The 56,406-nt window shown below is 67.1% G+C and carries 50 protein-coding genes (2 of these 50 running past the window's edge); 23 read left to right on the forward strand and 27 right to left on the reverse strand.

Going from position 1 to position 56,406, the window contains the following annotated elements:
* The 6 genes from DSD28_RS04550 to DSD28_RS04575 form a co-directional block, all read left to right on the forward strand.
* On the forward strand, nucleotides 1–920 hold the 3' portion of the coding sequence (locus DSD28_RS04550; RefSeq protein WP_119255167.1) for a glycosyltransferase. 283 nt of this gene lie to the left of the window's left edge; only the last 920 of its 1,203 coding nucleotides appear in the window; its start codon lies beyond the left edge, outside the window; the stop codon is at nucleotides 918–920.
* Nucleotides 910–1,908, forward strand: a complete 999-nt coding sequence (locus DSD28_RS04555; protein ID WP_119255168.1) for a glycosyltransferase family 2 protein — start codon at nucleotides 910–912, stop codon at nucleotides 1,906–1,908. Before DSD28_RS04550 ends, DSD28_RS04555 begins: the two co-directional genes overlap by 11 nt.
* Nucleotides 1,905–2,828 carry a glycosyltransferase gene (locus DSD28_RS04560; RefSeq protein WP_119255169.1) on the forward strand — a complete coding sequence of 308 codons (924 nt, stop codon included), beginning with the start codon at nucleotides 1,905–1,907 and terminating at the stop codon, nucleotides 2,826–2,828. Before DSD28_RS04555 ends, DSD28_RS04560 begins: the two co-directional genes overlap by 4 nt.
* Entirely contained in the window at nucleotides 2,825–3,805 is a 981-nt protein-coding gene (locus tag DSD28_RS04565) for a glycosyltransferase family 2 protein (RefSeq protein ID WP_119255170.1), read from the forward strand. Before DSD28_RS04560 ends, DSD28_RS04565 begins: the two co-directional genes overlap by 4 nt.
* Before the next feature lie 4 nt (nucleotides 3,806–3,809).
* Entirely contained in the window at nucleotides 3,810–4,715 is a 906-nt protein-coding gene (locus DSD28_RS04570; RefSeq protein WP_119255171.1) for a UTP--glucose-1-phosphate uridylyltransferase, read from the forward strand.
* A gap of 85 nt (nucleotides 4,716–4,800) precedes the next feature.
* Nucleotides 4,801–7,143 carry a polysaccharide biosynthesis tyrosine autokinase gene (locus tag DSD28_RS04575; protein WP_119255172.1) on the forward strand — a complete coding sequence of 781 codons (2,343 nt, stop codon included), beginning with the start codon at nucleotides 4,801–4,803 and terminating at the stop codon, nucleotides 7,141–7,143.
* A gap of 10 nt (nucleotides 7,144–7,153) precedes the next feature.
* On the opposite strand, the gene DSD28_RS04580 is transcribed toward DSD28_RS04575, so the two are convergent.
* The 6 genes from DSD28_RS04580 to DSD28_RS04605 all read right to left on the reverse strand — a co-directional run bounded on the left by DSD28_RS04580 (nucleotide 7,154) and on the right by DSD28_RS04605 (nucleotide 13,015).
* Nucleotides 7,154–7,936, reverse strand: a complete 783-nt coding sequence (locus DSD28_RS04580) for an ABC transporter permease (protein WP_119255173.1) — start codon at nucleotides 7,934–7,936, stop codon at nucleotides 7,154–7,156.
* A 2-nt stretch (nucleotides 7,937–7,938) separates the two neighbouring features.
* A complete protein-coding gene (locus DSD28_RS04585; RefSeq protein ID WP_119255174.1) occupies nucleotides 7,939–9,117 on the reverse strand; it encodes an ABC transporter permease in 1,179 nt (392 codons plus the stop codon).
* The gene (locus tag DSD28_RS04590) at nucleotides 9,114–10,196 is read right to left on the reverse strand and encodes an ABC transporter ATP-binding protein (protein WP_119255175.1); all 1,083 of its coding nucleotides are present in this window, start codon (nucleotides 10,194–10,196) and stop codon (nucleotides 9,114–9,116) included. The genes DSD28_RS04585 and DSD28_RS04590 overlap by 4 nt, the downstream gene beginning before the upstream one ends.
* A gap of 67 nt (nucleotides 10,197–10,263) precedes the next feature.
* Nucleotides 10,264–11,310, reverse strand: coding sequence for an ABC transporter substrate-binding protein (locus tag DSD28_RS04595; RefSeq protein ID WP_432430841.1), 1,047 nt, complete (start codon nucleotides 11,308–11,310; stop codon nucleotides 10,264–10,266).
* A 216-nt stretch (nucleotides 11,311–11,526) separates the two neighbouring features.
* On the reverse strand, nucleotides 11,527–12,267 hold the full coding sequence (locus tag DSD28_RS04600) for an SDR family NAD(P)-dependent oxidoreductase (RefSeq protein ID WP_162911252.1): 741 nt from the start codon (nucleotides 12,265–12,267) through the stop codon (nucleotides 11,527–11,529).
* Nucleotides 12,268–12,346: 79 nt separating this feature from the next.
* On the reverse strand, nucleotides 12,347–13,015 hold the full coding sequence (locus DSD28_RS04605) for a GntR family transcriptional regulator (protein ID WP_119255460.1): 669 nt from the start codon (nucleotides 13,013–13,015) through the stop codon (nucleotides 12,347–12,349).
* Nucleotides 13,016–13,201: 186 nt separating this feature from the next.
* Here DSD28_RS04605 and DSD28_RS04610 point away from each other — a divergent pair, with 186 nt between their 5' ends.
* Both DSD28_RS04610 and DSD28_RS04615 read left to right on the forward strand, forming a co-directional pair.
* A complete protein-coding gene (locus DSD28_RS04610; RefSeq protein WP_162911253.1) occupies nucleotides 13,202–14,278 on the forward strand; it encodes a phosphotransferase in 1,077 nt (358 codons plus the stop codon).
* 4 nt (nucleotides 14,279–14,282) lie between these two features.
* Nucleotides 14,283–15,599 carry an aspartate aminotransferase family protein gene (locus tag DSD28_RS04615; RefSeq protein ID WP_119255178.1) on the forward strand — a complete coding sequence of 439 codons (1,317 nt, stop codon included), beginning with the start codon at nucleotides 14,283–14,285 and terminating at the stop codon, nucleotides 15,597–15,599.
* Nucleotides 15,600–15,609: 10 nt separating this feature from the next.
* Here DSD28_RS04615 and yjfF read toward each other — a convergent pair whose 3' ends face one another.
* The 10 genes from yjfF to DSD28_RS04665 all read right to left on the reverse strand — a co-directional run bounded on the left by yjfF (nucleotide 15,610) and on the right by DSD28_RS04665 (nucleotide 27,359).
* A complete protein-coding gene (gene yjfF / locus DSD28_RS04620) occupies nucleotides 15,610–16,578 on the reverse strand; it encodes a galactofuranose ABC transporter, permease protein YjfF (protein ID WP_119255179.1) in 969 nt (322 codons plus the stop codon).
* Nucleotides 16,575–17,600 (reverse strand): ABC transporter permease, encoded by a 1,026-nt coding sequence (locus DSD28_RS04625; protein WP_119255180.1) that lies wholly within the window; start codon nucleotides 17,598–17,600, stop codon nucleotides 16,575–16,577. Before DSD28_RS04625 ends, yjfF begins: the two co-directional genes overlap by 4 nt.
* A complete protein-coding gene (gene ytfR / locus DSD28_RS04630) occupies nucleotides 17,597–19,114 on the reverse strand; it encodes a galactofuranose ABC transporter, ATP-binding protein YtfR (RefSeq protein WP_119255181.1) in 1,518 nt (505 codons plus the stop codon). Before ytfR ends, DSD28_RS04625 begins: the two co-directional genes overlap by 4 nt.
* Nucleotides 19,115–19,208: 94 nt before the next feature.
* A complete protein-coding gene (ytfQ, locus tag DSD28_RS04635; RefSeq protein WP_119255182.1) occupies nucleotides 19,209–20,171 on the reverse strand; it encodes a galactofuranose ABC transporter, galactofuranose-binding protein YtfQ in 963 nt (320 codons plus the stop codon).
* A gap of 194 nt (nucleotides 20,172–20,365) precedes the next feature.
* Nucleotides 20,366–21,331: an ABC transporter ATP-binding protein gene (locus tag DSD28_RS04640; protein WP_119255183.1), complete on the reverse strand. Its 966-nt coding sequence runs from the start codon at nucleotides 21,329–21,331 to the stop codon at nucleotides 20,366–20,368.
* The gene (locus DSD28_RS04645; protein WP_119255184.1) at nucleotides 21,328–22,239 is read right to left on the reverse strand and encodes an ABC transporter ATP-binding protein; all 912 of its coding nucleotides are present in this window, start codon (nucleotides 22,237–22,239) and stop codon (nucleotides 21,328–21,330) included. The genes DSD28_RS04640 and DSD28_RS04645 overlap by 4 nt, the downstream gene beginning before the upstream one ends.
* Nucleotides 22,236–23,057: an ABC transporter permease gene (locus tag DSD28_RS04650; protein ID WP_119255185.1), complete on the reverse strand. Its 822-nt coding sequence runs from the start codon at nucleotides 23,055–23,057 to the stop codon at nucleotides 22,236–22,238. The genes DSD28_RS04645 and DSD28_RS04650 overlap by 4 nt, the downstream gene beginning before the upstream one ends.
* A 5-nt stretch (nucleotides 23,058–23,062) precedes the next feature.
* Entirely contained in the window at nucleotides 23,063–23,998 is a 936-nt protein-coding gene (locus tag DSD28_RS04655) for an ABC transporter permease (protein WP_119255186.1), read from the reverse strand.
* An 86-nt stretch (nucleotides 23,999–24,084) separates the two neighbouring features.
* Nucleotides 24,085–25,677, reverse strand: coding sequence for an ABC transporter substrate-binding protein (locus tag DSD28_RS04660; protein ID WP_119255187.1), 1,593 nt, complete (start codon nucleotides 25,675–25,677; stop codon nucleotides 24,085–24,087).
* A 56-nt stretch (nucleotides 25,678–25,733) separates the two neighbouring features.
* Nucleotides 25,734–27,359 carry an amidohydrolase gene (locus DSD28_RS04665; protein WP_119255188.1) on the reverse strand — a complete coding sequence of 542 codons (1,626 nt, stop codon included), beginning with the start codon at nucleotides 27,357–27,359 and terminating at the stop codon, nucleotides 25,734–25,736.
* 243 nt (nucleotides 27,360–27,602) lie between these two features.
* On the opposite strand from DSD28_RS04665, the gene DSD28_RS04670 reads away from it, so the two are divergent.
* On the forward strand, nucleotides 27,603–28,538 hold the full coding sequence (locus tag DSD28_RS04670; RefSeq protein ID WP_119255189.1) for a LysR family transcriptional regulator: 936 nt from the start codon (nucleotides 27,603–27,605) through the stop codon (nucleotides 28,536–28,538).
* Here the strand turns inward: DSD28_RS04670 and DSD28_RS04675 are convergent, their stop codons facing one another.
* From DSD28_RS04675 to DSD28_RS04690, 4 genes are all read right to left on the reverse strand, one after another.
* On the reverse strand, nucleotides 28,539–29,339 hold the full coding sequence (locus DSD28_RS04675) for a M55 family metallopeptidase (protein ID WP_119255190.1): 801 nt from the start codon (nucleotides 29,337–29,339) through the stop codon (nucleotides 28,539–28,541).
* The gene (locus DSD28_RS04680) at nucleotides 29,336–30,373 is read right to left on the reverse strand and encodes a P1 family peptidase (protein WP_119255191.1); all 1,038 of its coding nucleotides are present in this window, start codon (nucleotides 30,371–30,373) and stop codon (nucleotides 29,336–29,338) included. The genes DSD28_RS04675 and DSD28_RS04680 overlap by 4 nt, the downstream gene beginning before the upstream one ends.
* A 26-nt stretch (nucleotides 30,374–30,399) precedes the next feature.
* Entirely contained in the window at nucleotides 30,400–31,251 is an 852-nt protein-coding gene (locus DSD28_RS04685; protein WP_119255192.1) for a D-amino-acid transaminase, read from the reverse strand.
* A 135-nt stretch (nucleotides 31,252–31,386) separates the two neighbouring features.
* Nucleotides 31,387–32,949, reverse strand: coding sequence for a D-aminopeptidase (locus DSD28_RS04690; protein WP_119255461.1), 1,563 nt, complete (start codon nucleotides 32,947–32,949; stop codon nucleotides 31,387–31,389).
* Nucleotides 32,950–33,183: 234 nt separating this feature from the next.
* On the opposite strand from DSD28_RS04690, the gene DSD28_RS04695 reads away from it, so the two are divergent.
* From DSD28_RS04695 to DSD28_RS04730, 8 genes are read left to right on the forward strand one after another with little or no spacing between them, the layout of a single operon-like run.
* Complete coding sequence (locus tag DSD28_RS04695; RefSeq protein ID WP_162911254.1) at nucleotides 33,184–33,687, forward strand: Lrp/AsnC family transcriptional regulator; 504 nt, start codon at nucleotides 33,184–33,186, stop codon at nucleotides 33,685–33,687.
* Nucleotides 33,688–33,690: 3 nt separating this feature from the next.
* Nucleotides 33,691–35,235: a hydantoinase/oxoprolinase N-terminal domain-containing protein gene (locus DSD28_RS04700; RefSeq protein ID WP_205536162.1), complete on the forward strand. Its 1,545-nt coding sequence runs from the start codon at nucleotides 33,691–33,693 to the stop codon at nucleotides 35,233–35,235.
* Nucleotides 35,232–36,353: a DUF917 domain-containing protein gene (locus DSD28_RS04705; protein ID WP_119255194.1), complete on the forward strand. Its 1,122-nt coding sequence runs from the start codon at nucleotides 35,232–35,234 to the stop codon at nucleotides 36,351–36,353. Before DSD28_RS04700 ends, DSD28_RS04705 begins: the two co-directional genes overlap by 4 nt.
* Nucleotides 36,350–37,948: an ABC transporter substrate-binding protein gene (locus DSD28_RS04710; RefSeq protein WP_281048093.1), complete on the forward strand. Its 1,599-nt coding sequence runs from the start codon at nucleotides 36,350–36,352 to the stop codon at nucleotides 37,946–37,948. The genes DSD28_RS04705 and DSD28_RS04710 overlap by 4 nt, the downstream gene beginning before the upstream one ends.
* A 16-nt stretch (nucleotides 37,949–37,964) precedes the next feature.
* On the forward strand, nucleotides 37,965–38,987 hold the full coding sequence (locus DSD28_RS04715; RefSeq protein ID WP_119255195.1) for an ABC transporter permease: 1,023 nt from the start codon (nucleotides 37,965–37,967) through the stop codon (nucleotides 38,985–38,987).
* Entirely contained in the window at nucleotides 38,984–39,823 is an 840-nt protein-coding gene (locus tag DSD28_RS04720) for an ABC transporter permease (RefSeq protein ID WP_119255196.1), read from the forward strand. Before DSD28_RS04715 ends, DSD28_RS04720 begins: the two co-directional genes overlap by 4 nt.
* Nucleotides 39,810–40,763, forward strand: a complete 954-nt coding sequence (locus DSD28_RS04725; RefSeq protein WP_205536163.1) for an ABC transporter ATP-binding protein — start codon at nucleotides 39,810–39,812, stop codon at nucleotides 40,761–40,763. The genes DSD28_RS04720 and DSD28_RS04725 overlap by 14 nt, the downstream gene beginning before the upstream one ends.
* Complete coding sequence (locus DSD28_RS04730) at nucleotides 40,760–41,548, forward strand: ABC transporter ATP-binding protein (protein WP_119255198.1); 789 nt, start codon at nucleotides 40,760–40,762, stop codon at nucleotides 41,546–41,548. The genes DSD28_RS04725 and DSD28_RS04730 overlap by 4 nt, the downstream gene beginning before the upstream one ends.
* Before the next feature lie 82 nt (nucleotides 41,549–41,630).
* On the opposite strand, the gene DSD28_RS04735 is transcribed toward DSD28_RS04730, so the two are convergent.
* From DSD28_RS04735 to DSD28_RS04755, 5 genes are all read right to left on the reverse strand, one after another.
* On the reverse strand, nucleotides 41,631–42,389 hold the full coding sequence (locus DSD28_RS04735) for an amino acid ABC transporter ATP-binding protein (RefSeq protein WP_119255464.1): 759 nt from the start codon (nucleotides 42,387–42,389) through the stop codon (nucleotides 41,631–41,633).
* Between the two features lie 29 nt (nucleotides 42,390–42,418).
* Nucleotides 42,419–43,549: an amino acid ABC transporter permease gene (locus tag DSD28_RS04740; protein ID WP_119255199.1), complete on the reverse strand. Its 1,131-nt coding sequence runs from the start codon at nucleotides 43,547–43,549 to the stop codon at nucleotides 42,419–42,421.
* On the reverse strand, nucleotides 43,546–44,754 hold the full coding sequence (locus DSD28_RS04745; protein WP_119255200.1) for an ABC transporter permease subunit: 1,209 nt from the start codon (nucleotides 44,752–44,754) through the stop codon (nucleotides 43,546–43,548). The genes DSD28_RS04740 and DSD28_RS04745 overlap by 4 nt, the downstream gene beginning before the upstream one ends.
* Nucleotides 44,755–44,819: 65 nt before the next feature.
* Entirely contained in the window at nucleotides 44,820–45,851 is a 1,032-nt protein-coding gene (locus DSD28_RS04750; protein WP_119255201.1) for a transporter substrate-binding domain-containing protein, read from the reverse strand.
* A gap of 253 nt (nucleotides 45,852–46,104) precedes the next feature.
* Nucleotides 46,105–47,073, reverse strand: a complete 969-nt coding sequence (locus DSD28_RS04755) for a LysR family transcriptional regulator (RefSeq protein ID WP_119255202.1) — start codon at nucleotides 47,071–47,073, stop codon at nucleotides 46,105–46,107.
* A 132-nt stretch (nucleotides 47,074–47,205) separates the two neighbouring features.
* Here DSD28_RS04755 and glyA point away from each other — a divergent pair, with 132 nt between their 5' ends.
* The 5 genes from glyA to DSD28_RS04780 all read left to right on the forward strand — a co-directional run bounded on the left by glyA (nucleotide 47,206) and on the right by DSD28_RS04780 (nucleotide 52,194).
* Nucleotides 47,206–48,483 (forward strand): serine hydroxymethyltransferase, encoded by a 1,278-nt coding sequence (gene glyA / locus DSD28_RS04760; protein WP_119255203.1) that lies wholly within the window; start codon nucleotides 47,206–47,208, stop codon nucleotides 48,481–48,483.
* Between the two features lie 96 nt (nucleotides 48,484–48,579).
* Nucleotides 48,580–49,473: a bifunctional methylenetetrahydrofolate dehydrogenase/methenyltetrahydrofolate cyclohydrolase FolD gene (gene folD / locus DSD28_RS04765; protein ID WP_119255204.1), complete on the forward strand. Its 894-nt coding sequence runs from the start codon at nucleotides 48,580–48,582 to the stop codon at nucleotides 49,471–49,473.
* A 20-nt stretch (nucleotides 49,474–49,493) separates the two neighbouring features.
* Nucleotides 49,494–50,390, forward strand: a complete 897-nt coding sequence (purU, locus tag DSD28_RS04770; RefSeq protein WP_119255205.1) for a formyltetrahydrofolate deformylase — start codon at nucleotides 49,494–49,496, stop codon at nucleotides 50,388–50,390.
* 29 nt (nucleotides 50,391–50,419) lie between these two features.
* Nucleotides 50,420–50,800 carry a RidA family protein gene (locus DSD28_RS04775; RefSeq protein WP_119255206.1) on the forward strand — a complete coding sequence of 127 codons (381 nt, stop codon included), beginning with the start codon at nucleotides 50,420–50,422 and terminating at the stop codon, nucleotides 50,798–50,800.
* 71 nt (nucleotides 50,801–50,871) lie between these two features.
* Complete coding sequence (locus DSD28_RS04780; protein WP_119255207.1) at nucleotides 50,872–52,194, forward strand: D-serine ammonia-lyase; 1,323 nt, start codon at nucleotides 50,872–50,874, stop codon at nucleotides 52,192–52,194.
* A 127-nt stretch (nucleotides 52,195–52,321) separates the two neighbouring features.
* Here the strand turns inward: DSD28_RS04780 and DSD28_RS04785 are convergent, their stop codons facing one another.
* Together DSD28_RS04785 and DSD28_RS04790 are read right to left on the reverse strand one after the other, a co-directional pair.
* Complete coding sequence (locus tag DSD28_RS04785; protein ID WP_119255208.1) at nucleotides 52,322–53,746, reverse strand: FAD/NAD(P)-binding protein; 1,425 nt, start codon at nucleotides 53,744–53,746, stop codon at nucleotides 52,322–52,324.
* A gap of 1 nt (nucleotide 53,747) precedes the next feature.
* A complete protein-coding gene (locus tag DSD28_RS04790; RefSeq protein WP_119255209.1) occupies nucleotides 53,748–55,163 on the reverse strand; it encodes an LLM class flavin-dependent oxidoreductase in 1,416 nt (471 codons plus the stop codon).
* Nucleotides 55,164–55,403: 240 nt separating this feature from the next.
* Here DSD28_RS04790 and DSD28_RS04795 point away from each other — a divergent pair, with 240 nt between their 5' ends.
* Nucleotides 55,404–56,406: the 5' portion of an acyl-CoA dehydrogenase family protein gene (locus DSD28_RS04795; protein WP_119255210.1), read on the forward strand. The gene runs 209 nt beyond the window's last position; 1,003 of the gene's 1,212 nt are visible here — the first part of the coding sequence; its start codon is at nucleotides 55,404–55,406; its stop codon lies off the right edge, out of view.

Genomic DNA, 56,406 nt, shown 5'->3' on the forward strand with positions numbered 1-56,406 from the left:
TGCTGGCGCTGGCGGGCCGCGCCGCGTTCCGCTTCGGCACTGTCCCCATCGCCTATGAATGCCTCGACATCCACCGCCTGCTGCTGCAGGGCGGCATGGTCGGGCGGGCCTTGCGGAGGGCGGAGCGCCATTTCGGCCGCAAGGCGGGCCTTGTCGTCACCAGTTCGCCGGCCTTTATCGAACACTATTTCAAGCCGCTTTCCGGCATCCGCGCCCCCTTCCACCTGCTGGAGAACAAGGTACTGGAGCTCGACGGCAAGGCAGCCCTTCCCGTCCGCACGCGCCCGGCGGGAGAACCCTGGCGCATCGGCTGGTTCGGCGCGATCCGCTGCCGCAAGTCGCTCGATCTCCTCTCCGCCTTCACCCGGCGGATGGAGGGACGCTTCGAAGTGGTGCTGCGCGGGCGGCCCGCCTATTCCGAATTCGACGATTTCGACGGCCGCATCGCCCGCGAGCCCTTCATCCGCTTCGAAGGCCCCTACCGCAATCCGGAAGACCTGCCCGCCATCTATGGCGCGGTCGATTTCACCTGGGCCATCGACTTCTTCGAGGAAGGCCGGAACTCGCTCTGGCTGCTGCCGAACCGCCTCTATGAAGGCTGCCGGCATGGGGCGCTGCCCATCGTCCTCGAAGGGACCGAGACGGCGCGGCTCGCCCGCGAGCGCGGCATCGGCATTTCGCTTTCCGACGACCGTCCCGAAACCCTCGCCGGCCGCTTCGCCGGCTTCGACGCCGCCACTTACGAGGCGCTGCACGCCGATCTCGCCAGGCTTGGCGCGCGCCCCTGGCTGCTCGACCGCGCCGACTGCGCCGCCTTCGTCCAGCGCCTCGCCGCCCTTCGCCGGCCGGCCGGGCAGGCGGCGGCGTTCACGCCCCTTCCCTCCCTCGCGACAAACAAGGTGGATTGCCATGACCGCTGACGCCGCCGCATCCGTGCGTTGCCTGATCGTGATTCCCTGCCTCAACGAGGCGCGTTACCTGGAGCCGCTGGTCCGCCATCTCGAACCCACCCTTTCCGACCTCAACGCGACGCTCGTCGTCGTCGACGGCGGCAGCACGGACGGCACGCTCGACATCGCCCGCCGCCTCGCCGCAAGCGTGCCGGACATGCATGTGCTCGACAATCCGAAGCGCATCCAGAGCGCCGCGATCAACCTTGCCGTCGCCACTTTCGGCGTCGAGCACGACTATCTCATCCGCATCGACGCGCACGGCACCTATCCTGACGACTATTGCCGCGTGCTGGTGGAGGATGCGCTGGAGACCGGGGCGGATTCCGTCGTCGTCGCCATGCAGACCGTCGGCTTCGGGGCCTTCCAGAAGGCGACCGCCTTCGCGCAGAATTCCGTGCTCGGCAATGGCGGCGCCAAGCATAGGGCAGGCGCGGAAAGCCACTGGGCGGACCACGGCCACCATGCGCTGATGCGCATATCCGCCTTCCGCGCCGTCGGTGGCTATGACGAGACCTTCACCGCCAACGAGGACGCCGAATACGACTACCGGCTCCACCAGGCCGGCTATCGCGTCTGGATGACCGCGCGCACCAGCATGGTCTATTACCCGCGCTCAAGCGCCCTGCCGCTCTTCCGGCAATATTTCGGCTATGGCCGCGGCCGGGCGCGCAATCTCCTCAAGCACCGCGCGCGCCCCGGCCTGCGCCAGCTCCTGCCGCTGATGGTCGCCCCGATCGCCGCCGGTGCTTTCCTCGCGGCGATCACCTGGATCGCGGCGGTACCCTTCGTGCTCTGGGCCGCAGCCTGCATGGGCTACGGCGCGTGGATGGCGCTCGGCGAGCGCAATCCCTACGGCCCGCTTGCCGCCGTCTCCGCCATGATCATGCATTTCGCCTGGTCCGCCGGCTTCTGGCGCGAACTGCTCGACATCCGCCAGCGGAGGGCCTTCGCATGACGGCGCCGCTTCGCATCGACATCGCGGTCTGCACCTTCCGCCGCCCGGCGCTGAGCGAGACGCTCGCCTCGCTTTCGAAGCTGATCGTTCCGGCCGGCGTGCGCCTCGGCGTCATCGTCGCCGACAACGACATGGAGCCGAGCGCCCGTCCCCGCGTCGAGGCCGCCGTGCCGCTGCTGCCGACGGATATCGTCTATGTGCATTGCCCGGCCGGCAACATCTCCATCGCCCGCAATGCCTGCCTCGACCATACGGACGCCGATTTCATCGCCTTCGTCGACGACGACGAGACGGTGGACCCGCTCTGGCTCGACCGGCTGCTCGCGGCGTCGGAAAGAAATCGCGCCGACGTGGTGCTCGGACCGGTACGCGCGCTCTACGGGCCGGACGCGCCCGGCTGGATGCGCAGCGGCGACTTCCACGCCACGCGCCCCGTCTGGGTGAACGGCGAAATCCGCACCGGCTATACCTGCAACGTGCTGATGCGCCTTGCCGCCCCCTCCATCGCCGGCCGGCGCTTCGACCTTGCGCTCGGGCGGAGCGGCGGCGAGGACACCGAATTCTTCACCGCCGTCCATGCGGCCGGCGGCCGCATCGCCTTTGCCGAGGATGCCTGGGTGGAGGAGCCGGTTCCCGCCGCCCGCGCCCGCTTCTCCTGGCTCGCCCGGCGCCGGCTGCGCATGGGCCAAACCCATGGCCGGCTGCTCGCCGCGCGGCATGAAGGCGCCGCCCGGCTGAGCGCTGCCGGCCTTGCCGCCGCGAAATGCACGGCCTGCCTTGCCGGCGCCACGGCCTTCGCCCTCTCGCCCGTGCGCCGCAACCGTTTCCTGCTGCGCGGCCTTCTCCATGCCGGCGCGGTTGGCGGGCTTTTCGGCACCCGCGCCATCGAGCCCTATGGCAAGCTGGAGGCGGCGCCATGACGGAACCCGACGTCAGCATCGTCATCGCCGCCTACAACGCGGCCGACACCATCCAGCGCGCCATCCGCAGCGCACTGGCGCAGGAAGGCGTGACGGTGGAGGTGATCGTCGCCGACGATTGCTCGGCCGACACGACGCGCGAGACCGTCGCTGCGCTCGACGCGCCGGCCGTGCGGCTCGTTGCGCTCGGCAGCAACAAGGGCCCCGGCGGCGCGCGCAATGCGGGCTTTGCCGCCGCCCGCGGCCGCTGGATCGCCGTGCTCGATTCCGACGACACGATGCGGCCGGACCGCCTTCGCCGCATGATCGACGCGGCCGAAAGACAGGGCGCCGTCGTCGCGGTCGACAATCTCGAGGTGCTGCATGGCGACGGCCGGAGCACGCGGATGTTCCCGCGAGATCTTCTCGCCGCATCGCCGCTCCTGACGCTGCCGGCCTTCATCGATTCCAACCGGATTTTCCGCGACACGCACAATTTCGGCTACATGAAGCCGGTCTTCCATCGCGCCTTCCTCGAAGGCAACCATCTCGCCTATGACGAGGCGCTGAGGATCGGCGAGGATTACCTGCTGCTCGCCACCGTGCTCGCCGCCGGCGGGCGCTGCGCGGTCGTGCCCGAGGCGGGCTATCTCTACCATATCCGCGAGACCTCGATCTCCCGCGTGCTGCATCTCCACCATGTCGAGGCGATGCTTGCGGGCGACCGGCGGTTCCTCGCCCGCTTCCCGCTGCAGGGCGAGGCCATGGCGGCGCAGCGCCGCCGCACGCGCAGCCTTGAGGAGGCCCGCGCCTTCCTCTCCCTCGTCAGCCATCTCAAGAACCGTTCGCTCGGGCCTGCCCTCAAGGTGGCGCTCGGCGATCCCGTCGCGCTCCGGCATCTTTCCATGCCGATCGCCGCCCGGTGGCGCCGCCTGACGGCGTCCCCGGCTTCCCATGCGGCGGCCGCATCCGGCCAGCCGCTCAAGAACAAAGGATAATTCCATGGTGCGAACCAAGACCGTCCGCAAGGCCGTCATCCCCGTCGCCGGTAACGGAACCCGCTTCCTGCCCGCCACCAAGGCCATGCCCAAGGAAATGCTGACCATCGTCGACCGGCCCGTCGTGCAATATGCCCTCGACGAGGCGCGCGAGGCCGGCATCGAGCATGTCGTCTTCGTGACCAGCCGCAACAAGCAGGTCATCGAGGACCATTTCGACGACACGCCGGAACTCGTCGCCGCGCTGGAGAAATCCGGCAAGGACGAGAAGGTGAGCGAACTGAGCGAGCTGCTTCCCGCCGCGGGCGCGGTGAGCTTCACGCGCCAGCAGGCGCCGCTCGGCCTCGGCCATGCCGTCTGGTGCGCCCGCGACCTCATCGGCGACGAGCCCTTCGCGCTGCTCCTGCCCGACATGATCTCCTTCGGCGCACGCGGCTGCATGGCCGGCCTGATGGAACTCTATGATGAAGTCGGCGGCAATGTCGTCGGCGTCGAGCAATGCGCGCCGGAGGAGGCCTCGCAATACGGCATCGTCGGCAAGGGCGCGGCCGTGCGCCATGGCTTCGCCGTCACCCATATGGTGGAGAAGCCGAAGGCGGGCGAAGCGCCGTCCAACCTCTTCCTCAACGGCCGCTACATCCTCCAGCCGGAAGTCTTCGGCCATCTCGCCCGCCAGAAGCGCGGCGCGGGCAACGAGATCCAGCTCACCGACAGCATGCTGAAGCTCTCCGAGACGCAGCCCTTCCACGCCCATCCCTATGAGGGGCGGACCTACGATTGCGGCTCGAAGCACGGCTTCATCGAGGCCAATGTCGCCTTCGCACTCGCCCGCCCGGATATCGGCGCGGCCGTCTACGAATCCCTGCGCGACATGGTCTTGTCGCACGAGGGCCGGATTCGCGCGGCATAATCCCGTGGCTCCGGGCCGGTTCCGGTCCGGGGCCGCATCCGGGGAGGAAAGCTTTTCATCGCGCCGAAAGGCAGAACGGAGCCCCATGCATCAACGCACCGTACCGCACAGCAGCATCCTGCGACGGGAACCGGACCCTTCCGATTCCTTCATCGACCTCAACCGCCTGCTGGCGATCCTCGTCCGCCGGGCCCGGCTGATCGGGCTTTCGGTGGCGCTCGCCGTCGCGCTCGGCGTCGCCTATCTCCTGTTCGCGACGCCGGTCTATACCTCGCAGACGCAGATCCTGCTCGACGAGGATCTGTCGCGCTATGCCGAGGAGAGCGAGCCCTCGCCGCAGAGCAGCCAGCAGATCGACATGCGCATATCGAGCGCCGCCGAGATCCTGAAATCCGGCCGGCTGGCGCTGCGCGTCGTCGACGACCTGAAGCTTTCCGACAACGAGACCATTCTCAACCCGCCGCAATCGCCCGTCGCCATGGTCAAGGGCTGGGCGAAGGCGCTGACGTCCTCCGGCCCGGACGTCCCGGAAGAGGCGCTGGCAAACGGGCGGCGCGAAAAGGCCGCCGCCACGTTGCAGCAATCCCTGACGGTGGAGCGCGCCGGCCGCAGCGCCGTGCTCGCCGTCTCCTTCCGCTCGACCGACCCGCAGCTCGCCGCCGCGATCACCAAGCGCTATGCCGAAGCCTTCTTCGAAGACCAGCTCAGCGCCAATTTCACCGCGACGGAGCAGGCCTCGACATGGCTGCAGGAGCGCCTCACCGATATCCAGGCCCGCGCGCAGGAGGCCGCGCTGGAAGTCGAGCGCTACCGCAGCGAAAATGGCCTCACCACGGCGCGCGGCGAACTGATGTCCGAGCAGCAGCTCGCCGACCTCAACAGCCAGCTGATCCTGGCGCAGGCCGACGCCGCAAGCGCCTCGGCGCGCTATGCCCAGTTCAAGGCCATCGTCGAGCAGGGTCCGGACAAGGCCGTCGACAATGCCTCGATCCCGACGCAGCAGGCGGGCGGCTCGGTGCTTCAGCAGCTGCGCGAACGCTACAATTCCGTCGTCAAGCGCGCGCAGGACATCACGCAGAATTTCGGCGCGGACCATCCGCAGGCGGCAGCCCTCAGGGCCGAGAAGGAAGACCTTGCCGGGCAGATCTACCGCGAGCTCCAGCAGCTCACCGCCAGCTACCGCAACGAATACGAGGTCGCCCGCTCGCGGGAAACGTCGCTGCGCGAGAACATCGACAAGGTCGCCGGCAGCAATGCCGTGGCGAACCGCTCCTCGGTGCGCCTGCGCGAACTGGAGCAGAAGGCGACGGCCCTCAAGGCGCTTTCCGAATCCTATCTCAGCCGCTTCGAGCAGGCCTCGCAGAAACAGTCCTTCCCCATCGCCAAGGCGCGGGTGATCTCCGATGCCGGCGTGCCGACCGCGCCGTCGAGCCCGAAGAAGACGCTGGTGCTCGGGCTTTCGCTGGTGCTCGGCCTGATGGCCGGCGGGGCGCTGACCTTCGTGCAGGAACTGCGCGAGCGCGCCTTCCGGCTGGAGAACGACGTGCGCACGATCCTCGGCCTGAAGCCGCTCGGCTACCTGCCGCTTGTCGGCGGGCAGAAGAAGCGCAAGCCCGCCATGATCGGCGCCAAGGCGGTGAAGGCCGAGCCCGTGCCGGGCGAGGCGGACGAGGATATACCGCTGGAACGCATGACGCGCATCGTGCTCGACGCGCCGCGCTCGGCCTTCGCCGAAACCCTGCGCAACGCCAAGCTGACCAGCGAGACCATGCTGACCGGCCACGAAAGCCGGGTGATCGGCGTCACCTCGGCGCTGCCCGGCGAGGGCAAGTCGACGGTCGCCACCAATTTCGCCGCGCTTCTCGCCATCAGCGGCAAGCGCACGCTGCTGATCGACGCCGACGTGCGCCGGCCGGGCCTCAGCGCCATGATGAAACCCGCCCCGCAGATCGGCCTCATCGAGGCGGTGAGCGGCGAAATCCCCTGGACGCAGGCGGTCAAGACCGACCGGCGCTCGCAGCTCACCATCCTGCCCATCGCGCTGGGCAAGGACGCGGCCCGCCGCCATGACGGCAACGAGCTGATCAGCTCGCCCGCCATGAAGCAATTGCTGAACGAGGCGCGGCAGGCGTTCGACTACGTGATCGTCGACCTCGCCCCCGTCGGCCCAGTCGTCGACGCCAAGGCCTTCGAGCCGCTGGCGGACGGCTTCCTCTTCGTCGTGGAATGGGGCAAGACGCCGTCGAACCTCGTGCGCGACCTGCTTGCCGCCGAGCACCGCATCGAGGCGAAGACGCTCGGCGTCGTGCTCAACAAGACGGACATGGCCGCCCTTGCCCGCTACAGCGATGCGGGCGCGGCGGAAAAGTACCGCGACCTCTACGACCAGTACTATACCGACAACATGGAGGCCGCCGCCCGCAGATAGGGCGGCGGTTTCACCTGCGCCGCGCCAGCATGGAGCGGGACAGCACCACGGCAAGGCCGATGAGGATCGTCGCGGCGATGAAGAGGAAGGCCGCGGCGGCAATGGCCGGGCTGATATTCTCGCGGATGCTGGAGAACATCTGCCGGGCGAGCGTGCGCTGGTTGGGGCCGGCGACGAAGAGCGTCAGCACCACCTCGTCGAGCGAGGTGGCGAAGGCGAGCACCGCGCCCGACAGCACGCCCGGCATGGCGAGCGGCAGCGTCACCCGGCGGAAGACCGTGACCGGCGATGCGCCGAGGCTTTCCGCCGCAAGCTCCACCCGCCCGTCGATGCCGGCAAGCGCCCCGGTGACGCTGACCACCACGAAGGGCACGGCGACGACGGTATGCGCGATGATGACCCCGGCATAGCTGTTGGTGAGGCCGAAGCGGGCGAGCAGCACCTGCATGCCGACGCCGAGCACCACGGCCGGCACGACCATCGGCAAGAGGAAGAGCGTGCGGAAGGTGCCGCGCATGAAGAGCGTCCGGTTGCGCAGGCCGAGCGAGGCGGCCGTGCCGAGCGTCGTGGCGAGCAGCGTCGTGCCCGTGCCGACGATCAGGCTGTTGACGATCGCCCGCTGCCAGGCATCGGCGGTGAACAGCTCCGTGAACCAGCGCATCGACCAGGCGGGCACCGGATAGGTGAGGATGACGCTCGAGGTGAAGGCGAGCGGCAGGATGGCGACGAGCGGAGCCACCAGGAAGAGGATGGCGAGCGTCGCGAAGGTGAGGCGGGCAAGGCGCATCGGCATGGTCAGCGCCTCCCCGGCTCGTCGGCCGAAAGCCGGGCGTAGACGGTGTAGAGCGCGAGCGTCGCGATGAGCAGCACGACGCCGAGCGCGCCCGCCATGCCCCAGTTGGCCGAGCCCGTGGCGTAGAAGGCGATGATCGAGGAGATCATCTGGTCGCCCGGCCCCCCGATCAGCGCCGGCGTGATGTAGTAGCCGATGGCCGAGATGAAGACGAGAAGGCCGCCGGAGGCGACGCCGCGCAGGCTGAGCGGCAGCAGCACGCGCAGGAAGGCGCGCAATGGCGGCGCGCCGAGCGAGGCGGCCGCCGGCATCAGGTTCTTCGGAATGGTGATCAGCACCGAATAGATCGGCAGCACCATGAAGGGCAGCAGCACATGGGTCATGGCGATGATGACGCCGGTGCGGTTGAAGATCAGCGGCAGCGGCGCGCTCGTGAGCCCGAGCCACTGCAGGAGGTCGTTGATGAGGCCCTTTTCCTGCAGGAGGATGAACCAGGCGGCGGTGCGCACCAGAAGCGAGGTCCACAGCGGCAGCAGCACGGCGGCGAGCATCAGGTCGCGCTTCCAGCCGGTCAGCGAGGCGGCGATGATGGCATAGGGATAGCCGATGCACATGCAGGCGAAGGTGACGAGCGCCGATATCCAGAAGGTGCGAACCAGGATCACCCTGTTGACCGACTGGTCCGGCGGAAGCTGCTCGATATGGCCGTCGGCATTGCGGCCGAGATCGACGGCGGCCAGAAGGTTGCGGTCGGTGAGCGGCGAGAGCGCATCGGCGATGGCGAGCCAGAATTCCGGCTTGCTCCAGCGCTTGTCGACCGAGACGAGATCGGCCGGCGGGCCGGCGGGATCGGCGAGCGCCGCCGTCGTCTTCGACATCAGCGTGCGGAAGCCCGAACGGGCGCTGTTGAGGCGGCGCACCATGTCGCCGAGCGCCTGCTGGTCGTCCACCGCCTTGAGGTCGGCGATCAGCGCCGCCTGCATTTCCGGCGTCGGCGGCGACTTGCGGTCCCAGCCGGCCAGCACCTCGGCGCTCTGCGGCAGCAGGCGCAGCACCGCCGTATCGGAAACCGACTGCGACATCATGCTGAACAGCGGCCAGACGAAGAAGGCGACGAGAAAGGCGACGAGCGGCGCGATCAGCAGGAACGAACGCCCCGCGCGGGCGCGCCCGGCGCTCATGACGCCTGCCCCGGCGGCAGGATGACGCGGCAATCGCCGGCCGAGAAGGCAGCAAAGACCTTGGTGCCGGGCGTGAATTCGCGCGAGCGGCGGCCGAGCTTGGCGATCAGCGGATGGCTGCCGGCGGCAAGCTGCACGCGCAGGTGATCGCCCTGGTAGACGGAATCGGCGACCTCGGTCTCCAGGCAATTGTTCGCCCCGTTCGCCGTTTCGGCAAGGTCGATGCGCTCGGGACGGACGGAGAGGAAGACGGGCTGGCCGGCGGAAACCTCCGCCGGGGCCGCGGCAAGGATTTCGGCGCCGGAACCGAGCCGCACGGCGGCCTCGCCTCCCGCAACGCGCGCGACGACGCCCTCCAGCAGATTGGTCTCGCCGATGAATTCGGCAACGAAACGGGTGGCCGGCTCGTCATAGACCTGCCGCGGCGTGCCGATCTGCTCGATCCTGCCCTTGTTGAAGACGGCGACCCGGTCCGACATGGTCAGCGCCTCGGACTGGTCATGGGTGACGAAGACGATGGTGAGCCCGAGGCGGCGGTGCAGGTCGCGGATGTCGAGCTGCATCTGCTCGCGCAATTGCTTGTCGAGCGCGCCGAGCGGCTCGTCCATCAGCACCACGCGCGGCTCGAAGACGAGGGCGCGGGCAAGCGCCACGCGCTGCTGCTGGCCGCCGGAAAGCTGGCTCGGCCGGCGCTCGCGCATGGTGGAAAGCTGCACCATGTCGAGGGCGCGGGTCACACGCTCGGCGATCTCGGCCTTGCCCAGCCCGCGCATCTGCAGCGGAAAGGCGATGTTCTCGCCGACGGTCATGTGCGGGAAGAGCGCATAGCTCTGGAAGACGACGCCCATGTCGCGCCGATGGGTCGGCACGTCATTGACGGCCTGGCCATCGACGAGGATCGCGCCGGATGTCGGCTGTTCGAAGCCGGCGAGCATCATCAGAAGCGTCGTCTTGCCCGAGCCGGAAGGGCCCAGCAGGCTGACGAACTCGCCCTTGGCAATGGAAAGGTCGAGATTCTCGACGACGCAGAGCGCGCCGTAGAATTTCGTTATGCGGTCGAAGCGGATGAATTCGGCCAACGGGTGCTCCCTCGCGTGTGCGGCGTCCGGGGGCGCAGAAAGCCGCACCCCCGGAATTGCAGCAGACTTACTGGGCGAGCCAGGCGTTGAACCGCTGGGTCAGCGCCTCGGAATTGTCGATCCAGAAATCGATGTCGAGCGAGAGCGCGTCGGTCATGTTCGCCGGCTCGGTGGGCAGGTCCTTGGCAAGCTCCGGCGGCACCTTGGCGGCGGCTTCCTTCACGGGAAGGCCGTAGGCGACATATTGCGGGAGCTTGGCCTGGTTGTCCGGTTCGCTGGCGAAGGCGATGAAGTCCTGCGCGGCGTCCTTGTTCTCGGCGTCCTTCAGCACGACCCAGCTGTCGACGGCATAGATGCTGCCCGGCCAGACGACCTTGAAGTTCTTGCCCTCGGTGCGGTTGATGCCGGTGATGCGGCCGTTATAGGCCGAGGTCATGGCGACTTCGCCGGAGGCGAGAAACTGCAACGGCTGCGCACCCGATTCCCACCAGACGATGTTCGGCTTCAATTCGTCGAGCTTCTTGAAGGCGCGGTCGACGCCCTCGTCGGTCGCCAGCACGTCGTAGACCTCGTCCTTCGACACGCCGTCGGCCAGAAGGGCGAATTCGAGCGTGTATTTCGGCCCCTTGCGCAGCGAGCGCTTTCCGGGGAATTTCTCGACGTTCCAGAAGTCGGCCCAGGAGGTCGGACCTTCCTTCAGCTTGTCGCCGTCATAGGCGATCGCCGTGGACCAGACGATGGCGCCGACGCCGCAATCGTTGACGGCCGAATCGAGGAACCTGTCCTTGCCGCCCATCTTGTCCCAGTCGATCTTCTCGTAAAGGCCGTCGGCACAGCCGAGCGCCAGCTCTTCCGCCTCGACCTGCACGGCGTCCCAGTTCGGCGCACCGGCCTTCACCTTGGATTGCAGCACGCCGATGCCGCCGTCCCAGGCCTCGTCCAGCACCGGCTTGCCGGTCTTTTCCGCGAAGGGCTTGAAGTAGATCTCGCGCTGGCCGTCCTGGTAGTTGCCGCCCCAGGAGACGACGGTAAGGTCGCGCGCGAATGCCGGCGCGGCAAGCCCCGCCGAAAGCGCCAGCACGGTCGCCGTCAGAATGCCCTTCCTCATGCTCATGCTCTTGGTCTTCATGCTCATCGTACTCCCCTTTTTTCGTTTTTTCGGACCGGCCCGATCGCCGGTCCCGAACGGTCCGTCGAAGACGGCAGCCCCTCCCGGGCCGGAGGCCTTCGCGCGATGTTCGCACCGCGGCAGGCGCCTCGTTCCCTTTGATTTTCTATCGGGCCAATTCAGGCATTCCCGCCCGTCCCGGTCAATGGCTTTCTTGCGCCGTCAGACGTGCTGGCCTCCGTTGATATGGATCTCGGCGCCGTTGATGTAGGACGACTGCCCGGTGCACAGGAAATAGATGGTCTCGGCGACCTCGCGCGGCTCGCCGAGCCGGCCCATCGGCACTTCGGCGGCGACCAGCTCGTCCGTGCCGGGCGAGAGGATCGAGGTCTCGATCTCGCCGGGGGCGATGGCGTTGGCGCGCACGCCGCGCTTGCCGAATTCGTGCGCCATTTCCCGCGTCAGCGCCGCGAGCGCGGCCTTGGAGGCGGCATAAGCGACGCCGGCGAAGGGGTGGACGCGCGAGCCGGCGATGGAGGTGACGTTGACGATCGAGCCCTTGGCGGCCTCCAGCTCCGGCAGCAGCGCGCGGGCGATCAGCGCGGTCGAGACAAGGTTGACGTTGAGCACGTGGGTCCAGACATCCGCCGTCGTGTCCGCGACGCCGAGCCTGCTCCTGTCCGGTCCCTTCGGCGAGATGCCGGCATTGTTGACCAGCGCATGCAGCCTGCCGGAGGGCAGACGCTCGCGCACAGTGGCGGCGAGGCGGTCGATCTGGGAAAGGTCGGCGAGGTCGGCCTGGATATGGCTCTCGCGGGCGGAGGGCCAGGCGCATTCCTCGGAGAAAGCCTGGCGCGAGACGGTGAGGATGCGCCAGCCCTTCGACTGGAAGAGCTTGACCGTCGCATGTCCGATCCCGCGGCTTGCCCCCGTCAGCAGCATGGTGGGGCGTTCTTCGGTCATGCGGGACTTCTCCGTTGATGCTTGATACATCGTAATGCGCGGCGGGCGAAATGCAAGCCTCGACGAAAGGTGGAGGCGATCAGCCCTTCCGCACCCCCTTCTCGATGCGCTCCAGCAGCGGTTTCCCGCCGAGAAGGATGTCGTCGACGATGGCCATGGAGGCGGCGGCCGGGTCGTGACGTTTCAATGCTTCGACGACGGGATAGTGATGGTCGATCATCGCCCGCCCGCCCGGTAGATAGGCATCCGAGATCAGCGGCCCCATCTGGAGCCAGAGCCGGCGCAGGATTCCGTTGAGCACCGGAAGGCCGGCGATCTTCGGCAGCATGAAGTGGAACATCTGGTTGAGCTCGGCCCCTTTCAGCCCGTCGCCGCAGGCAAGGGCGGCCTCGTTCTCGCGCAGGATCGCCTCCAGCGCGGCGATGTCGGCGGAGGTGGCGACCTGCGCGGCCGTCTCGGCCGCCAGCCCCTCCAGCCGCACGCGGATCGACCGGATCTCGCGGTAGCGCGCTTCGCTCATGGCGGGGATGCGGATGTCGCGCGGCGAGCGGAAGGTGATCGCCTCGTCGTTGGCGAGCTTCAGGATCGCGTCGCGGATGGGCGTGACGCTGGTGCCGAACTGCTCGGCGAGATCGCGGATCTTCAGCCGGTCGCCGGGCTGGAAACGGCCTTGGATCAACGCATCGCACAACGCGCCGTAGATCGTGCTGTTCAGGTTGGAATGATCGAGCGTTTCGAATTCGGGCATCGCCGGCTCTGACAAAAATCAATGATACGATACTTGATGCATCTTTTTCCGCTTGTTTCAACCTTCGCAACGGGTCAAACATGGGCAATCCCGGTAAAGTGCGCGATGCCCGCGCCCGGATTTACATTCGAACCAGAAGACGGAGCGTTTCGCAGTGGGAAAGCAGGCCTGTTCCGGGGAGCCACGATGACGCAGGAAACGCCCTTCCCGGCCCCGGCAAACGGTGGCGATGCGCCCGCCGGAGGCGATGCGATGTCCGCCGCCTTCAGCAAGACGGAGCTTTCGGATGCCGCCGCGCTCACCGGCGATATCTACGGCGTTGCCGGCACGGCCGGGCGACTTTCCAGCGAGCGCGACGAGACCTTCCTCTTCACCGCGACGGACGGCACGCGCTACACGCTGAAGATCGCCAACCCCGCCGAGGACCCGGCGGCGCTCGCCTTCCAGGACGGCGCGCTGCTGCATCTCGCCCGCCACGCCCCGGCCGTTCCCGTGCCGCGGCTGGTGCCGACCCGTTCGGGCGGAACGAGCCACCGGATCGCCACCCACGAGGGGCCGCGCATCGTGCGCCTCCTGACCTTCCTGCCCGGCGAATTGCAGTACCGCACGCCGCCCTCGACGAACCAGAGCCGCCATATCGGCCGTGCGCTCGGCGCGCTCGGCCTCGGTCTTTCCGGCTATGCCGGCCGCCCGCCGGCGGGCAAGCTGATGTGGGACATCTCGCACACGCTCGACCTTGCCGCGGTGGTGGATTCCGTCGCGCCCGAGCGGCAGGCGCGGGTCGAGGCGGTGCTGGAGGAATTCCTGCGCATGCTGCCGGCCTTCTCCGCGCTGGAGCGTCGCCAAATCATCCATAACGACTTCAACCCGCACAATATCCTGGTCGATCCGGCCGCGCCCGAACGCGTCGCCGGCATCATCGATTTCGGCGACATGGTCGAGGCGCCGCTCGTCAACGATCTCGCGGTGGCGATCTCCTACCATCTCTTCACGCCCGACTGGGCCGAGCGTGCGGGCGCCTTCCTCGAAGGCTACCTTTCCGCCCGGCCGCTCCAGCCGGCGGAGGCCGCGCTCCTGCCGACGCTGATCCGCGCCCGGCTCGCCATGTCGATCATCATCGCGGAATGGCGCTCGGCGCGCTTTCCCGAGAACAGCAGCTACATCATGCGCAACCACGCCGCCGCCTGGGCGGGGCTGCACAACATATCGGACCTGACGCCGGCCGGGCTCAAGCGGCTGGCGCCCCATCTTGTGGAGGCTTGAAATCATGTCGATGGTGAACGCGTTCTCGCGTGAGGATTTCGAACGGCTGGGCGAGGCGGACAAGGCGCTGATCGCACGGCGCGAAAAGGTGCTCGGCCCCGCCTACCGCCTGTTCTACGAGGAGCCGCTGCATCTGGCGCGCGGCGAAGGCGTCTTCCTCCATGACGCGTCGGGCGAGAAATATCTCGACGCCTACAACAATGTCGCCTCGGTCGGTCATTGCCATCCGCGTGTGGTGGAGGCGATCACGGCGCAGACCGCCGTGCTCAACACCCACACCCGCTACCTGCACGAAGGCATCGTCGACTATGCCGAGACGCTGACGGCGACCTTCCCGGATGCGCTCAGCCAGGCGATGTTCACCTGCACCGGCAGCGAGGCGAACGACCTTGCCGTGCGCATCGCCCGCTTCGTCACGGGCGGCACCGGCATCATCGCGACGGAGCTTGCCTATCACGGCCTGACGAGCGCGGTGGCGGAATTCTCACCCTCGCTCGGCGAATCCGTAACGCTCGGCCCGCATGTGCGCACCGTGCCGGCGCCCGACAGCTACCGCCACTCCCCTGAAGAGATGATGGGGAAGTTCGGCCGAGACGTCGAGGCCGCCATCGCCGACCTCAAGCGCCACGGCATCAGGCCGGCCATGCTGATCACCGATACGATCTTCTCCAGCGACGGCATCTTCGCCGGGCCGAAGGGTTTTCTGAAACCGGCGGTCGACGCGATCCATGCCGCAGGCGGCCTTTTCGTCGCCGACGAGGTGCAGCCCGGCTTCGGCCGCACCGGGGAGGCCATGTGGGGCTTCGAGCGGCACGGCGTTGCGCCCGACATGGTGACGATCGGCAAGCCGATGGGCAACGGCTATCCGATGGCCGGCATCGTGCTGCGCCCGGAGGTGATCGCCGAGTTCGGCCCCCGCGCCCGCTACTTCAACACCTTCGGCGGCAATCCCGTCGCCGCCGCCGCCGGCAAGGCGGTGCTCGACACGATCCGCATCGAGGGCTTGCAGCAGAACGCGCTGGAGGTCGGCGGCTACCTGATGGAGGGCCTCAGGATCCTCGCCCGCAGCCACCCCACCATCGGCGACGTGCGCGGCTCCGGCCTCTTCGTCGGCGTCGAGATCGTCTCGGACCCGGCAACGAAGCAGGCAGATGCGGCGCTGACGACGCGCATCGTCAACGGCCTTCGCCGCCGCCGCGTGCTGATCAGCGCCTCCGGCCCGCGCGCCAATGTGCTGAAGATCCGCCCGCCGCTCGTCTTCTCGCGCGAGAATGCCGACATGCTGCTGGAGGCGCTGGAGGACGTGCTGAAGACCGCCTGAGCGAACGGCGTCAGGCGTAGCGCCTGCGCCGGCCCGTGAAGTGGATCAGCCCCTTCTGCAGCAGGATGAAGGCGAAGAGCAGCAGGCCGATGAGGATCTTCGTCCACCAGCTCGACAGCGAGCCGTCGAAGGTGATGTAGGTCTGGATCAGACCCTGGATGAGGATGCCGACCAGCGTGCCCGCGACGAAGCCGGAGCCGCCCGTCAGCAGCGTGCCGCCGATGACGACGGCCGCGATGGCGTCGAGCTCGACGCCCACCGTCGCCAGCGAATAGCCCGCCGAGGTGTAGAGCGAGAAGACGATGCCCGAAAGGCCCGCGAGGAAGCCCGACAGCGCATAGATGCCGATCGTCGTGCCCGCGATCGGCACGCCCATCAGCCGCGCCGTCGCCGTTCCGCCGCCGAGCGCATAGACATTGGCGCCGAAGCGGGTGCGGTGCGCGATAAGGATGCCGACCGCAAAGACGACGAGCATCAGCCCGCCGATCAGCGTGATGCGCCCGCCGCCGGGCAGCTTGTAATAGAAGCCCTTCAGCGTGGCGTAGAACGGATGCTTGATCGGGATGGAATCGATGGACAGCACGAAGGCCATGCCGCGCGCCAGGAACATGCCGGCCAGCGTGACGATGAAGGGCGGCATTTCGAGGTGATGGATGATCGCCCCCATCAGCGCGCCGAAGGCCGTGGTTATGATCAGCGCCAGTGCGAAGGCGACAAGCGGGTGGATGGACGTCGCCTGCAGCAGCACGGCGAGGAAGACGCCGGTGAAGGCGATGACCGCGCCGATGGAAAGATCGATGCCGCCCGACAGGATGACAAAGGTCATGCCGACGGCGGCGATGCCGAGGAAGGCGTTGTCGGTCAGGAGGTTGCCGATCACCCGCGTCGACAGCATGTTCGGATACTGCGCGATGCAGACGGCATAGGCGATGAGGAAGATCGCGACCGTGGCGGTGAGCGGAAGGTAGCGCGGGTTCATTTCGCCTCCTGTTCCGTCTTCTTCTCTCCGGCCCGCGGGCGGGAGAGGAAGGCGAAGGCCGTCTGGGCGCGCGGCGACTGGATGACCAGGATCAGCACGATGATCGCCGCCTTGATGATGAGGTTGAATTCGGGCGGGAAGCCGGAAAGCAGGATGCCCGTGTTGATCGACTGGATGATCAGCGCGCCGAGCAGCGAGGCCGCGATGGAAAAGCGCCCGCCGAGCAGCGACGTGCCGCCGACGACGACCGCGAGAATCGCATCCAGTTCCAGCCACAGGCCCGCATTGTTGGCGTCCGCCCCGCGGATATCGGCCGCCGCGATGATGCCGGCGATGGCGGCGCACAGGCCCGACAGCACATAGGCGGCGATCAAGAGCACGCCAGTCGAAACGCCCGAGAGCATGGAGGCGCGACGGTTGACGCCGAGCGCCTCGATCAGCATGCCGAGCGCCGTGCGGCGCACGAGAAGCGCAACAATGATGCCGAAGGCGATCCAGATGACGACGGGCATCGGCAGGCCGAGGAACGAACCGCCGCCGATGAAGATCAGCCCCGGATCGTTGAAGGTGAGGATCGCCCCCTCGGTGATGAGCTGGGCGATGCCGCGTCCGGCGACCATCAGCACCAGCGTCGCGATGATCGGCTGGATATCGAGCACGGCGACGAGGATGCCGTTCCACAGGCCGCAGAGAATGCCGGTGCCGAGCGTGACGAGCAGCGTCGCCACGAGCCCGTAGCCCGAGGTGATGCAGGCGGCGGCGACCGCCCCGCAGATCGCCATGACCGCGCCGACCGAAAGGTCGATGCCCTTGGTGGCGATGACGACCGTCATGCCGATGGCGAGCAGCGCCACGGGCGCACCGCGGTTGAGGATATCGATCAGGCTGCCGTAAAGCCGGCCGTTCTGCATTTCGAGGCGGAAGAAACCGGGAAAGGCGATGGAGACCATCAGCAGGATCACGGCGAGCGCGGCGACCTGCGGAAAGAGACGCAGGGCGTGGGCTTTCAGCGTGGAGGTCATGCGTCCGCCCTCCCGCCGGCTGCGATGGCTTCGACGATGCCCTCTGTCGTGACCTTCTCGCCGGTCAGTTCGGCCACATGCGCCCGGTCGCGCAGCACGATGACGCGGCTCGAATAGGCGACAAGCTCTTCGAGTTCGGAGGAGATCACGATCAGCGACATGCCTTTCTCGCAGAGGGATTCGATGAGGCGGATGATCTCCGCATGGGCGCCGACGTCGATGCCGCGCGTCGGCTCGTCGAGGATCAGGAAATCCGGGTTGGTGGCGAGCCAGCGGGCGAGGATCGCCTTCTGCTGGTTGCCGCCGGAGAGCAGCTTGATCGGTTTTTCCCGGTCGCTGGTGCGGATGTCGAGCGCCTTGATGTAGTCGTCGGCGAGCCTGTCCTGTTCGCTGCGGCTGATCGGCCGCGCCCAGCCCCGCCGCGCCTGGAGCGCCAGCGCGATATTCTCGCGCACCGAGAGGTCGCCGATAATGCCGTCGACCTTGCGGTCTTCCGGACAGAAGCCGAATTTCTCGCGGATGGCGGCGCGCGGCGAGGCAAGGTCGAGCGCGCGCCCGTCCGCCTCCGCCGTGCCGCTGTCGGCGCGCTCGGCGCCGAAGAGGATTTCCGCCGTCTCCGTGCGGCCCGAGCCGAGCAGGCCGGCGATGCCGACGACTTCCCCGGCGCGCACATCGAGGTCGAAGGGCTGGATATGGCCCTTGCGTCCGAAACCGCGGAAGCGGAAGCGCACTTCCCCGGCCTCGCTCTTCGCGCCATGCTCGGCGGCGACTTCCTGCACCAGCTCGCGGCCGAGCATCATGGCGATCAGCTCACGGCGCGAAAGCTCCGCCGTCTCGCGCGTGCCGACGAGCTGGCCGTTGCGCAGCACGGTGATGCGGTCGGAGATCTCGTAGACCTGTTCGAGGAAGTGGGTGATGAAGATGATGCCGAGGCCGCGTTCCTTCAGGCGGCGCACGATGCGGAACAGCATCGCGACCTCGTGGGCATCGAGGCTGGCGGTCGGTTCGTCGAGGATGAGCACCTTGCCGGAAAGGTCGACGGCCCGGGCGATGGCGACCACCTGCTGCACCGCCACGGAATAGGCGGCGAGCTCGGCGGTGACGTCGATGTCGAGTTCGTATTCGGCCAGCAGCGCCCTGGCGCGACGGTTCATCTCGCGGGCGTTGACGAGGCCGAAGCGCTTGGGCTGGCGGCCGAGGAAGAGGTTTTCGGCGACGGTGAGGTTCGGCAGGAGGTTCACCTCCTGGTAGACCGTGCCGATGCCGAGGTTCTGCGCCTCCAGCGTGCTCTGCGGATCGGCGTCCACGCCGTCGATGAGGATGCGTCCGCCGTCGCGGCGATAGGCGCCGGTCAGGCATTTGACGAGCGTCGACTTGCCTGCGCCGTTCTCGCCGAGCAGCGCATGCACCTCGCCGCGCCGGAGGGAGAAATCGACGCGGTTCAACGCCCTGGCGCCCGGAAAGATCTTGTCGATCCCCGTCGCCGAGAGAACATGGGAATTGTCAGGCTGCATGATCCCTGATCCGTATGAAAGGACCGCCTGCCATCCCGCAGGAGACGACAGGCGGGTCAGGTCGATATCCCGCGATGCGGGATATCGGGAGAGATCAGTAGCCGAGACCCTTCTTCTCCTCATATACCTTGGCCGGATCGTCGGCCTGTGTATAGAGCTTGGATTCCGTCTGGATCCACTTCGCCGGGGCCGTGCCGTCCTTGCGGAAGGCGTCGAGCGCGTCGAAGGCTGGGCCGGCCATGTTCGGCGTCAGTTCCACGGTGGCGTTCGCCTCGCCGGCGGCCATGGCCTGGAAGATATCCGGAACGGCGTCGATGGAGACGACGAGGATATCCGTGCCCGGCTTCAGGCCGGCTTCCTTGATCGCCTGGATGGCGCCAACGGCCATGTCGTCGTTATGGGCGTAGAGCGCACAGATGTTCTTGCCGCCGTCTTCCGCCTTCAGGAAGCTTTCCATGACTTCCTTGCCCTTGGTGCGGGTGAAGTCGCCGGTCTGGCTGCGGACGATCTTCAGGTTGTCATGGCCGGCGATGGCCTCCTCGAAGCCCTTCTTGCGGTCGATGGCCGGCGAGGAGCCGGTCGTGCCCTGGAGCTCGACGACGTTGCAGGGCTTGCCGGCAACCGTGTCCACCAGCCACTTGCCGGCGACATTGCCCTCATGGACGGTATCGGAGGTCACGGCGGTCATGTAGAGGTCGTCCGACGCATCGACCTTGCGGTCGAGCAGGATGACCGGGATTTCCGCGTCCTTGGCTTCCTGCAGCACTTCGTCCCAACCCGTCGCGACGACCGGCGCGATGAGGATGGCGTCGACGCCCTGCGCGATGAAGGAGCGCAGCGCCTTGATCTGGTTTTCCTGCTTCTGCTGCGCATCGGCGAATTTCAGGTCGATGCCGCGCTGCTCGGCCTGCTGCTTGGTGAGCGTCGTCTCTGCGGCGCGCCAGCCAGACTCCGAGCCGATCTGCGAAAAGCCCACGGTCATGTCGGCGGCGGATGCGACACCGAACATGGAGGCGGCAAGGATCGTTGCACTCGCGAGTGCGGTTGTGAATTTCATGATGTCCTCCCAAAGAATACTGCTCCTCAGCAGCGTGATTTAAAACATCATATTGTATTACTATTGTAAACCCAAAAATCGCGCTTCCGCACATTTCACGATGCGAGCGCGCAGGCGCAGCCACGCGGGCACGGCAAGCGCGGCTGCACCGTCGGGTGTCGGGCGGTGGCAGAAGACCCGTTCTATGGAGGGCGTCAGCCGGCGGCGGCGAGCCGGACGCGGTGCCGCGGGGCGATCTCGACCAGCTCGGACGGCAGCGGCGCGGAGAAGACATCCGGGGCGGTGCTGCCATCGGTGACGAAGCTCCGCCCCTCGATCAGCGGCGGGTCGCAAGCCGTGCCCGGCCCGGCATCGAGGTTCAGCGCGGCGTCCGGGTCGGGGATGGCGGCGATCAGGTGGCGGGTATAGGGATGCGTCGGGTTCTCGAAGATCTCCCGCCAGCCGCCCTCCTCCACGATCTGCCCGAAATACATCACCAGCACGCGGTCGCTCATATGCTCGACCACGCTGAGATCGTGGCTGATCATGAGATAGGAGAGGCCGAGCTTTTCCTGCAGGTCGAGCAGGAGGTTGATGATCTGCGCGCGGATCGACACGTCCAGCGCCGAGACCGGCTCGTCCAGCACGACGATCTCCGGTTCGAGGATGAGCGCGCGGGCGATGCCGATGCGCTGGCGCTGGCCGCCGGAGAATTCATGCGGATAGCGGCGCGCCTGCTCGGGCGTCAGCCCGACATTCTTCATCATGGTCTCGATACGGTCCTCGATTTCCGAGGATGCCGTGATGCCGTGCAGCTTCAGCGGCGCGGCGAGCGAAGTGCGCACGGATTGGCGCGGATTGAGCGAGGCATAGGGGTCCTGGAACACCATCTGCACCGCTTTCGCGCGCTGCATGCGGCCCGGCGCGCCGGCACCGGCGAGCGGCTGGCCGCGATAGCGGATCGCCCCTTCGGTCGGCTCCTGCAGGCCGAGGATGGAAAGCGCGGTCGTCGACTTGCCGCAGCCGGATTCGCCGACGATGGACAGGCACTCGCCCTTGGCCAGCTCGAAGCTGATGCCGTTTACGGCGTGCAGCAGCCGCTTGCCGCCACCGAAAAGGCCCCCGCCGGAAATCGGGAAGCGCACATGCAGGTCGTCCACCTGAAGGAGCGGGGCGGTCATGGCTGGCTCCCTTCCGCGCCGCGCGGCGCGATGAAGCGGGTCTCCGTCAGCTTCGAGCGGTCGGCGATGATGCTGTCGATATCGACCAGCCGCTGGCGGCCATGCTGGCTACGGCTGCCGAGGCGCGGCAGGGCGCCGAGGAGGCCGCGGGTATATTCGTGCCGGGGGTTCTCGAAGAGCGCTCGCGTCTCGTTCTCCTCCACGAGGCATCCCGAATACATGACGCCGACGCGCTGGCAGATGCTGGCGATGACGCCGAGATCGTGGCTGATGAAGAGCACGGCCGTGCCGCGCTCGGCGCAGAGCTCCTTGATGAGGCGTAGCACCTCGGCCTGCACGGTCACGTCGAGCGCGGTCGTCGGCTCGTCGGCGATCAGGAGGTCCGGATTGCAGGCGAGCGCCATGGCGATCATAACGCGCTGGCGAAGGCCGCCCGACATCTGGTGCGGATAGTTTTTCGCCCGCCGGTCGGGATTGGGCACGCGCACGCTGGCGAGCGCCTCGACCGCCAGCTTCTGCGCCTCGTCCCAGCCCTTGCCCTGATGCAGCACGAACATTTCCGCGATCTGCCGGCCGACGGTGGAGAGCGGGTTCAGCGCCGTCATCGGCTCCTGGAAGATCATGGCGATGCGGTTGCCGCGCAGGCGCCGCATCTCGCGTTTCGAGAGGGCAAGAAGGTTCTGCCCCTTGAACAGAATCTCGCCGCCGGAAACGGCGAGCGGTTTCTTCAACAGCCCCATGACGGCGAGCGACGTCACCGACTTGCCCGAGCCGGATTCGCCGACGAGCCCATAGGCTTCGCCCGGCATGATCTGGAAGGAGACGCCCTTGAGGAGCGGATGGGAAACCGAGCGGCCGAGCGCGACGCCGAGCTGCAGGTCCCTGATGTCGAGCAGCGGCTGGGTCATGGCCTGCGCGTCCTCATATGCGGGTCGAGGCTGTCGCGCAGGCCGTCGCCGAGAAGGTTGAAGCCGAGCACGGAGAGGAAGATGGCAAGGCCGGGGAAGAGCGCCACCCAGGGCGCGAGCTGGATGAGCTGGCGCGCATCCGTCAGCATCGAGCCCCAGCTCGGGAACGGTGGCTGGATGCCGAGGCCGAGGAAGGAAAGTGCGGCTTCCGACAGTACCGCCGAGCCCATGCCGAGCGTCGCCATGACGAGGATCGGCCCCATCATGTTGGGCAGGATCTGCGTGAACATGATGCGCAGGTCGCCGTAACCGAGCGTCTGCGCCGCCTGCACATAGCCCTGCGATTTCAGCGACAGCGTCGAGGAGCGGGCGATGCGGCAGGTCCAGCTCCAGTTGGTGAGGCCGAGCGCGACGAGGAGCGAGGGCAGGCCCGGGCCGAGCACTGCCATCACGGCAAGCGCGAAGATCAGCGAGGGAATGGCGAGCATGACATTGGTGAGGCCGTTGACGAGGTCGTCCCACCAGCCGCCCCAGTAGCCGGCGGTCATGCCGAGCGTGACGCCGATGATCGAGTTGATCACCTGCGAGACGATGCCGACCGTCAGCGAGATCTGCGCGCCGTAGAGGATGCGGGTATAGACGTCCCGTCCCTGCCCGTCCGTGCCGAACCAGAAGGTCGCGTCCGGCGGCAGTTCGGAAATCATCAGGTCCGCGTCGAGCACCGGGTCGAAGGGCGCAATCCATGGGGCAAGGACGCCGGCGAGGATCACCAGCACCGTCAGCCCCGCGCCGAGCCAGAAGTTGAAGCCGAGGCGCATTCCGCTCACTCCTGCTTGATGCGCGGATCGATCGCGGCATAGATCAGATCGACGGCGGTGTTGATGACGAGGAACCACAGCACGATGACGAGGATCGTGCCCTGCACCACGGGAATGTCGCGGATCGCCACGCTGTCGACCAGCAGCGAGCCGATGCCCGGCCAGGCGAAGAGCTTCTCGATGACGACCGCCTGGCCGATCAGCGAGCCGAACTGCAGGCCGACCGTGGTGACGATCAAAACCAGCGCATTGCGCGCCACATGCCAGCGCACCACCTTGACCTCGCTCATGCCCTTGGAATGGGCGGTGCGGATGAAATCGGCATTCAGCACGTCGAGCACGCCCGCCCGCGTGGTGCGCGCCAGAAGCGCGAGCGGCGTCACGCCGAGCGTGACGGCGGGCAGGATGAGGTTGCGAAACGATCCGTCGCCATAGCCGAAGCTTGGCAGCCAGTTCAGTTGCAGGGCGAAAAGGTACATCAACAGCAGGCCCAGCCAGAACTGCGGCATGGAAAGCCCCGAGACCGCCCCGACCATCGTCACCGTATCGAGCACCGAGCCCGGCCGGAGCGCCGCGAGGAAGCCGAGCGGCACGCCGACGACGAGGGCGAAGACCATGGCGGCGATCGCCAGTCGCAGCGAGGCCCACATGCGGTCGTTGATGAGGTCGATCACCGGCTGGCGGGTGCGGAAGGAGGTGCCGAGGTCGAAACGCGCAAGGTCGGTGACATAGGTCACGAAGCGCTCGACGAGCGGCTTGTTCAGCCCGAACTCCTCATTGAGGCGGGCGATCATCTGCGGGTCGGCGGCGCGCTTGCCATCGGCGAAGAGGCTTGCCGCGAAGGTGCCGGGCACCACGGAGAAGATGACGAAGATGAGCAGCGCCACCACGACGACCGTGGGGATGACCTGCAGGATGCGGCGCAGGGTGAAGCGTAGCATGAGCGGTTCCGTGTTGGGCGCCCTTGCGGAGCGCGACAATCGATGCGGGGGCGGCGTGAAGGTGCCGCCCCCGAACCCCTCAAGGCTTACTTGCGCGAGTCCGGCGCCGTCTCGTCGATCCAGATCTCGTCATAAGGCTGGACCGCCAGTTCGTTCGCATTCGGAACGAGGCCGTGGATCCACGGCTGGTAGGCCATGACGGCCTTGTTGTAGTTGAAGAACCAGACCGGCGCGTCGTCCTGCACGATGTTGTTGGCCTGGCGCAGGAGGTCGTTCTGCTTGGCCGGATCACGCTCCTGCACGGCCGCATCGTAGAGCTTGTCGAATTCGGGGCTCGCATAGCTCGTATAATTGCAGGCCGACTGCGCCGTCCTGGAATGGTAGCAGCGCAGCGCGTTCAGCGGGTCGGGACCGGACAGGTTCGACCAGATGAAGGCCTGGAAGTTGTTCGTCGTCACCGCCTCGCCGAGGGCGGAGCTTTCCACCGGCTTCGGCTTCACGGTGATGCCGACCTTCTTCAGCATCGGCAGGATCGCCTCGACGATCGGCACGCCCCAGCTTTCGTTCGGGCTTGCCGTGACTTCGAACTCGAAGCCGTCGGCATAGCCGGCTTCCGCCAAAAGGGCCTTGGCCTTTTCCGGATCGAAGGCATAGGGCGCCTTGTCCTTGTCGAAGGCCGGCGAGGAGATCGGCAGCCAGCCGGAGGCCGGATAGGCCTTGTTCTTGACGAGGCGCTCGATGATCAGCGGCGAATTGATCGCATAGTTGATCGCCTGGCGGACCCGCTTGTCCTTGAAGGGCTCGAAGGCCGGGTTGAAGCCGATATTGCGGGTATAGACCTCGGCGACCTCGAGGAGATGATCCTTCAGCCCCTCCTCGCCCTGATAGGCCTGGTACTGCGTCGGGCCGAGAATCGAGACGTCGATTTCCTTGTTGCGGAAGGCGACGTCGCGCGCGGCGTCCTCGGCCATCAGCACGATGTTGATGCGGTCGAGATAGGGCTTGCCTTCCTCGTAGTACTTGTCGAACTTCTCGACGACGACCTGCGAGCCCGGCACATGCTCCTTGAAGACGAAGGCGCCGAGGCCGACGGGGTTCTTGCCGAAGGAGGATTCGTCCTCGACATTCGACGGATAGATGACCGTCGTGTTCTGCATCAGCGGGAAGCCCGGATTGATCGGGCCGGTATAGGTGATCTCCAGCGTGTTGTCGTCGATCTTCTTCAGGCCGGAAATCTCCTCAGCCTTGCCGGCGATATAGTCGTCCGCGCCCTTGATATTGGCGATGAAGCTCGCGCCCGGGAAGGCGTTCTTCGGATTGGCGATGCGCTTGTAGCTATAGACGATGTCGTCGGCCGTCAGCGGCTTGCCGTTGTGGAAGACGGCGTTCTTGCGCAGGTGATAGGTGTGGGTCGTGCCGTCCTCGGAGACTTCTTCGGAATCGGCGAGTTCCAGCACCGGCTTGTTCTGGTTGGAGTCCCAGCTGTAGAGCGCGCGGTGGATGGCCTGGGTGATGAATTCTTCCTGCGTGTTCGGGCTTGCCTGTACGTCGAGCGTCGCGAAGCTCGAGCCGTAGGGCGCGGTGAAGACGAGCGTTCCGCCGGAACGTTCACCCGCTGCCAGCGCCCCGGTAGCCACCCCGAGGCCGAGCATTGCGGCCAATGTCAGTCTTTTCAGCATTTCGTTCTCCCTCTCGTGCCGTTTTCGGCATCGTTTCGTTTCAGTCCGGCAGGCCGTCAGCGCGCATCGTGCACGACGCGGCCTGCAAGCAGGGTCAGCAGGCAGCGCGTGCCTGAGAGAATGGTGTCTGTCGGGGCCTCCAGAAGATCGTTGTCGAAGACGGCGATGTCCGCCCACTGGCCGGGCACGAGCCGGCCCTTCACGCCCTCCGCCTTCTGCGAATAGGCGCCGTATTCGGTATAGGCCTGCAGGGCCTCCTCGCGGCCCAGTGTCTCGGATGCCTCCATCACCGTGCCCTTGCCGGTCTCGCGCGTCACCATGGCGTGGAGGTTCGGGAAGGGATCGGGCGAGCAGACCGGCGAATCCGAACCCGTCGAGGGCTTGAGGCCGAGGCGCATCCAGGTGCCGATGGGGTAGGACGGAAGGCCGCGCTCCTCGCCGAGCACCGCGATGTAGCTATCGCCGAAATCGTGGATGAAGGCCATCTGCGGCGCCGGCAGGATGCCCGCCGCCTTCATGCGCTCATGCTGCTGCGGCGTGGAAAAGCCGCAATGCTCGATGCGGTGGCGGCGATCCGGGTCGGGATTGTCGGCCAGCGCCTTCTCGTAGGCGGTGATGAGCTGCTCGATCGCCCCGTCGCCGATGGCGTGGCAGACCATCTGGTAGCCCCGGTCGTGATAGTCCTTGACGGCCGCATAAACCACCTCGTCGGGCAACATCTGCACGCCGATATTGTCCGGCTCGTCCTCATAGGGCTTCGTCATCCAGGCCGTGCGCCCGCCGGCCGAGCCGTCGAGGAAGACCTTGACGCCGCCGACGCGCAGCATGTCGTCGCCCTTGCCCGAAAGCAGCCCGGCGCGCCAGCAATCCTCGACGATGGAGACGCCGGGATCGCCGAGCAACGTCAGCCAGACGCGCAGCGGCAGGCGGCCGGCGAGCTTGGCCATCTCATAGGCCTGGATCTCGGCGAAGCCGGCGACATGGCCGACGGCCGCATCCATGCAGCTCGTGATGCCGAAGGAAAGAAGATGCCTGCCGCCGCGCTCGATGCCGTCGATCAGCTCCTCGGTCGTCGCCTCGGGCATTACGGCCTTGACGAGGTTCTGGGCGTTTTCCGCAAGCAAGCCGTTCAGCCTGCCGCCGGTGAGGCCGATCACGCCGCCATCCGGCACCGGCGTCGCCTCGGTGATGCCGGCCAGTTCCAACGCGCGGGAATTGGCGATGGAGACATGGCCGCAGGCCCGCGTCAGCAGGACCGGATGATCCGGCGCGGCGCGGTCGAGATCCTCGCGGGTTGGGTGCCGGCCGGTATCGAGCTTGACCTGGTCGTAGCCGCGGCCGCGCACCCAGGCCCCCTTCGGCGTCGCCGCCGCACGCTCGGAAATCCGCGCCATGAGGTCGGCAAGCGTCGGCGCTGCGGCGGGCGTCGCATCCACATGGCCCATGGCGATGCCGGTGGCGATGAGATGCAGGTGATTGTCGATGAGGCCGGGGCTGGCAAAGCGGCCTTCGAGATCGATGACCTCGGTCGAGGGGCCCTTGAGGCCCAGGATATCGGCATTGCTGCCGGTTGCGAGAACCTTTCCCTGCCAGACGGCAAGGGCTTCGCTGATGCCCTCCGCACGGCCGCGCCAGATGCGGCCATTCACCAGGATAAGATCAGCTTCAATTCCGAATGCCATTCACAGTCCCCCTGTCGGCACCGGCGAAGCGCGGAAACGCGACCACACACGCAACAGCGCTGAACGCTCCTGCGGCAAGACGGCTCCAGCCAGCACCTATTTCCTCCATAGGCAAGGTGAGAGGTTAAGCCGGCCTTGGCCAATTCGCTTTTGGCACCACTCTATGCGAAATCGGCATAGTGATTTCTATTGAATGACTTATGATCGCATTTTGGGGCGCGCGGGAGGCGATGGGAGCCGGCGATGGAGATCAAGTGGCTTGAGGATTTCGTGACGCTTGCCGACACGTCGAGCTTTTCGCGTGCGGCTCAATTGCGCAATGTCACGCAACCTGCCTTCAGCCGGCGCATCAAGCAGCTCGAAGGCTGGCTCGGCGCCACGCTGATCAGCCGCGCCACCATGCCCGCGGAACTGACGCCGGCCGGGCGCAACTTCCTGCCCGTCGCGCAGGAGGCGATCCGCACCTTCTATGCGGCGCGCGAAGCGCTTCGCCCGTCGAACGAACCCGGCCTCATCCGCTTCGCCGCGCTGCACACGTTGACCGTCACCTTCTTTCCGCGCTGGCTGCAGGCGCTGGAGAAGGCCGGCGGCGCTTTCAGCACCTCGCTCATTCCCGACCGCGGCGGCATCGAGGCCAATCTCGACGCGCTCATCGGCGACGAGGCGGATTTCTTCCTGACCTATGCCCATCCCGAAGTGCCGTTCCACCTCGATCGCGGGCAGTTCGCCTCGCTGACCGTCGCGCAGGACCGGCTGGTCCCGCTCGTGGCGACGGAGATCGTGCTGTCCGGCACGCCGCAGCCGGGGCGCAACATCCTCGACCGGGCCGTCGCGCAGCCGCGGCTTGCCGTTCCCTATCTCAGCTACGGCTTCAATTCGTTCTTCGGCGTCGCGCTCTCGCGCCTCATGCTGCGCCGCCCACCCTTCCGCCGCCGCACGACGCATGAGAACACGATCAGCGCCGGCCTGATGAACATGGCCGTGACGGGGGCCGGCGTGTGCTGGCTGCCGGAAAGCCTTGCGCGCGAGGAAATCGAGGCCGGCCGCCTCGTGCCCGCCTCAGCGGACGAGGGCTGGAACCTCGACCTCGACATCCGCCTCTATCGCCACGCCGCGCCGCGCAACCGCAAGGTCGAGGACCTGTGGCGCACGGCGCAGCAGGCACTGGAACGCGCCTGATCAGACCTTGAGAAAGAGCAGCGCGCGCAGGATCTCGGAAAAGTCCCTGTGCTCGAAGGCGACGGCGCGGGGGCCGTGCGCCTTGGCGCCCGGATACCAGCCGGCGCGATAGGCCTCCGTCGGCGTGGCGAACTCGATCACCACTTCGTAGTGATCGGCCCTTGCCGGAAGCGCCTGCGCGAAATCGCCCGAGAGCGCCGCCGCCACGCCTTCACGGATCAGGCGGCGCGACCAGGCGGGTGAGATCGACGTGGAGGCCTTGCCCCTGCCGTCCAGCGTCTCGACCGCGGCAAGGCCGGGCACCATGGCCCGTGCCTCCGCGCACATGCCGACGTCGCCCGAAAGGAAGACGGACGGCACGCCGTAGCCGGCGGCACAGAGCGCATTGAAGGTGAATTCCGAGGCAACCTCACCGTTGAGCAACAGCCGCGAGATGCGGAGGTTCGAGGTATGGGCGAGCGGATTGACCTCCGTCCCCGCCTTGGAATGGTAGCCGGTATAGAGCGCCGCCGCGAAGGTCTCGTCGATGCCGAACATCATCTCGTCGGGATGGCCGGACCAGCCGCGCACGATGCGGGCATAATCCGGCAGACGGTCGAGGATGAGATTGCGGCCGCTGTCATGGGCGTCCTTGATCACCACTTCCGTCGCGCCGGCAGCCCGCGCGCCCTCGCAGGCGGCAACCACCTCGGCGGTCATCAGGGCACGGAACTCGGCCCAGTCGGGGTGAGCGCGGTCGGCCTCGTTCCAGTGGGCGATACCGGCGGTGCCTTCGATATCTGCGGAGATGAAGACTTTCATGGCAGCGGGTTCTCCTTGAGCCAGTCGGCGAGCGAGGGATAGAGGCGGCCGTTGCGGGCGGGCGTGGCGGGCGCCATGCAGAGCGCGTTCAGCACCGCCTCCTGCGTGGTCTCGGCGGCGGCGCGGAAAGCGATGTCGATATGGTCGTCGGCAAGCCGCTCCTGCGTGGAAAAGGCCCTGGCCGGATCGTGCTCCACCGGATCGGCGGTGGTGAAACAGAGGACGACGTCGCCGCTGCCATGCCCCCAGAACGCGCCGAGCCGGGCAAGCCCCGCCCCACCGCGCCGCGCGACGCGCTGCAACTGGCGATCGCCGAGCGGAAGGTCCGTCGCCATCACAACGATGATCGAGCCGCGCTCGGGGCTGGCCGCTGCGCGTGGATCGGGCCGGCGGCCGTCCGGCAGGACGAGATCGCCCGCCGCGCCGAAATTGGCGAGCACCAGCGTGCCGAGCGTGAAATCGCGCTTGCCGATGCGCATCAGCCGCGAGGCCGTGCCGATACCGGCCTTGAAGCTGAAGGCGGTCATGCCGGAGCCGGCCCCGACCGCGCCCTGCCCCACGGGACCGGGCTTCGCCGCGTCCAGCGCGGCGTCGGCATCGGCGGGCGTCACCGCCAGCGCCTGGATATCGTTGATGCTGCCGTCGTTGCATTCACAGACCAGCGCATTGACCGTCGAGGTCTTGCGGCCGATGGCAGGGTTGGCGGCGATGGCGCGGCGGATGAGCGCCTCTGTGCAGGCCGCGACGCCGAAGGTGTTGGTCAGCAGGATCGGCGTTTCGATGGTGCCAAGCTCGGCCACCTGCATCAGGCCGGCCGACTTGCCGAAGCCGTTGATGACCTCGACCGCCGCCCGCGGCTTCAGGCGGAACGGATCGCCGGCATGGGGAACGATGGCCGTGACGCCGGTGAAGCGCCCGTCGCCGCGCAGCGAGCGATGGCCGACGGCAACGCCCGCAACGTCCGTGATGGCGTTGCCCGGTCCCGGCGCGAGCCTTCCTTCGGGCATCAAGCCCCATTCCCGTGCCGTCTTCATGCCGCCCCTCCCAACGCCTCCCTTTCCTAGACCGGAACGCCGGCCGCTTCCAGATAGAGCGCCTGGAGTTTTCGCGTCATCGGGCCGGGCCTGCCATCGCCGACCGTATGCTCGCCGATGCGCACGACGGGCATGACGAGGCTGGAGGCAGAGGTCTGGAACGCCTCGGCGGCGCCCTGCGCCTCTTCCGGCGAGAAGGCGCGCTCCTCGATGGTGAGCCCCTCGGCGGCGCAGAGCCGGGCAAGGGCGCGCTGCGTGCAGCCCGGCAACGTCGCCTGCGAGGCGGCGCGGGTGAGGATGCGCCCGTTGGCGGTGATGACATGGGCGGTCGCGGAGGCGCCCTCCGTCACCAGCCCGCCCTCCACCAGCCATACGTCGTCGAAGCCGCGGGCGCGCGCGGCCTGCTTGGCCATGACCTGGCCGAGCAGCATGGCCGTCTTGATGTCTCGCCGCTGCCAGCGCGGGTCCTCCGCCAGATCGACGGAAATGCCCTCCCGCTGGCCCTTGGTGCCGGTCAGCACCTTTGCCTGCGTGAAGCCAACGAGCCGCGGCGCGAGCGCATCCGAATAGAGGAAGTCGCGGTCCGCTTCGCCGCGCGAGACATGCAGGTAGATCGTGCCGTCCCGCAGGCCGTTGCGGGCCATCAGCTCCGTCTGCACCGCGGCGATCTCCTCCAGCGGCAGCGGCAGCGGAATGGCGAGCTCCCCCACCGAACGCTCGAGACGGGCAAGATGAAGGTCATTGTCGATCATCCGGCCGTCGATGACGGCCGTCACCTCGTAGATCGCATCGCCGAACAGGAAACCGCGGTCGAAAAGCCCGATGCGGGCCTCCTCCTCCGGCACGAATTGACCGTGGATATAGACGATCCTGCCCATCTCTTCCTCTTGGCTCCGGCTGCGCGGGACTGCCCCGCTTTCGCGCGGACCATAGGAACGACCGGCATCGGCTGACCAATTCAATTTGGGCAGGACCTTATGCAAAATCTGCCTAGGCTATTATTTTTCAGAAGCTTAGCCGCATTTTTCATAGTTGATGCCGCGCGCCAGCCAGCAGCCGAGCGTCAGGCCGGCAATGCGTCCGGCCTCGTCGCGACGGGCCTGCAGTGTCCAGTCGCCGGGCGCCGGCGCGTCCATCGAGCGCCGCGTCGCGACGATCCAGAGGTCCGGCCCCGCCGGCAGGACGATCTCCGGACGGCCGGTCCCGAGGAAGCCCTCGGCCCAGAGATAGGTGCCGCCGTCCCGGCATTCGATGACGATGCCGGCGTCCAGTTCCGCGGAATGGTAACGCCCGGCGATCTCCGTCGAACCGGCCGGCGGCGCGGCGGCTACCGGCACCAGTCGCTCGGCATGGTTTTCCGAGGGGCGTCGCATCAGGATATCCTCGCCATCGCGGCTGATCGTGACGGAGGAGGAGGCAAGGCCGCCCTCCGGCGCTTCCCACAGCGTTTCCGGCGATGTGGCGAAACGCAGGGTCGCCGCGTCGTATCCCGATTCCAGCCGCGCCAGCAGCCCGGTCTCGCGGCTGATCCACCGGCCCGACCAGCGCTCCTTGAGCGGCTGGGCAACGGGATGCGGCAGGCCGAGCGCCGCGCGCAGGATCCGGTGAGCCGCACCATAGGCATCGCCGTGATGGTTGAACATGACGACGACCGAAAGCCGCGCCTCGGTCGAGGCGACGCGGTAGGCGCGGAAGCCGCGCAGGGCGCCGCTATGGCCGGTGAAGGCGAAATCGCCGACGCGCGCATGCTGCAGGCCGAAACCATAAGCCGCCGGCGCACCGTCGCGGAAGGTCTGCGGCACGGCGATGCGCCGGTAGAGGCTTTCCGGGTCCTCGCGCATCGCGTCGATCCAGCATTCATAGGCCAGCATGTCGTCGAGCGAGGCGGAAATGCCGGCGTCGCCCCGCCAGTAGATGCCGTTTTCCGCCTGCATGTAGCCCGTCGCGTCGTTGCCCTCATAGCCGACGACACCGTCTTCCGGCCGGCGCGTATCGGCCGTCAGCACCGCGCCCGCCATGCCGGCCGGCTGCCAGATGTGGCGCGCATAGAGCGCCTCCAGCGTCTCTCCCGAAGCCTCCTCGACGAGCTCGGCGACGAGCCGGAAATTGCCGTTGCTGTAGGAATAGCGCGTGCCCGGCGCGAAATGCCCGGTGCGCGTGCGGGCGTAGACCTTCGCCGCATCCTCGCGCGAAAATTCCTGCTCGGCCTTCGCGCCATGCAGCACGGTCAGCGCCCAGTAGTCGCGCAGGCCCGACTGGTTGTTGCAGAGATCGCGCACCGTTGGCAGGGGGCCCTCGAAATTCGGCAGGCGCGCGGCGAGCCGTTCGTCGAGCGCCTCGGGCGCGCCGCAGGCGGCAAGCATCGCCGCGCAGGTGAACTGCTTGGAGACCGAGCAGATCGGCAGCCGCGTTGCCGCGGTCATCGCCTGGTGCGTGTCGAGATCGGCAAAGCCGAAGGCCCGCCGAGCGATCACATGCCCCTCGCTCACCACCCCGACAACACCGCCCGGACCGGAAAAGCGAGCCGCAAACCCGTCCAGCTCCGCCTCGATCCGCCCGCCGTCGATCATGCCCATGCGCGTCTCCCTCGATTCTTCCGGCCGGATATTGGTCAGCGCCAGCAGGCGAGGCAACTCCTCAAATTCGCCACCGCCGGAAGATGCCGGCATTGCCGGTTCGGCAATTTTTCCAACCAAATCTTCCGAAGCGGGATATTTCCGGCAATGTTCACCGGTCACGGCTGAAATATTCTTGACATAATTCCGTTTCGGAAATTTACTCTCCCCATTCAGGCCGAAATGGAACCGGAAATGAGCCAGCGCTACATCGTCGACGATCTGGACCGTGAGATCATCCGCTATCTCTCCGAGGACGGTCGTCTTTCGGCGGCGGAAATCGCCGGCCGGATCGGCAGCGTCTCCGAGCGCACGATCCGCAACCGCATTGCCACCCTGCTGCAGGCGAAGATGATCGTCATCGGCGCCATTCCCGATCCTGTCGCCCTTGGGCGCGATGTTCAGGTGGAATTGCTCATCGAGGTCGAGGCGGGTCGGCAGGAAGAGGTCGCCATCCAGCTCGCCGAATATGACGAGATCGGCTACCTCGCGGCGACCAGCGGCACGGCCAATCTCAGCGCCTCGCTCTTCGTCGCCGACCATGCGGCGCTTCTCGAATTCATCGACCAGGAGCTGGGCAAGCTGCCCGGCGTCAAGCGTGTGACGAGCTCGGTCGTCCTGCGGCTCTACAAGGTATTCGGCACGAGGACGACCGCGATCAGCCGCGGCTCGGACCTCGGCGGCAAGAAGAAAGGATAACCCATGCTGCGCATTGGGGTGGATGTGGGCGGAACCAACACGGATGCGGCGCTGCTGCGCGGCACCGAGGTTCTGGCGACGGTGAAGTCCTCGACCACGGCGGACGTGACCTCGGGCGTCAGCGCGGCCATCCGCACGGTGCTCGCCGAGGCGGGCGTCGCCGCCGGCTCGGTCGATGCCGTCATGATCGGCACCACGCACTTCCTCAATGCCGTCGTCGAAGGCCGGCATCTGGAAAAGGTCGGCGTGCTGCGCCTTTGCGGCGCCTCCACCCGGTCCCTGCCGCCGATGATCGACTGGCCGGACACGCTTCGCCCCGTCGTCGATGGCGGCGCGGCGCTGGTCGGCGGCGGCGTCAACTATGACGGCTCGGAGATTGCCCCGCTCGACGGTCCGGCGATCCGTGAGGCCTGCCGTGACTGGCGCGCCCGCGGCATCGGCGCCGTCGCCATCTGCTCCGTCTTCGCGCTGGTCGATCCGCGCATGGAAAACGAGGCGGCCGAAATCGTCGCCGAGGAAATGCCGGAGGCGGCGATCAGCCTGTCGCACCGCGTCGGCCGCACGGGCCTGCTGCCGCGCGAGAGCGCCACCATCCTCAATGCCAGCCTCCACACGCTCGGCCGCGAGACGGTCGGCGCCTTCCGCTCGGCCTTCGCCGCGCTCGGCCTTGATTGCCCGCTCTACCTCACCCAGAACGACGGCACGCTGATGACGGCGGACTTCGCCGAGCGCTATCCGGTCTTCACCATCGCCTCCGGCCCGACCAATTCCATGCGGGGTGCGGCCTTCCTCACCGGGCTTTCCGACGCCGCGGTGATCGACATCGGCGGCACCACCACCGATATCGGCATGCTGGTCGCCGGCTTCCCGCGCACCCGCAGCGAGGGCGCGATGATCGGCGGCGTGCCGACCAATTTCCGCGTGCCCGACGTCTATTCCTTCGGCCTCGGCGGCGGCAGCATCGTGCGGCCCGGCGACGCGCCGACGGTCGGCCCGGACTCGGTCGGCTTCCGGCTGCCGGAAAAGGCTCTTTGCTTCGGCGGTGATACCCTGACGGCGACCGACATCGCGGTGGCCGCCGGCCTCGTCGATCTCGGCGACCGCGACCGCCTTTCGCAGATCACGCCCGATTTCGCCCGCCGGATGCTGGCGCAGATGAAGGCGAGCATCGAGACGGTGCTCGACCGCATGAAGCCGAGCGCGGAGCCGATCCCGGCCATCCTCGTCGGCGGCGGCTCGGTGCTCGTCGACGGGCTGCTGGAAGGCACCTCCGTCTCGCTGAAGCCGGATCACTTCGGCTCGGCCAATGCCATCGGCGCGGCCATCGCGCAGGTCTCCGGCGAGGTCGACAGCGTGGTCTCGCTGGAAGGCACGACGCGTGAGAAGGCGCTTGAAAGCGTGGTGGCCGAGGCGCGCGCCCGCGCGGTCGAGGCGGGCGCGGCGGCCGAGACGGTGACGCTCGCCGAAATCGAGGAGACGCCGCTGGCCTACCTGCCCGGCAATGCCGTGCGCATCGCGGCGAAAGTCATTGGAGAACTCAGGGCATGAAGTACTGGACGCTCACCGAGGCGGATATCGATCGGATCGCGGTCGGCTGCGGCATTCTCGGCACCGGCGGCGGCGGCAGCACCTATCACGGCTCTCTGCGCGCCAAGGCGCTGCTGCGCGAGGGCAAGCGCATCCGCATGGTGCGCCCGGCCGACATGGCGCCGGACGCGCAGATCATCGGGATCGGCGGCATCGGCGCACCGACCGTCGGCATCGAGAAGATCGCCGAGGGCGGCGAGGGCGTGCGCCTGATGCACGCACTCGAACGGCATATGGGCCGCAAGGTCGATGCGCTGCTCGGCGACGAGGTCGGCGGCGGCAACGGCATCGCGCCGATGCTGACGGCGGCCATGGTCGACCTGCCGGTGGTAGACGCCGACGGCATGGGCCGCGCCTTCCCCGAAGTGCAGATGACGACCTTCTTCATCCACGGCCAGCCGGTACAGCCGGCGGCACTCGCCGATGCCGACGGCAATGTCCTGATCGTCACCGAGGCGACCACGCCGAAGATGCTGGAAAAGCTTTTGCGCGCCAGCACCATCGCCATGGGCTGCACGGCGCTGATGACGACCGCGCCGATGTCCGGCGACTTCGTGCGCCGCTTCGGCGTGCCGCACACGACGAGCCAGGCCTGGAGCCTCGGCAATGCGGTGCTGAACGCCCGCGCCGCCAAGGAGGATCCGGTCGAGGCGATCCTCAGGCAGTCCGGCGGCATACGCCTGATGCGCGGCAAGGTCACCGACATCGCCCGCCGCGTCAGCGCCGGCTTCAACCGCGGCACGCTGACCGTCGCGGGGCTCGACGAGGATGCGGGGCGCTCGATCGCCATCGAGATCCAGAACGAATATCTCATCGCCCGCGAGGGCGAGACGATCATCACAATGGTGCCGGATCTGATCTGCATCGTGGATTCGGAGACCGGCCGCGCCATCGGCACGGAAGAGCTGCGCTACGGCCTGCGCATCGACGTGCTCTCCATGCCCGCACCGGTGCTGCTGCGCAGCGAGATCGCGCTGGAGTCCGTCGGCCCGCGGGCCTTCGGCTATGATTTCGACTTCGTGCCCGTCGGCATATCCGCCGATGCGCCCGCCGTTCCGCAATATGAAGAAGACGCCTGACCGTCCGCCCACCAACCTCCCGGGAGACCGACATGAATCGCCGTAATTTCCTGAAGACGTCCGCTCTTGCCGCCCTTGCCGCCGCCGGCACCCGCTGGAACCTCGCGATGGCGCAGGGCACGGGCAGCATCTTCACTCTCGCCTGCCCGACGAGCTTCCCTGACCTCGACCCTGCGACCTCCTTCTCCAACGACGGCGCGGTGCTCGCCAATGTCTATGAGAGCCTTGCCCGCTACATTCCGGCGACCGACACGACCGCTGCGAAGATCGAGCCGCTGCTCGCCACCGGCTGGGAGGTCAGCGAAGACGGCAAGACCTGGACCTTCACCCTGCGCGACGGCGTGACGTTCCACGACGGCAGCCCGCTCACCTCCGAGGCCGTCAAGGGCTCCATCGAACGCACGAAGAAGATCGCCGGCGGCGCCTCCTTCATCTGGGGACCGGTGACGGCCATCGAAACGCCGGAGCCGCTGAAGGTCGTCTTCAAGCTCTCCGAGCCGCAGCCGCTCGACCTCATCGCCTCGGCCGGCTTTGCCGCCTGGATCTATGCGCCCTCGTCCTTCGACAAGGACAATGCCTGGTTCAACGCCGGCAACGACGCCGGCACCGGCCCGTTCCGGATCTCGCGCTACGAACCCGGCCAGCGCGCGGTGCTCGAGCGCGCGGAAGGCTATTGGGGCGAAGTGCCCGAAGGCGCCTTCCAGACGGTCTCCTTCGAGATCGTCGAGGATGCGACGCTCGCCCAGAACATGATCGAGAGCGGCCAGGCCGACTGGACCTACAGCCTGCCCTACGAGAACCTCGAGGCGCTGAAGTCCAACCCGGACCTCAACGTCGTCGTCAACCCGTCCTTCGAGACGCTGTTCGGCCTCTACAACGTCAAGCGCGCGCCGCTCGACAAATTGAAGGTGCGCCAGGCCCTGTCGCTCGCCTTCCCCTATGACGATATCATCGCCGCAGGGACCAGCGGCTTCGCCACGCGCGCCAAGGGCGTCGTTCCGGCCGGCATCTGGGGCCACGACGCGGACGCGCCGGTTCCGAAGACCGACCTCGAGGCCGCCAAGGCGCTGCTGGCCGAGGAAGGCATCGAGCCGGGCCTCGAACTTACCATGACCTATTCCACCTCGCAGGCGCTCGAAGCCGTCGCCGGTGAACTCTGGAAGGCCAATCTCGAAACCCTCGGCATCACGCTGACGCTGCAGCCGATGGCCTGGGAGGCCCAGTGGCAGCTCGGCAAGTCGAACCCGGAAGCCGCGCAGGACATCTTCGTCATGTTCTGGTGGCCGACCTTCGTCACGCCCTACGACTTCCTCTTCAATCTGTTCCACAGCGAGGAGAAGCCCAACTTCAACCTCGGCTACTACTCAAATGCCGATGTGGATGCGAAGATCGACGAGGCGGCAAAGCTCTCCGGCACCGACCGCGCCCGCGCGGAAGCCCTGTTCATCGAGGCGCAGCGCAAGATCATCGAGGACGCTGCGGCCGTGTTCATGCTGGACCAGCCCAACATCCACGTCATCCGCGCGGACGTGAAGGGTTATGTCGACAACCCGGCCTACGGGCACGTCAACTTCGTCAACAAACTGAGCCGGTAAGGCTTACGGCGGTCCGATGGAACTTCTCCGCTACATCCTGCGCCGCATGATCCTCTCCGCCTTCGTGGTGGTGGGAGTGACCTTTCTGGTCTTCATCGTGGCGCAGGTGGTTCCTTCGGACCCGGCCGCGCTCTATGCCGGCCCGCGCCCGACGGCCGAGCAGATCGAGAAGGCGCGTCAGGAGCTCAATCTCGACGCGCCTCTCCCCGCCCGCTTCGCGACCTTCGCCACGGCCATGGCCTCCGGCGATTTCGGCGTTTCCTACAAGTCGCGCCGGCTGATCGCGGAGGACCTCCGGGCCTATCTTCCGGCGACGCTGGAGCTTGCGGTCTTCTCCACCGGCCTTGCGCTGCTGATCGGCATTCCGCTCGGGGTCGCCGCCGCCGCGCGGCAGGGCCGGTGGCCGGATCGGCTCGGTAGCCTCGGCTCGATCGCGGCCGTCGCCATGCCGACCTTCTTCCTGGCGATGCTGCTGCAGCTCGTCTTCGCACAATGGCTCGGCATCCTGCCGCTCTCCGGACGCCTGTCCCGCGAGATCGCCATTGCCGCGCCGTTGCAGATGGTGACCGGCTTCAATCTCATCGATGCGATCATCGCCGGGCGCGCCGACGTCTTCGGCGATGCGCTGGCGCATCTGATCCTGCCGGCCCTCACGCTCGCCTCCTATCCCGCCGGCGTCGCCATGCGGCTGACGCGCTCGGCGATGATCGAGATCCTGGAGCGCCGCCACGTCGTCGCCGCCCGCGCGCTCGGCCTTTCCGAGCCGCGCATCCTCTTCGGCCACGCGCTGCCGAACGCCATGGGGCCGGCGCTGACCGTAATCGGCCTCTCCTTCGCCTATGCGCTGACCGGGGCGGTGCTGGTCGAGATCATCTTCGCCTGGCCGGGCCTCGGCCGCTATGTCTCCGAAGCGATCCTCGCCAAGGACTTCCCGGTCATCGCCGCCGTCACCATGGTGGTGACGATCTGCTATGTCGTGATGAACCTCCTCATCGACATCGCCCAGGCCCTGGTCGACCCACGGGTGGCGCTCTCATGACACGTCTCGTTCAACGCCTCGGCTGGCCGGGCACCATCGCCCTCGCAATCGTCGTCCTCTTCGTCACCGCCGCGATCCTCGCGCCGTGGATCGCGCCCTATCCGGCGCAGGGCGCCGGCGCGCCGAATGTCATCGCCAAGCTTCGGCCGCCCTCGGCAGAGTACTGGCTCGGCACCGACCATCTCGGCCGCGACATCCTCAGCCGCATCATCTACGGCACCCGCGTCTCGCTGACCAACGGCGTGCTGATCGTCGCCTTCTCGCTGCTCATCGGCCTGCCGGTCGGGCTGGCCGCGGGCTATTTCGGCGGCTGGATCGACGAGGCACTGATGCGCGGTACGGATGTCTTCCTCGCCTTCCCCGCCCTGCTGCTCGCCGTCCTGATGGCCGCTGCGCTCGGGCCGGGCTTCCTCAACAGCATCATCGCGGTCGCCGTAACCTGGTGGCCCTGGTATGCCCGCCTTGCCCGCGCGGAAGTGCTGGTGCTGCGCGGCCAGCCCTATGTCGAGGCCGCACGCCTTGCCGGCGTCTCGCATCCGCGCATCATCATAAGGCACATCCTGCCCGCAACGGGCCGGCCGCTGACCGTCCAGGCCGCGCTCGACGTCGGCCCGGCGCTGCTGACGGCCGCCGCCCTCTCCTTCCTCGGCCTCGGCGTCCTGCCGCCGACCGCCGACTGGGGCCAGATGGTCGATGCCGGCCGCAAGTTCTTCCCCGCGCGCTGGTGGTACTCGGCCATGCCCGGCATGACGATCTTCATCGTGGCGCTCGCCTTCAGCGTGCTCGGCGATGCCCTGCGCGAGCGCAAGGGAGGTGCCGCCCGTGCCTCTGCTTGATGTCCGCGACCTTTCCGTCAGCATCCCGATGCCGGACGGCGACGTCCATGCCGTGCGCTCCGTCAGCCTTGAGATCGAGCGCGGCGAAATCCATGGCGTGATCGGCGAATCCGGCTGCGGCAAGACCATGACCGGCATGGCGGCGCTCGGCCTCGTGCCGAAGGGCGCGCGCATTACCGCCGAGCGCTTCCATTTCGACGGCGAGGACCTTCGTGAAAATGCGGCGCGCCTGCGCGGTCGGCGCATCGGCCTCATCTCGCAGGACCCCGCCGCCGCGCTCAACCCCGTGCTCTCCATCGCCCGCCAGCTCGACGACGTGATCCGCGCCCATCGCGGCATGTCCCGGCAGGCCCGCCGCGCGGAAGCCCTATCGCTTCTCGCCGCAACCGGCCTTCCCGACCCGGAAAGGGTATTGAAGAGCTATCCGCACCAGCTCTCGGGCGGCATGCAGCAGCGCGTCGTCATCGCACAGGCGCTCGCCACCGGCGCGGACTTCCTGATCGCCGACGAGCCGACGACGGCGCTCGACGTCTCGGTCGGCGCGCAGGTGCTGGCGCTCCTGCGCAAGCTCGTCGCCGAGCGGGGCTTGACCGTATTGATGATCACCCACGACATGGACGTGATCGCAGAGGCCTGCGACCGGGCGACCGTGCTCTATGCCGGCCGCTCCGTCGAGATCGGGCCGGTCGCCGCCGTGCTGCAAAGCCCCGGCCATCCCTATACCCGCGCGCTCCTCGCCGCCCTTCCCGACGCGGGACCGCACGGCGCGCGCCTTGCCGCCATCGAGGGTTCCATCCCGCCGCCGCGCTCGGCCATCACCGGCTGCGCCTTCGCGCCGCGCTGTCCGCAGGCCATGCCCGTCTGCAGCGCCGAGCCGCCGCCCGAGCGCCGCCGCGACGCCCATCGCTGGCTGTGCCACCTGCCGGAGGACGCAGCATGACCCCGGCCCCGATGCTCGACGTCGACACGCTCGTCATCCGCTACCGCGCCGGCCTCTTCGCCGCGCGGCCGAAGCCCGCCGTCAACGGCGCGAGCTTTCGCCTCGAAAGGGGCGAGACGCTCGGTATCGTCGGGGAAAGTGGCTCCGGCAAGACGAGCCTGCTGCGCGCCATCCTCCGGCTGCTGCCGGTCGAAAGCGGCACGATCCGCCTCGACGGGCAGGACTGGCTGGCGCTGAAGGGCGATGCCCTTCGAAAGGCGCGCCAGAAGATCGGCGTCGTCTCGCAGAACCCCTTCCTGTCGCTGAGCCCGCGGCTCACCATCGAGGAAATCCTCGCCGAACCCATGCTGGCGGCCGGCCGGCGGCAGGGCGCGGCCATGCGCGAGAAGATCGCAAGCCTCCTCTCCGACTGCGGCCTTCCGGCCGACTTCCTCGCAAGGCGTGCCCGCGAGCTTTCCGGCGGACAGGCGCAGCGCGTCGCCATCGCCCGCGCGCTGGCGCTGGAACCCGGCCTCCTCATCCTCGACGAGCCGACCTCGGCGCTCGACGTCTCCGTGCAGGCGCAGATCCTCAACCTGCTCTCGGACCTCAAGGAAAGCCGCGGCCTTTCCATGCTCTTCGTCACGCACAACCTGAAGGTTGTCGCGCATATCTCCGATACGCTCCTCGTCATGCGGCGCGGCGACATCGTCGAGTTCGGCCGGACCGAGGACGTGATCCGCGCGCCCGCCGAGGCCTATACGCACGAGCTGCTGTCCTTCGGCCGCAACCCGGCCATCGGCTGATCATTCCCCCCCCCCCCCAAACGACGACGCCGACCCCGGGACTTCCCGGGATCGGCGCAACAGGTCGGGCTGAACGCCCCTTTTAGTGCTTGAGCACGCGGGCGAGGAAGGAGCGGGCGCGCTCGTTCTGCGGGTTGTCGAAGAACTCGTCCGGCTTGCCGATCTCCAGGATCGAACCCTGGTCGATATAGACGATGCGGTCGGCGACTTCGCGGGCGAAGCCCATTTCGTGCGTCACGATCATCATCGTCATGCCGTCGGCGGCAAGCTCGCGCATGACGTCGAGCACTTCGCCGATCATTTCCGGGTCGAGCGCCGAGGTCGGCTCGTCGAACAGCATGAGATGCGGTTCCATCGCCAGCGAGCGGGCAATCGCCACGCGCTGCTGCTGGCCGCCGGAGAGCTGGCCGGGATATTTGTGCGCATGGGCCTTGAGGCCGACGCGGTCGAGCAGCTTGAGGGCGGTCGCCTCGGCCTCGGCCTTCGACTTCTTATGCACGCGCATCGGCGCGATGGTGATGTTCTCCACCACCGTCTTGTGCGGGAAGAGGTTGAACTGCTGGAACACCATGCCGACGCCCTTGCGGATGGCCGCAAGCTCGCGCTCGCCGCCGAGCAGGCGGTCTTCCTCGACCGGCACATGGTAGCCGTCGACGACGAGGCTGCCGTTCTGGTACATTTCGAGGCCGTTGACGCAGCGGATCAGCGTGGACTTGCCCGAGCCGCTGGCGCCGATCACCACCACCACCTCGCCGCGCGTGACGGCAAGGTCGATGCCCTTGAGAACGTGGTGGCTACCGTAGAACTTGTTGAGGTTCTTCATTTCGACGATGGTGCTCATGGAGCGGCCTCCGGCATTGTTCGTTTCGCTCATCGGGTGCCTCGCGCAAGATGCTTTTCGAGCTTCCGGGCGACGAAGGTGATCAGGGATCCGACGAGGAAATAGGTCAGGAACAGGAACGAATAGACTTCATAGGTGCGGTCGCCATATTGCGGATTGGCGAGGATCATCTGGCCGGCGCGCAGGAAATCGGTAAGGCCGATGATGAAGACCAGCGGGGCGGTGTTGAAGATGTCGAGCACGTTGCCGACGAGCGGCGGCACCACCACGCGAAGGGCCTGCGGCAGGACGATCGAGCGGTTGATGTCGAACTCGCTCATGCCGAGCGAACGAGCGGCTTCCGTCTGACCGCGCGGCACGGCCTGCAGGCCACTGCGCACATATTCGGCGACATAGGCGGAATAGAACAGCGTGAAGCCGATCATGCCGCGCACCACGTCGGCGAGGTTGAGCTGCGGCGTCAGCACGGGCATCAGGATCCAGATCCAGTAGACGACCATGATGAGCGGCACGGAGCGCATGACCTCGATATAGGCGGTCGAGATCCAGCGGACGCTGGAAAAGCGGCTGCGGCGACCGAAGGCGAGCAGGATGCCGAGCGGCAGCGTGACGATCGAGGTGACGAGCGTCAGCAGGATGCTGAGCAGCAGGCCGCCCCAGAGGCCGGCGCCGGGCGGCGCCATGACGGCGAAGATCGCGATCAGGCCGACGAAGCTGGCCGGCACCAGGACCCTGCGGACGGCCGGAAGGCGAGAGCTCGCCGCCCAACCGAGGGCAAAGAGCGCGACGGTCGCGGCGACCAGCGCGACGTTGGCGGGGTTCTCCGTCCCGGTGAGAACGAGGGATGCCGCGACGACGGCGACGAGACCACCGGCATGGCGCATGCGGAAGGCGAAGACGCAGCCGAGCGCCGCGCCCAGAAGGACGGCGATGATCATCACCGCCACCCAGGTGCGCCAGATCTGATCGGCCGGGAAGATGCCGATCATCAGGACGCGCAGGCTCTGCGGAATGATATCCCACCGCGCCACCGTCAGCGCCCAGCTGGCGATCTGCCAGAGGAGCCAGAGGACGCCGGGAATGACCGTCAGGGACAGGAGGGCGTCGAACGGCTTGCCGAACAGGTTGTGCCGCGACCATTTGAGGGATTTTGCGATCATCGCGAGGCTCCGCGTTTGCTCATGCGGCGGTCGGCAAAGTCGACGGCGGCGCTGATGGCCCAGCTCAGGATCAGGTAGGACACCATGACGATCACGATGCCTTCGAGGCTGTGGCCGGTCTGGTTGGCGATGGTGCCATAGATGTTGAAGAGTTCGGGATAGCCGATGGCGATACCGAGCGCCGTGTTCTTCGTCAGGCTGATATACTGGTTGCCGAAGGACGGCAGCACGACGCGGAAGACCTGCGGCAGGATGATATCGTTGACCGTATCGCGGCGGGTAAGGCTGAGCGAGGCGGCGGCCTCCCACTGGCCTTTCGGCAGAGCGTCGATGGCGCCGCGCACGATCTCCGCGATGTAGGAGGCGCTGTTGAAGACGATGGCGAGCAGCAGGGCGGCCATTTCCGGGCTCATGCTGGTGCCGCCGCGTGCCTGGAACTTCGAGGTGACCGGGACGTCGAGGCCCAGAACGCCTGTTGCGAACATGACGCCGGCAAGAACGACGGCCGCGCCGGCGCACATCCAGCGCGCCTTCTTCTGCCGGATGAAGATCAGGCCGAGCACGGCCGCCCAGAAGAGGACGGCGATGCCGAGGGCGAGCGGCGACGAGCCGCCCTGCCACGCGGGCGCGGGAAAATAGAGGCCCTGCTGGCTGATGACGACGCCGTAGAACTTGGCGGCCGCGGCAATCGGCGGGAAATGCAGGACGACGGCGAAATACCAGAAGACGAGCTGGATCAGCAGCGGCGTGTTGCGCACGAACTCCACGCACCAGAAGGAAAGGTTGCGCACCACCCAGTTGGTCGAGAGCCGGCCGACGCCGAGCAGCGTGCCGAGCACGGTGCTGAGGATGATGGCGAGGATCCCCACCTTGATCGTATTGAAGATGCCCGTGATGAAGGCCTGCGCGATCAGGCGATCCGAGGTGAAGTCCGTCAGGCCCGGCCAGAAGCTGCCGTCGAAGACGAAGGTCTTGCCTTCGCTGATGTCGAAGCCGGCGGCGTCCCACAGGAACGAGAAGCTGAACTTGATGCCGTGGCGGGCAAGCCCTTCCTTCACGGCATAGCCGAAGAGAACCACCAGGACGACAGCAGCCGCGATGACGGCGAACTGGATGGCGTCATACCGGATCCGGTTGCGCCGGCGGCGGGCCAGAAGATCGTCGTCGGCCGGAGCTCCGGCCGCGTTCGCTTGGTGCACAGTCATATCGAGATACCAGAGCCGAAGGAGGGACCGGGGCGGAATGCCGCCCCGGTCCGGTCATGAAAGGATCAGTTCCAGAGGGGCGAGTAGATCGAGCCGCCCTGCGACCACTGGGCGTTCGGCGTGCCCTTGCGGTCGAGGAACATCTTGGTGTTCGGGCCGAGGTTGCGGTCGTAGATCTCGCCGTAATTGCCGACGGCCTTGATCGCCTGCATGACGAAGTCGTCGGACAGGCCGAAGTCCTTGCCGTAACCGCCGCCGACGCCGAGGAACTTCTGGACGAAGGGATCTTCGCTCTTCAGCTTCTCTTCGAGATTGGCCTGGGTGATCTCGGACTCCTCAGCCTGGAACAGGCCGTAGGTGACCCAGCGCAGCGCGTTGCGCCACTTGGAATCGTTCGCCGCAACGAAACCGCCGAAGGGCGACTTGTCGAGCGTGTCGGGCAGGATCAGGTAATCGGCCGGCTTCGGCGAGTTGCCGGCCCAGGCGGCGAGTGCGGACTTGTCCGTGCTCATCGCGTTGCAGCGGCCGGAATTGAGGGCGGCGAACAGCTTTTCGAGGTTTTCGTAGGTGAGAACCTTGGAGCCTTCCCAGCCGCGCGCCTTGAAGGCGCTGGTGAGGACCGTCTCGGTCACGGAGCCCTGCGTCGTGCAGAAGGTGGCACCGTCGAGATCGGCGAATTCCTTAACGCCGGAATCCGTCTTCACCATGATGCCGGTGCCGTCGTAGAAGTTGATCGGCAGGAAGTCGATGGCGATCGAGGATTCGCGCGCCGGCTTGATGGTGGTGTGGGCGAAGACGACGTCGACCTGGTTGGTCAGCACCGCGTCGAAGCGGCTCTTGTCCGTGACGGTGACGAACTTGACCTTCGAGGCGTCGCCGAGAACGGCGGCCGCGACGGCGCGGCAGAAGTCCACGTCGAGGCCTTCCAGCTGGCCGGTCGTGGTGTTCAGGTAGCCGAAACCGGGAGCCGTGTTGTCGGTGCCGCAGTTCAGCGTGCCGCGCTGCTTGACGGTATCGAGGACGGAGGCCGACGCCTGACCTGCGGTAAAGGCAAGACCGGCAAACACGCCGGCCGTGAGGAGCTTCATCAGTTTCATTGCATTCCCCTGTGAATATCGCGACGGCTCGCACCCCGGTGCGCAGCCCTGTTCTCTTGCCGAGATCTGATTTGGGCGATAGGCAACAGCGGCTCTTGCCGTTCTGCAGCGATTGTTCCCGCCATTGGCCTAAGTCCGCCGTCTGGTATCCAGATTACGAACCCATATCAATCGACAAATGAACGATATGAACAGGGTTTATTCAGGTCTACTTAATTCTGCTTTACGTACTCTTTAGCAAAATTGATCGAACTCAGCCGCCGGCGGCCTCCACGGGCGTTGCGCCAAGGCCGATCTTCGGCTCGCCCTTGCCGGTCGGAAGGCGGCGACGGGAATCGATCCGGGCATTCACCTCGGCGATGAAGGCCTGCACGGCGGGGCTGCGCTTTTCCCCCTTGCGGAAGGCGAGCGAGATCTTGCGGCGGATCTCCGGCTCCACCTTGCACACCCAGACGTCCTCGAGATCGTAGCTCGCGCGAAGGCCCGGCAGGATCGAGATGCCGTAGCCCTCCCGGATCAGCGCGATCGTTACCTCGAAGCCCTTGCAGCGGGCGATGATGTTGGGCGTGAAGCCGGCATCCTGGCAGGCGTCGGTGATCATGCGATTATAGGCGGAGGAGGCCGTATCGAGCGCCCAACGCTCGTCGCGGAGCTGGTGCAGCATCACAGTCGGCTGCTCGGCGAGCGGATGGGTCTGGGAGACCATGACGTTGAAGACGTCCTCCATCAGCGGGATCGTCTCGATATTGGGATCGAGCGCGCCGGCGGGGACATTGAGGTCGTCGATGATGGCGATATCCGTCTGCCAGCTTCGAAGCGCCGCGAGGCTTTCGGCCGGCTCCATCTCGTCGAACTGCACCGTCAGATGCGGATGGAGGCGGTGCAGCTCATGGATGGCGCCCGCCACCACCGCCGCGGCGACGGAGGGAAAGGCGGCCACCCGCAGCTCGCCGGCAATCACCTTCTTCAGTTCGGCGATGTCGGCGCGGGCCGATTCGAGCTCGATGAGGATGCGCTCCGCCCGCTCGACGAGCTGCTTGCCGGCCGGCGTCAGCTCGACGCCGCGGCCGCGCCGCTCGATGAGGTCGATCCCCACCTCCTGTTCCAGAAGCGCGATCTGCTGCGAGACGGCGGATGGCGAGACGTAGAGCGCCTCGGCCACGGCCGCCATGGTCTTGCGGATCGACAGTTCGCGCAACGCGCGCAGGCGGGCAAGGTCCATTCTCTCCTCCTCCAATCGTTACGGGAATGATTAGCAGATCAGAACGCATGTGCAAATATTATTAACTTTTTCTGGATCGAAGCCATCGCTAGCCTTTCTCCAAGCCCTCATACCCTTCCGCGGAGACAGGTCATGACCGAACAGACGAAAGCCTATTTCAACACACCCGTCCACGAGCGCGACCCGCTCGTCGCCCAGGCGCTCGACAACGAACGCAAGCGCCAGCAGGACCAGATCGAGCTCATCGCGTCCGAGAACATCGTCAGCCGCGCCGTGCTCGACGCCCTCGGCCACGAGATGACCAACAAGACGCTGGAAGGCTATCCGGGCAACCGCTTCCACGGCGGCGGTCAGTTCGTCGACGTCGTCGAGCAGGCGGCCATCGACCGCGCCAAGGAACTCTTCGGCTGCGCCTATGCCAACGTGCAGCCCCATTCGGGCACGCAGGCGAACCTCGCCGTCTTCTTCCTGCTGCTGAAGCCGGGCGACAAGGTTCTCTCGCTCGACCTTGCCGCCGGCGGCCACCTTTCGCACGGCATGAAGGGCAACCTTTCGGGCCGCTGGTTCGAATCGCACAATTACAATGTGAACCCGGAAACCGAAGTCATCGACTATGACGAGCTGGAGCGCATCGCCGAGGAGGTCCGCCCGACGCTGCTCATCACCGGCGGCTCGGCCTATCCGCGCGAGCTCGATTTCGAGCGCATGGGCAAGATCGCCAAGAAGGTCGGCGCCTGGTTCCTCGTCGACATGGCGCATATCGCCGGCCTCGTGGCGGGCGGCCAGCATCCCTCGCCCTTCCCGCATGCCGACATCGTCACCTGCACGACCACCAAGACGCTGCGCGGCCCGCGCGGCGGCCTGATCCTCACCAACAACGAAGCCTGGTTCAAGAAGCTGCAGGCCGCCGTCTTCCCGGGCGTCCAGGGTTCGCTGCACAGCAACGTGCTCGCCGCCAAGGCCGTCTGCCTCGGCGAAGCGCTGCGCGACGACTTCAAGGTCTACGCCGCACAGGTCAAGGCAAATGCCCGCGCGCTCGCCGAAACCCTGATCGCCCGCGGCGTGCGCATCGTCTCCGGCGGCACGGATACCCACATCGTGCTGGTCGACCTGTCGAGCAAGGGCCTGATCGGCAAGCAGGCGGAAGACCTTCTCGCCCGCGCCAACATCACCGCCAACAAGAACCCGATCCCGAACGACAGCCCGCGTCCGCCGGAATGGGTCGGCATGCGCCTTGGCGTTTCGGCGGCCACCACCCGCGGCATGAAGGAAGACGAGTTCCGCACGCTCGGCAACATCATCGCCGACCTCATCGAGGCGGAAGCCGCCGGCAAGGCCGACGACGTCGTTCCGGGTGCCAAGGCCAAGGTCGCGGAACTTACCGCCGCCTTCCCGGTCTACGCTCACTAAGCGCGGCTTCTCACAACCGCAATGGAGTGCCGCGCCGCAAGCGCGGCGCTCTTGCCGGCCCATGACCGGGCCTTGGAAGATGCGAAAGGGAACGTCATGGGAATGGATAGAATTGCCGCCGGTGCGATCATCGACGGCAAGGCCTTCGCGGCCGGCCTCTTGGAAGACGTGGCGGCGAAGGTCGCCAAGCTGAAGGAAACGACCGGCGCCGTCCCCGGCCTTGCCGTGGTCCTCGTCGGCTCCGATCCCGCCAGTGCCGTCTATGTCGGCTCCAAGCACCGCCAGACGGTCGCCGCCGGCATGAATTCCTTCAAGCACGAGCTTGCGGCCGATACGACGCAGGACGAGCTGATGGCACTGATCGGCCGGCTGAACGTCGATCCCGCCGTGCACGGCATCCTCGTGCAGCTTCCGCTGCCCGCCCATCTCGATGCGAACGCCGTCATCCAGGGCATCAATCCCGACAAGGATGTCGACGGTTTCCACATTTCCAATGCCGGCCGGCTTTCCACCGGCCAGCCGGCGCTGGTGCCCTGCACGCCGCTCGGCTGCCTGATGCTGCTGAAGGACCATCTCGGCGGCAACCTCTCGGGCCTCCATGCCGTGGTGATCGGCAAGTCCAACATCGTCGGCAAGCCGATGGCGCAGCTCCTGCTTTCGGAAAACTGCACGGTGACCATCGCCCATTCGCGCACGAGGAACACGCCGGAACTCTGCCGCGCCGCCGATATCCTCGTCGTCGCCGTCGGCCGTCCGGGCCTCGTGCGCGGCGACTGGATCAAGCCGGGGGCCGTGGTCATCGACGTCGGCATCAACCGCGTGGAGATCGACGGCAAGTCGCGCATCGTCGGCGACGTCGCCTTCGAGGAAGCCCGCCATGCCGGCGCGATCACGCCGGTTCCGGGCGGCGTCGGCCCGATGACCATCGCGTGCCTCCTCTCCAATACGCTCACGGCCTTCCGCCGCCAGCATTCCGTCACCATCGACTGATCGACCCGAAAGGATCGCCAATGTCCGCTCTTTCCAACCGCTATGCCCTGCGCGTCGCCTGCCCCTCCATCCGGGGCGTGACCGCCGCCATCGCGACCTATCTCTCCGCCAATGGCTGCAACATCTCCGACAGCGCCCAGTTCGACGACAAGAGCACCGGCCGCTACTTCATGCGCGTCAGCTTCCAGTCCGAGGAAGGCCGCACGCTGGAGGAACTGCGCGAAGGCTTTGCCGAGATCGCCGCGACCTATGAGGCCGATGCCGAATTCTTCGACGAGACGACCAAGCGCAAGGTCATCCTCATGGTGTCGCGCTTCGGCCATTGCCTCAACGACCTGCTCTACCGCTGGCGCATCGGCGCGCTGCCCATCGACATCGTCGGCGTCATCTCCAACCATTTCGACTACCAGAAGGTCGTCGTGAACCACGACATCCCCTTCCACCACATCAAGGTGACGAAGGAAAACAAGCCGGAGGCCGAGGCCGAGCAGATGCGCATCGTCGAGGAGACGGGCGCCGAGCTGATCGTGCTCGCCCGCTACATGCAGGTGCTCTCCGACGAGATGTGCAGGAAGATGTCGGGCCGGATCATCAACATCCATCACTCGTTCCTGCCCTCCTTCAAGGGTGCGAACCCCTACAAGCAGGCCTTCGAGCGCGGCGTGAAGCTGATCGGCGCGACATCGCACTATGTCACCGCCGACCTCGACGAAGGCCCGATCATCGAGCAGGACACCGTGCGCGTGACGCATGCCCAGAGCGCCGACGACTATGTCAGCCTCGGCCGTGACGTGGAGAGCCAGGTGCTCGCCCGCGCGATCCACGCCCATATCCACGGCCGCGTCTTCATGAACGGCAACAGGACCATCGTCTTCCCGCCCTCGCCCGGCTCCTACGCCTCCGAGCGCATGGGCTGAGGCCCGCATCCGACATTGGAGAACATGCCATGATCCAGGAAATTCACACCACCGACGCCCCGGGCGCCGTCGGCCCGTTCTCGCAGGCGATCAAGGTCGGCGACCTGCTCTTCGTCTCCGGCCAGCTGCCGATCGACCCGGCGACGGGCGAGTTCAATTCGGACGATGCAGTTGCCCAGGCCGAGCAGTGCCTGAAGAACCTCGCCGCCATCGCGGCCGCCGCCGGCACCAGCCTTGCCAATACCGTCAAGACCACCGTGCTCCTGACCGACCTCGGCAAGTTCGCCGACATCAACGCCGTCTATGCGGGCTTCTTCTCGAAACCCTATCCGGCGCGCGCCTGCTATGAAGTGAGCGCCCTTCCGAAAGGCGCGAAGGTCGAGATCGAGGCCGTCATCGCCCTTGCGTGACGGCGCAAGGTGCGGGAAACCGGACACGCCCTCTTTGTTGCCGAAGCGGCCGCTTCAGACAGGAAGCCGACATGACGATTGAACTGCCGAACGATCCCGCCCGCGCGGACGTGCTTGCCGCCCGCCCGACACTCTGGACCAATCCCCTCTACCGCGACGACGCGATCGCCGACGCCTCGCTGCCGCTAGATTCCTCCGACGTGGATGCGGCGGAGGCGAACTGGAAGCGGCTCGCGCCGCTGCTCGAGACCTGCTTTCCCGAACTTGCGGCGGCCTCCGGCGCGATCCGTTCCGAGCTGATCGAGCTGAAGGCGCTGCGGGACGGCCTCGGCTATGGCGACCCGGAGTTCGGCCGGGTCTTCGTCAAGGCGGACAATGCCCTGCCGGTCGCCGGATCCATCAAGGCCCGCGGCGGCGTCTACGAGGTCTTCGTCTATGCCGAGGAACTGGCGAAGCGCGAAGGGCTGCTGAAGGACGGTGAGGACATCCGCACGCTTGCCGGGCCGGACGCGAAAGCCTTCTTCTCCCGCTACACCATCGCGGTCGGCAGCACCGGCAATCTCGGCCTCAGCGTCGGCATCGCCGCCCGTGCCCTCGGCTTCAAGGCGACGGTCCACATGTCTTCCGACGCGAAAGCCTGGAAGGTCGAGCGCCTGAGGAAACTCGGCGTCGAGGTCGTCCAGCACGAGGCGGACTATACGACGGCGGTTGAAAAGGCCCGCGACGTCGCCGGGAGCGATCCGACCATCTATTTCGTCGACGACGAGCAGTCCCGCCGTCTCTTCCTCGGCTATAGCGCCGCCGCCTCGGAGCTCGCCGCGCAGCTTGCCGATGCGGGCGTGACGGTCGATGCGGAGCATCCGCTCTTCCTCTACCTTCCCTGCGGCATCGGCGGCGCGCCGGGGGGCGTCGCCTATGGCGCCAAGCGTATCTTCGGCGACAACGTCCATTGCTTCTTCGTCGAGCCGGTGCAGTCGCCCTGCGCGCTCGTCCACATGATGAGTGGCGCGAGGGACCTCGTTTCCGTCTACGACGTCGGCCTCACCAATGTCACGGAAGCCGACGGCATGGCGGTCGCCCGCATGTCCGCCTTCGTGGCGACGGTGATGCGCGACATGCTCGCCGGCGTCTTCACGGTCGACGACGCCTCGCTCTTCCGCTGGCTCCTGCTGGCCCACGAAACGCAGGATATCCGCCTCGAGCCCTCCGCGACGGCAGGCTTCGCCGGGCCGGATTTCATCGTGAAGCATCCGCAGGGCCGGGCATTCTGCAAGGCGCAGCGGATCGAGGGCCACCTTGACCGGGCAACCCATATCGTCTGGACCACCGGCGGCTCCTTCGTGCCGCAGGAGCAGTTCGAAGCCTTCCTGAAGACGGCGGCCGAGAACCGGTAACGCCACGCAAGCTCCGGCGCGTACGGCGCGGGGTGCGGACCTGCCATCGGCGGGTTCCGCCCCGCGCCGTCGTCCGTCCGGAGCATTTCCAGCAAAAGTGCGAAGCGGTTTTGCGTTCGGAAATGCTCTAAAAGCGCGGCGTGCGCGCGCCCGCCATCCGGTGCGCGACCTTCTCCGCAACGAGGAGGGCGTGCTCCGTCACCTGCGGCAATCCCATCAGCTCGCCGAAGGTCCCGCGCGCCAGCGGGCCGGCGATGAAAAGCGTTTCGGCGGCCTCTCCATTTGTGCCGATGGCACGGCTGTCGTCGTCGACCGCAAGGCCGAGGCCGACCGTATCGAGCTGCAGCGCACCCGCTGCCGCCAGCGCTTCGAGAAACGGCTGGCTCGACAGGATCGCGCGATGACCCGGCCCCGTCGTCACCACCACGGTATCGTAATGCTCCACGAACGGCCGTCCGCCCCGGCGCGGCCGGAACGTCACCGCGATCGTGCCGTCCGCCCGAAGCGTGGCATCGGCGAGGGAAGCCGCATGGATATGCAGCGAGCCGGCCGCAAGGCGCCGGTCGATGACGGCCTCCACCTGCGGCGCGATGCGGAAGCGATGCACATCCCAATAGGGCCGGAGAAAGCGGACGAGGCGGCGGCGCTCGGCAACGGGCAGCGCGCGCCAGATCGCGCCCCCCTCGCCGCGCAGCCTGTCGAAGACGGCATGCCAGGTGATGCCCTCCCCCGCCGCCTGTTCGAGCGTGCGGCGGACGCGGCGGAGAAGCTCGCGCGCCGAACGGGCGGGAGGGATCGTGAAGTCGCCGAACGGCTCCTGCGGAAGCGGGGTGTGCCCGCGCGAGCGCAGGCCCCGGCGCGAGACGGCGGTGACCGGTCCTTCATGCCCTGCCGCATCGAGCACGGCGATCACGTCGGCCGCGGTCAGCCCCGTGCCGACGACGAGCACGCGATCCTTGCGGAAAATGCCGGCAAACGCGCCCGGCACCGTGGCATCGGGAATATAGGCCGCGTGGCCGGCAAGCGCCCGGTCGAGGACAGCGGGCGCCTGCGGGCTCGGATGGGTCGTCGCCACCACAACGCAGTCCGCCTTCAGGACGGAACCGTCCGCCGCCGCGACCCGCCATCCGCCGGCCGCGGCTCTCACGGCGCGAACGCGGCTGCGGCGGTGCTCGATCCGCCCCGCGGCGACGAGCGGCCGGAGCGTGGCATCGACATAATGCCCGAAGGCCGAGCGGCGCGCGAAGATGCGGCCGTCCCTCGTCACCGCCTCGCCGTCATCGGCGAGGGCGCCCGTTTCGAGCAGCCATCGCTCGAAATGCGTATCGTCGCCGGGAAGGAGCGTCATGCGCGCGGCCGGCACGTTGATGCGGTGGACCGGCTCGTCCGTGTCATAGGCAAGACCGCCGCCGAGCATGGCGCGCGGCTCGTAGACGACGATCCGCGCCGTGCCTTCGGGCAGCAGCCGGGCCAGATGATAGGCGACAGCCGCGCCGGTGAAGCCGCCGCCGACGATCGCGACGACCGGGACGGATATCGCGCCGACGATCATCTCAGGCGCCGACGGATTTGAGGGCGGGAACCGCTTCGGCCTCGCGGCGCTTCACCGCCTCGATGTCGCGGTAGCCGTCAGCGGGGTGGGTCTTCGACAGGTACGGCCCCTCGCCGAAGAGCTTTTCGCGCAGTGTCCCCGGCCTGTAGGCCGTCGGATAGGCGCCGCGCTTCTGCAGTTCCGGCACGATATGGGCGACGATGTCCTCGAAGCTGTCGGGCGTCACCGCATAGGCGAGGTTGAAGCCGTCGACATCCGTATCTTCGACCCATTCCTGCAGGATGTCGGCGATGCGCTCCGGCGAGCCAACGAAGACCGGCCCCATGCCACCGATGCCGCCGAACTGCGCCAGCTCCTCGATGGTCCACGACTTGTCGCCGCCGGCGATGTGCTCGACGAAGGAATGGATGGCGTTGGTCTCGATCTTCTCCACCACGTCCGCCGGCGCATATTGCCCGAAGTCGATGCCGCTCCAGCCGGACATGAAGGTGAGCGAGCCGTCATAGGAGACATAGCTCCTGTATTCCTCGAATTTCTTGCGGGCCTTCTCCTCCGTTTCGTCGGTGATGACGGTGACGAGCGTGTAGATATAGACCTTCTTCGGATCTCGGCCGGCGGCGGCGATGCGCTGGCGGATGTCGGAGACATAGGCCTTCAGCACCGATTTCGTCGGCGCGGCGACGAAGATGCACTCCGCATGGGCGGCGGCGAAGGCCTTGCCGGGGCCGGACGCACCGGCCTGGTAAAGTACCGGCGTGCGCTGCGGCGAGGGCTCCGTCAGGCCATAGCCCGGCACTTCGAAATACTTGCCCTTGTGGCCGATCTCGTGAACCTTTTCCGGATGGGTGAAGATGCGCTTCTTGCCGTCGCGGACCACTGCTCCCTCCTCCCAGGAACCCTCCAGAAGCTTATACAGCACTTCGACATATTCCGCAGCGACCTCGTAGCGATCGTCGTGCCGGCGCAGGCCGCCCTGCCCGACATTCCTCGCCCCGCTCTCCAGATAGGAGGTGACGATATTCCAGCCGACGCGGCCCTTGGAATGATGGTCGGCCGTCGCGAGGCGGCGGGCGAAGGTATAGGGGTGCTCGAAGGAGGTGGACGCCGTGATGCCGATGCCGAGATGCTCGGTGGCGAGCGCGATGGGGGCGGCGAGCTGCAGCGGATCGTTCACCGGGAGCTGCGCGGCCTGGTGGATGGCGTGATAGTTGGAGCCCTTGTAGACATCGTAATAACCGATGACGTCGGCGATGAAGATGCCGTCGAAGACGCCGCGCTCCAGCGTGCGCGCGAGATCCTGCCAATAGTCGAGGTCCTTGTATTTCCACGACTTGTCGCGCGGATGCGCCCAGAGGCCGGGCGACTGGTGGCCGACGCAGTTCATGTCGAAGGCGTTGAAGCGGATAGGACGGGCCATGGGTCTCTCCAGAATAGCGAGGATGCCGGACAGCATCGTTCGCAGGCGAGGATAGCGTGGGCTTTTCTTAAATACAGAAATTCTATCTTTTATATAGAATAATTTCGGGAATGCCTTTTCTCGCAGCCGTCCTGCCCCTCTGGGAAGATGTGCGGGCGCGGCGGGACGCCCGTCCGCCAACCTTCACCCCTCCTTGCCGTGGCGCCTGCCCGGAAGGAACCCGACAGCAGGAGACCCGCCATGACCGCCCTACACCTCGTCAAGGAGCCCGATCCGCAAGCCGACCGGGCCCGCCTCTTCGCGAAAGCCGAGGAGATTTCCGCCGATCTCGCCCGCCGAGGCGCGCAGCTCGATGCCGAGGGCAGGCCGCCGCTGGAGGAGATCGACCGGCTGAAGACGGAGGGCCTGCTGACGGCGCTGCACCCGGCCGGGATCGGCGGCGGCGGGCTCGACTGGGTGGACGTGCTGCGGCTGGTGCGCATCCTGGCGCGCGGCGAAAGCTCGATTGGCCAGTTGCTCGGCTATCACTTCGTCAACAGCCAGTATGTCTACTGGGCCGCCGACGATCCGGACAGAGCCTGGACCCTCGGCGCCGAGACCGTCGAAAAACGGCTCTACTGGGGCGCCGCCGTCAATCCGCGCGATCCGGGCCTGACGCTGACCCGCAGCGGCGATCACTACCTGCTCAACGGCCGCAAGACCTTCTCCACCGGCGCGCATGTCTCCGACCGCATCAATGCCAGCGCCGCCTTCGGCGAGGCGGTCGCCAGCCTCGTCCTGCCGACCGACCGGCCCGGCTACATCGCCAATGACGACTGGGACAATATCGGCCAGCGGCTCTCCGACAGCGGCAGCGTCGATTTCCACGACTTCCCGGTCTACGAGAGCGACTTCCTCCTGCCGCTCGCCGCAAAGGATGCCGCGCCGCCGGTGCTCGCGACGTTCAACACGCCGCTGATCCAGCTCGTCTTCGTCAACTTCTATCTCGGCACGGCGGAGGGCGCGCTGGCGGCCGCGGCAGACTATGTGCGGACGACGACGCGCCCCTGGATCACCTCCGGCGTCGAGAAGGCGAGCGAAGATCCGTATATCCTCGAGCGGATCGGCGAATTCCGCGCCGCGCTGAAGGCCTCAGCGGCGCTTGCCGATGCCGCTGCAACCGCCGTTCAATCGGCGCTTGCGCGCGGCCGGGCCGTCACCGCGCGCGAACGCGGCGAGGCGGCGATCGAGGCCTATGAGGCCA

The organism is Shinella zoogloeoides, assembly GCF_003574625.1.
GTDB classification, from domain to species: domain Bacteria; phylum Pseudomonadota; class Alphaproteobacteria; order Rhizobiales; family Rhizobiaceae; genus Shinella; species Shinella zoogloeoides_A.

Excerpts from the sequence above, each read along its gene's own strand:
- DSD28_RS04605 (WP_119255460.1), bottom strand. The coding sequence starts at position 13,015 with ATGCCCGAATTCGAAACGCTCGATCATTCCAACCTGAACAGCACGATC.
- DSD28_RS04580 (WP_119255173.1), bottom strand. The coding sequence starts at position 7,936 with ATGCCGATGCGCCTTGCCCGCCTCACCTTCGCGACGCTCGCCATCCTC.
- DSD28_RS04695 (WP_162911254.1), top strand. The coding sequence starts at position 33,184 with ATGAGCCAGCGCTACATCGTCGACGATCTGGACCGTGAGATCATCCGC.
- DSD28_RS04655 (WP_119255186.1), bottom strand. The coding sequence starts at position 23,998 with ATGCTACGCTTCACCCTGCGCCGCATCCTGCAGGTCATCCCCACGGTC.
- DSD28_RS04745 (WP_119255200.1), bottom strand. The coding sequence starts at position 44,754 with ATGACTGTGCACCAAGCGAACGCGGCCGGAGCTCCGGCCGACGACGAT.
- DSD28_RS04755 (WP_119255202.1), bottom strand. The coding sequence starts at position 47,073 with ATGGACCTTGCCCGCCTGCGCGCGTTGCGCGAACTGTCGATCCGCAAG.
- DSD28_RS04785 (WP_119255208.1), bottom strand. The coding sequence starts at position 53,746 with ATGATCGTCGGCGCGATATCCGTCCCGGTCGTCGCGATCGTCGGCGGC.
- DSD28_RS04740 (WP_119255199.1), bottom strand. The coding sequence starts at position 43,549 with ATGATCGCAAAATCCCTCAAATGGTCGCGGCACAACCTGTTCGGCAAG.
- DSD28_RS04560 (WP_119255169.1), top strand. The coding sequence starts at position 1,905 with ATGACGGCGCCGCTTCGCATCGACATCGCGGTCTGCACCTTCCGCCGC.
- DSD28_RS04575 (WP_119255172.1), top strand. The coding sequence starts at position 4,801 with ATGCATCAACGCACCGTACCGCACAGCAGCATCCTGCGACGGGAACCG.
- yjfF (WP_119255179.1), bottom strand. The coding sequence starts at position 16,578 with ATGAACCCGCGCTACCTTCCGCTCACCGCCACGGTCGCGATCTTCCTC.
- DSD28_RS04680 (WP_119255191.1), bottom strand. The coding sequence starts at position 30,373 with ATGAAGACGGCACGGGAATGGGGCTTGATGCCCGAAGGAAGGCTCGCG.
- DSD28_RS04665 (WP_119255188.1), bottom strand. The coding sequence starts at position 27,359 with ATGGCATTCGGAATTGAAGCTGATCTTATCCTGGTGAATGGCCGCATC.
- ytfR (WP_119255181.1), bottom strand. The coding sequence starts at position 19,114 with ATGCAGCCTGACAATTCCCATGTTCTCTCGGCGACGGGGATCGACAAG.
- DSD28_RS04730 (WP_119255198.1), top strand. The coding sequence starts at position 40,760 with ATGACCCCGGCCCCGATGCTCGACGTCGACACGCTCGTCATCCGCTAC.
- DSD28_RS04780 (WP_119255207.1), top strand. The coding sequence starts at position 50,872 with ATGACGATTGAACTGCCGAACGATCCCGCCCGCGCGGACGTGCTTGCC.
- DSD28_RS04775 (WP_119255206.1), top strand. The coding sequence starts at position 50,420 with ATGATCCAGGAAATTCACACCACCGACGCCCCGGGCGCCGTCGGCCCG.
- DSD28_RS04565 (WP_119255170.1), top strand. The coding sequence starts at position 2,825 with ATGACGGAACCCGACGTCAGCATCGTCATCGCCGCCTACAACGCGGCC.
- DSD28_RS04625 (WP_119255180.1), bottom strand. The coding sequence starts at position 17,600 with ATGACCTCCACGCTGAAAGCCCACGCCCTGCGTCTCTTTCCGCAGGTC.
- DSD28_RS04735 (WP_119255464.1), bottom strand. The coding sequence starts at position 42,389 with ATGAGCACCATCGTCGAAATGAAGAACCTCAACAAGTTCTACGGTAGC.
- DSD28_RS04650 (WP_119255185.1), bottom strand. The coding sequence starts at position 23,057 with ATGCGCCTCGGCTTCAACTTCTGGCTCGGCGCGGGGCTGACGGTGCTG.
- glyA (WP_119255203.1), top strand. The coding sequence starts at position 47,206 with ATGACCGAACAGACGAAAGCCTATTTCAACACACCCGTCCACGAGCGC.
- DSD28_RS04790 (WP_119255209.1), bottom strand. The coding sequence starts at position 55,163 with ATGGCCCGTCCTATCCGCTTCAACGCCTTCGACATGAACTGCGTCGGC.
- DSD28_RS04615 (WP_119255178.1), top strand. The coding sequence starts at position 14,283 with ATGTCGATGGTGAACGCGTTCTCGCGTGAGGATTTCGAACGGCTGGGC.
- DSD28_RS04670 (WP_119255189.1), top strand. The coding sequence starts at position 27,603 with ATGGAGATCAAGTGGCTTGAGGATTTCGTGACGCTTGCCGACACGTCG.
- DSD28_RS04585 (WP_119255174.1), bottom strand. The coding sequence starts at position 9,117 with ATGAGCGCCGGGCGCGCCCGCGCGGGGCGTTCGTTCCTGCTGATCGCG.
- DSD28_RS04685 (WP_119255192.1), bottom strand. The coding sequence starts at position 31,251 with ATGGGCAGGATCGTCTATATCCACGGTCAATTCGTGCCGGAGGAGGAG.
- DSD28_RS04555 (WP_119255168.1), top strand. The coding sequence starts at position 910 with ATGACCGCTGACGCCGCCGCATCCGTGCGTTGCCTGATCGTGATTCCC.
- DSD28_RS04720 (WP_119255196.1), top strand. The coding sequence starts at position 38,984 with ATGACACGTCTCGTTCAACGCCTCGGCTGGCCGGGCACCATCGCCCTC.
- DSD28_RS04640 (WP_119255183.1), bottom strand. The coding sequence starts at position 21,331 with ATGACCGCCCCGCTCCTTCAGGTGGACGACCTGCATGTGCGCTTCCCG.
- DSD28_RS04610 (WP_162911253.1), top strand. The coding sequence starts at position 13,202 with ATGACGCAGGAAACGCCCTTCCCGGCCCCGGCAAACGGTGGCGATGCG.
- DSD28_RS04660 (WP_119255187.1), bottom strand. The coding sequence starts at position 25,677 with ATGCTGAAAAGACTGACATTGGCCGCAATGCTCGGCCTCGGGGTGGCT.
- DSD28_RS04700 (WP_205536162.1), top strand. The coding sequence starts at position 33,691 with ATGCTGCGCATTGGGGTGGATGTGGGCGGAACCAACACGGATGCGGCG.
- DSD28_RS04600 (WP_162911252.1), bottom strand. The coding sequence starts at position 12,267 with ATGACCGAAGAACGCCCCACCATGCTGCTGACGGGGGCAAGCCGCGGG.
- DSD28_RS04690 (WP_119255461.1), bottom strand. The coding sequence starts at position 32,949 with ATGGGCATGATCGACGGCGGGCGGATCGAGGCGGAGCTGGACGGGTTT.
- DSD28_RS04750 (WP_119255201.1), bottom strand. The coding sequence starts at position 45,851 with ATGAAACTGATGAAGCTCCTCACGGCCGGCGTGTTTGCCGGTCTTGCC.
- ytfQ (WP_119255182.1), bottom strand. The coding sequence starts at position 20,171 with ATGAAATTCACAACCGCACTCGCGAGTGCAACGATCCTTGCCGCCTCC.
- DSD28_RS04570 (WP_119255171.1), top strand. The coding sequence starts at position 3,810 with ATGGTGCGAACCAAGACCGTCCGCAAGGCCGTCATCCCCGTCGCCGGT.
- DSD28_RS04645 (WP_119255184.1), bottom strand. The coding sequence starts at position 22,239 with ATGACCCAGCCGCTGCTCGACATCAGGGACCTGCAGCTCGGCGTCGCG.
- DSD28_RS04705 (WP_119255194.1), top strand. The coding sequence starts at position 35,232 with ATGAAGTACTGGACGCTCACCGAGGCGGATATCGATCGGATCGCGGTC.
- folD (WP_119255204.1), top strand. The coding sequence starts at position 48,580 with ATGGGAATGGATAGAATTGCCGCCGGTGCGATCATCGACGGCAAGGCC.
- DSD28_RS04595 (WP_432430841.1), bottom strand. The coding sequence starts at position 11,310 with ATGAGCATGAGGAAGGGCATTCTGACGGCGACCGTGCTGGCGCTTTCG.
- DSD28_RS04675 (WP_119255190.1), bottom strand. The coding sequence starts at position 29,339 with ATGAAAGTCTTCATCTCCGCAGATATCGAAGGCACCGCCGGTATCGCC.
- purU (WP_119255205.1), top strand. The coding sequence starts at position 49,494 with ATGTCCGCTCTTTCCAACCGCTATGCCCTGCGCGTCGCCTGCCCCTCC.
- DSD28_RS04715 (WP_119255195.1), top strand. The coding sequence starts at position 37,965 with ATGGAACTTCTCCGCTACATCCTGCGCCGCATGATCCTCTCCGCCTTC.